Here is a 57,671-nt window from a genome sequence, read left to right as displayed (position 1 = left end):
AAAAAGGTGGAACAGGTCTTGGTCTATCTATTGTAAAGCACATTCTTGAAAGCCACGATTCCGAAATTTTCGTTGAAAGTGAATATAAAGTTGGATCTAAGTTTTATTTCGAACTGGAAAAAGCCAACTATATAGATAAGGTGGATGAAGGATGGGAAGAGGACGAAGATTATGCATAAGAACCTAAAGAACATTTCATTCAATGATCTCATTATCTCAGAAAATGAGAACTACGCTCTGGTGAACAAACCTCCCTTCATTGCCAGCCTGGATGACCGTGCCGACAGCAAAAACCTACTGAGCCTTGCCAAAGAAGTAAACGAAAACTATCAGATATGCCATCGATTGGATAAAGAAACTTCCGGCATAGTAGTTTTTGCCAAAAATCCGGATGCGTATCGGCACTTCGCCATGCAATTGGAAAACCGCGAAGTGAAGAAAATTTATCATGCTGCCATTCATGGCCTTCACAAGTTTGAAGATTTCGAAGCAGATGAGCCCCTGCTTACTACCTCAACAAAATCCCGGGTGGACTTTCGAGCCGGAAAGCAGGCATTTACTTTGATTGGCACACTAGAACTATTCAAAAAGCACACCCTTGTAAAATGTTTCCCAGTAACTGGCAGAATGCACCAAATCAGAGCGCATTTAGCATATCATGAGGCACCAATCATCTCAGACCCTGCTTATGGAGGGGCTGATTCATTCCTTTCTGAGCTGAAAAGAAATTACAATCATAAGAAGTGGGAAGAAGAGAATCCTATGATTAATCGTGTAGCTTTGCACTCCGCTCAGGTAGCTTTCAAAGACCTGGATGGTAAAATTATGGAAGGAGAAGCCGAATATCCGAAAGATTTCTCCGTGTTAATCAAGCTCTTAAGAAAATTTAAATAGAAGGTCTCGTTTGTTTTCTCAAATGAAAATTCTATTTTTGTGTCCCTTTTTCGAGGGGACAGATTTTGACATTATAAAATCAATATAAAATTGGAGACTAACAGCTTTAAAACTGTATCATTAAACAGTGCAACTGTAGAGAAGAATTGGGTTATCGTAGACGCTGATTCTCAGATACTTGGAAGAATGGCAAGTGAAGTTGCTAAGATGATTCGCGGCAAACACAAGCCTGGTTACACACCACACGTAGATTGCGGTGATAACGTAATTGTGATCAATGCTGACAAAATCAGATTGACAGGAAGCAAGTGGACTGACAAGCAATATGTAAGACACACAGGTTATCCTGGCGGTCAGCGAATTGAGACTCCTAATAGTCTTAAGGCTAAGTCATCCACAAGAATTATTGAAAAAGCTGTGAAAGGCATGTTGCCAATCAACAGACTTGGAAGACAAATTTTCAAAAATCTATATGTATATGAGGGTGCGGAGCATCCACATGCAGCTCAAAAACCAAAAGAAGTAAAACTATAAACCTGAATGGACAGAATTAATACCATAGGGAGGAGAAAGACCTCAGTAGCTCGTATCTATATGACGAGTGGGAAAGGTGCAATAACCGTAAACGATAAGGAACTTAACGTTTACTTCCCTTCCGAAATTCTTCAAACCATCGTAAAGCAACCACTAGTGAAAGTGGAGCAAGATGGAAATTTCGACATTGATGTAAACGTGACTGGCGGAGGACCTGCAGGACAGGCTGAAGCAGTACGATTGGCGATATCGCGTGCACTTACTGAGGTAGATGCAGAGTTTAGAAGCCCACTTAAATCTGAAGGATTCCTTACAAGGGATTCTAGGATGGTGGAGCGTAAGAAGCCAGGTCGAAGAAAAGCAAGAAGAAGATTCCAGTTCAGTAAACGATAATATTGAGATGCAAAAATTAGAACATAAAGATCTATTGGATGCAGGTGTACACTTTGGACACCTTACCCGAAAATGGAACCCAGCAATGGCTCCATACATTTTCATGGAGAAAAATGGCATCCACATTATCGACCTTCACAAGACACTGACTTGCCTGGAAGATGCTACAGAAGCTATGAAAGCTGTAGTAAGGTCCGGTAGAAAAGTGATGTTCGTTGCTACAAAGAAGCAAGCGAAAGAAGTGGTGGAGCAAGAAGCGCAGCGACTAAATATGCCTTATGTGACTGAAAGATGGCAAGGAGGTATGCTCACCAACTTCGCTACGATCAGAAAGTCATTGAAGAAAATGCAGGGAATGGAGAAGCTTATGAAAGAAGAAGCTTACCAAAACCTTGCAAAGCGTGAGCGATTGATGATCAGCCGTGCAAAAGATAAGTTAGAAAAAGTTTTGGGTGGTATTGCTGACCTAAACAGACTTCCTGCGGCTCTTTTCGTAGTAGACATCAAACGTGAGCACATTGCAATAGCTGAGGCCCAGAAATTGAACATCCCAGTATTCGGTATTGTGGATACAAACTCTGACCCATCTAAGGTAGACTACCCAATTCCTGGTAATGATGATGCTTACAAGTCAATCAAATTGATCACAAGCTACATCGGTAAAGCTTTGGAAGAAGGTCTGGCTGAGCGTAAGAAAGACAAAGAAGAGCAAGCTCATGTTGAAGAGCAGGAAGCTAAAAAAGCAGCTGACGAAAAGTCAGAAGTAGCTGAATAAAATTAAAGACCATAAAATCTTAACATAAAGATTGAACATTGATGTATTTCGGTGTTCAATTTTTGTTTGTAGAATATTAAAACCAAGAAATAAAATGGCTATTACAGCACAAGACGTAAACAAACTAAGGCAAATGACTGGTGCCGGCATGATGGATTGCAAAAAGGCGCTAACAGAAGCAGAAGGTGATTTCGACAAAGCGGTGGAGCTTTTGAGAAAGAAGGGACAGAAAGTGTCCGCTTCCAGAGCTGACAGAGAAACTTCTGAAGGTGTAGTATTTGCAAAAACTAACGATGCAGGAACTGAAGGAGCATTGATCGCTTTTACATGTGAGACCGATTTCGTAGCGAAAAACGATGAGTTCGTACAGCTAGGAAATCAAATTGCTGAGCTTGCATTTGCTGAAAAGCCTGCAAACATTGAGGCTCTTAATGGAATGAAATTGGGCGACCTTACCGTAGGCGATAAAATTGTAGAGCTGACGGGAAAAATAGGTGAGAAACTTGAGGTAAAAGCTTTCGAGGTAGTGACTGGCGAGGCTGTAGTTCCTTACATTCACTCCAATGGAAAACTAGGTGTGATGGTGTCCCTATCCAATGTGAATGGCGCTAGCGTAGAAGAAGCTGGAAAGGATGTAGCTATGCAAATTGCTGCGATGAATCCTGTAGCTGTTGACAAAGACGGAGTAGATCCTGCCGTTGTGGAAAAGGAAATTGAGATTGGAAAAGAGCAAGCAAGAGCTGAAGGAAAGCCTGAAAATATCATCGAGAAAATAGCGATGGGTAAGCTGAACAAGTTCTACAAAGAGAACACCCTGCTTAGCCAGTCTTTCGTAAAAGACAACTCTCAGTCTGTTTCTCAGTACTTAGATACAGTGTCTAAAGGATTGACAGTAGCAGAATTCAAAAGAGTTTCTATCGGGTAACTCTAATTGAACAGATTTAGATAACCACCTTGACCATCGAGTTGAGGTGGTTTTTTTATGCGTTAAAACAATTTATGTCAATAAGTATTTTGCTTAGTCACATCTAAGAGTAAGTCCGAAACCGATTAAAATGATAGAATTAGGACATTTACAAAAAAAAAGATGGACAAACAGGTGAACTATATAGACCCGGCTATCCTTACGCGTAAGTTCGTTAGGACGGGGACTTTAGTGAGAGTTGCTTCGCTTGGCCTAGCATATCTTGCGATAATATTAATGTCAATCTAAGGGTCTTTTCAACCAGCAAGACCTGATTAGCCAAGGATAATTATGCCTTGGCTTTTTTGTTTTTTAGAAAAAACCCGCTTTATAGTCGTTATTGTCCCTCCACATTAGCTTCGTGATTTCGCACCTTTACCTTGGGGTCTACTACAAATGTTGAGTCTTGGAACTCCTCATTGATCAATAAATCACTTAAGTCTGGCTGTCCTGCTTTCACCCAACAGCTAAACCAGAAATCGCCAACCATTTTAATAGAAGCTCGCATTCGTCTTTCTACCATCCCATTCAATTTTCGATGGTAGTCGGAGGAAAAATCATACGTATGCGTTCGAATGGTTGAGTTACCTCTCTCCTCATACCCATATTTCTTTGACTCTGGATATTTTATGGTAAGCTGCTTCTCAAACAAAAGCACTGAATCGAGCGCCTCATGTGCTTTCACCACTGCATCCCAGGCATACAGCTGCAAGTTTTCTACATACTCAGCTTTACCTGACAGCAAGTCATAATTTTCAGCAAACAATTCTGGAAGTCTTGACTCCCAAAACCCATGAATCCCATATTGACCAGTTAGCTGACCGTTGTAATTTTCAGTAGTGTGAAGGGGGACATTTGCATCAGCGATATAATGTCCCATATCGGATGAAAGTCTTAAAATCTGATCTGCATCCTTATTTTGAAATGCCTTTATCAACCAATAGGTCATACGATTAATGTGATAAGGCACAATTCCATAAGCTTGAAGCGTATCCTCAGAGTATTTCTCCACGGCCTCACTCCAATACCTTGGCATTTTATAAACCGCAGAATCCCCATAAACATCCACATCTATGTAATGTCTGGCGGCTTCTGCTTCCACTGCATACCTGCGCATATCCGGATTTACAGCCTTCTCCGTCACATATTGAATATTCTGCTTATAAAAAACGATCATCTCAGGCGGCAAAGTGAATACCGCGAGCCTGTTGATTTTTTGATGAGCAAAAAATCCCCAGCTTTGAGAAAAAGTTGGGATTATGATGAGAAGCCAAGCGAGAAGTAACCTCATGGGTTTAAATTAGGAAATAATTAATAAAAGCATACTTAATCATCTAATGCAAATCAAGAGGCTCTATAATCTTATCATCATCACTATCATTATTGGATGTAATAAATCTCATTCCTTTGAAAAAGTTGCCTGTTTTGAATCAGACACCTCGTATGTAGTTTTCAAACCCTGCAGACAGATAATATATAACGCAAAGTTTTGGGATGCAGAGTCAAATCTGATATCAGAAAGTAAAGTTTGGATGATGGCAACAGGGAAACCATGGGAAATGCAGCCGGACAGGCAAATGGAATTGATCATCCAATATGAATTTGATCCTGCTGAAAAAGAAACAATAAACAAAAGTTTGATTAACAAAGGAATTGAAGAATGGTCATGGGTAAGACAAACCAATACTGGAATTATTGAAAATGAAGGAATGTTTTGGATGCATCCATTCAGGCAAAATCAATACAACTTCACTGAGGTTGCTCCATTTCCAGGAGTAAGGCTTCCTCTAGAAATTGGTAAAACTTGGACGGGGAACTTAAATATAGGTGATGGCTGGGGTGACTGGAAAAATTCTACTCTTTCTAATATTTATCAAGTAGTTGCTTTTGAAGAAATTGACCTCTCCTATGGCAAAATGCAAGCGTGGCATATCAATTCCACCACAACAGCACCTTTTGGCGTTTCAACTCACAACTTTTGGTTCAATGATGAATTAGGTTTTGTTAAAATGATAATCAACAGCTATGCCGGCCAAACCCTTCAATTTGAATTAATTGAGGTTATCGAAAATTGAATCTAAATCATAAACTCAACCAAAATGGCCAACACTGCACCCATCAACGAGATGAGGATTTTATTCAATCCAAAATGATGCTCTGGGCTGGCCTCCACAAAAATGGTGGTCGATATATGAAGAAAGCTTCCACATACAATTGCAAAAACAATTAAGACAGCATCCGAAGACAGAAGGATGAAATCGCTCAACAGCAACCCTGCCGGAGATGCCAAACTAAAGAGTATGAGTAGATATAAAGCACGCTTTCCTAAGCCCTGCATGGTTGCCATCAGCGCGAATGCAGCTGGCATTTTATGCAATACAATCCCTAAAAGAAGCGAATAGGATTCATGCTTTTCGTGAAATGGAGAATCATGTGTGAGCAGCGTCCCTTCCAGCAAACTATGAACCATAAGAGCTGTGATAATAGAGAACCTTCCGCTAACAGACACAGCTTTATTGGTATGTACATGACCGTGCTCCACTCCTGAAGAGAAGTATTCCAAAAACTGCTGCATAAAAAACCCTATCAACACATAAAGTCCAACCTTGGAGGGATTGGGGCTAATAGAAAAAAGCTCAGGAATGATGTGAATAATGGTGATTGCAAAAAGGTACGAACCGGCAAATATGAGCGGCAAACGAAGATTTTGCTTCATGCCGGGAATCAGGTTCAGGCTCAACCCGCCCAGCAGGGTGCAAACAATAAGTATGAGTATGGTTAGGATCATGATTCGGTTAGACTTCCAAATTTGCTAAAAGAAACCATTCCTATGGCTATTTAATTCCAGTTGTTTTATTCATTTCTAAAAATGGCTTAATCCCTTCGGATACATAACTCTCTAAATCACCATTTCTATTACGATAAACGAGGATTCCATCCAGCCCCTGAGCCTTCATTATTTCTTTTGAGTAATCAACACCTAAGACCATGAAGGCTGTGGCATAAGCATCTGCTGTCATGCAATCAGTAGCAAAAACCGATGCGCTCAACAGGTTATGTTTAGCTGTATAGCCCGTTCTGGGATCAATTATATGCGCAAAGATTTTCCCATCTTTCTCGTAGTAGTTTCTGTAATTTCCAGAGGTGGCCAACGAAAGGTCTTTCAATCGAACGATGGCTAGAAGTCTTTGCTCATCTGACGATACAGTTGGATCTTCAATACCTAGAGACCAAGGTTTTCCCTCTTCATTCACACCCCTGCACCTAACCTCTCCTCCTATTTCCACCAAGTAGTCTCCAATCCCTTTAGCCTCCAGTAGCTCAGCTACCACATCTACGGCATACCCTTTGGCAATGGCACCAAAATCAAGTTGGAAATTTGCTGGCTGCTTCACCCCCGCTTCATCAAATTGAACCTGATCGAACCCGATTATCGATCTGAGTGAATCTACTGTGCTGGAATCGAGCCTGGGTATGGTTTTATTTGGACCAAACCCCCAGGCCTGAACCAACGGACCAATGCTCGGATCAAAAGTTCCTTGAGTTGCCTTGAAAACCTCCCTGCTGGTTTGAAGAACGGGGTAGAAATACTTTGATTGAAAAGAAAGCGAGCCCTGCTCATTGAGCGTGGAAATCTCAGAAGATGGAATATAGGTGGAAAGGGATTGATTAAATGCCACCAACTCATCAGCTATCTCCTTATCCAGCCCTTCCTTAAATCTGTCAATGTATTTCACATTGTAGATGATGGTACCCATCGTCTGGCCGGTAATGTGGTACATTCTAGGCTCATCTTTTCTTAAATAAGAGGCGATGACAAACGCAATAATGAGCCCGATTCCGAAGATTAATAGTCGCTTTTTATTCATGAGATTTTATCTGTCGCAAAACTAAATCAATCAGACTTCAATCGCTTTGTGAGTTATATTTGAGGCGATGAGAGAAGACTACCTGCAAGCAGACGGTGAGGGCATGGAATCCTCCGAGAAAGAAATTGAAAAGGCGCTACGCCCATTATCATTTTCTGATTTCACCGGGCAGCACAAAGTAGTTGAAAACCTTAAAATATTTGTAGAAGCAGCCAAGCAGCGAACAGAACCACTGGATCATGTGCTTCTTCACGGCCCCCCCGGGCTTGGCAAGACCACTCTGTCATTCATCATTGCCAACGAGCTGGAATCCAACATCAAGGTAACTTCAGGACCTGTATTGGACAAAGCAAGCGAACTTGCCGGATTACTTACCAACCTCGAGCCACATGATGTGCTGTTCATTGACGAGATTCATCGACTAAATCCTGTCGTAGAGGAATATCTCTACTCCGCCATGGAAGATTATCGAATCGATATCATGTTGGATTCCGGCCCAAATGCCAGGTCGGTTCAAATAGAGTTAAACCCTTTTACACTGATTGGGGCTACAACCAGATCCGGACTCCTCACCTCACCTTTGCGTGCGAGGTTTGGGATCAATGCACGCCTGGAGTATTATGATTCGAAATTGCTCACAAAAATAGTTGGGCGGTCAGCAGATATTTTAAACTCCATCATAGATGAAGAAGCCGCCTATGAAATCGCTCGACGAAGCAGAGGCACCCCACGAATTGCAAATAATCTACTAAGAAGAACCCGAGATTTTGCACAAATCAAAGGAGATGGAGCCATCACATTGGACATTTCTAAGATGGCTCTAAAGGCGCTGGATGTAGATGATCATGGACTGGATGAAATGGACAACCGCATCCTTTCCACTATCATAAACAAGTTTAAGGGTGGTCCAGTAGGTCTTGGCACCATTGCCACAGCCTGCAGCGAAGAGTCCGAAACAATTGAAGAAGTGTATGAACCTTTCCTTATCCAGGAAGGCTATATCAAGCGAACTTCTCGTGGTAGAGAAGCTACCGAACTAGCCTATAAACACTTAGGTATTATACCTCCATCGCAAACCGGATCATTGTTTTAATGGTTTGATTTTTGTGGATTGTTAAAACAAAAAAATAATCAATGAGGAGCTTTGCATATCTATTAATTCTTACCCTGGGGCTTTCTTCATGTAAAGATTCAGAACCGGGACCAAAAACATTCGCAGCTGCTGATATCTACCTTGTCAATACTGAAGATGGAAATATATATGAAAAAGGCGAATGGACGGGAAACGCCCAGTTTATCTATCAAGATGGAGTTACGTCACTAAAAGTCTCGCTCTCAGGAATGGAACCCAACACTTCCCATGCTATGCACCTGCACGATGGCACTCTGGAGGAGCCGGGCAGGCATTGGAATCAAGGGAAGTTTGTGGCATTTTGTAAGGAATTAAGTCTGGGTGAAGTGTGGGCTAAAACCTTTGCCGGCGATATAGGCAATATCGAAATTGATGGTGATGGCAATGGGACGTTTATCATAAAAACAGACTTGTGGAGTCTTGGGACTGAGGATGATAAGGACATTGCGGGCACTATCTTATTCGTTCACGAGAAATTCGAAGATTTTGCCAATGAATGCGATCCTGGACATAGTCACCCACCTCATGGGCACATAAATCCAAAAATTGCCGGAGGTACAGTAATCCTGGATGCTCAATTACTGGAATGATTTTCCTTTCTTTGGGAAGTGTCATCCCAGGCGAAACATACAGTACTTATTAAATCCATTGCTTCAGAGCTAGGTTTTTCCTATTGCGGAATTGCCAACGCTGAATTTCTTGAGAAAGAAGCTCCAAGACTCGAGGAGTGGCTAAGCAGAGGGTATCAGGGTAAAATGAGCTATCTGGAAAATCACTTCGAGAAAAGACTGGATCCAACAAAGCTGGTGCCGGGAGCTAAGTCCGTGATCAGCTTGGTTTTCAATTATTTCCCTGAGAAAAATCTTTCCAATGAAGCACCTAAAATTGCTAAGTATGCCTACGGACAGGATTATCATTTTGTGATCAAGGACAAACTCAAAGAATTCATGAATAGAATTCAGGAGGAGATTGGTGAGGTAGATGGCCGTGCGTTTGTGGATTCCGCACCTGTGCATGAGCGAGCCTGGGCTGCCAAAAGTGGATTGGGATGGGTTGGAAAAAACTCTCTTCTGCTTAATCGTGAAATGGGCAGCTTCTTTTTCCTCGCTGAGCTGATCATTGACCTGGAGCTAGAGCCAGATGGGCCAATGAAAGACTACTGTGGAACATGTACTGCTTGTCAGGATGCCTGCCCTACCGATGCGATCCCAGAGCCATATGTGGTAGACGGCAGTCGATGTATTTCCTACCTTACCATAGAGCTCAAAGATGAAATCCCTATAGAGTTCAAAAACAAAATGGAAGGTTGGGTTTTTGGATGCGATATCTGTCAGGATGTTTGTCCCTGGAATCGGTTCTCTAAACCACACCAAGAATCGGCATTCCAACCTCAGGGTTGGGAAGAATTTTCAAAACAGGAGTGGCAGGAAATGACTAAAGAGGTTTTTCAAAAAGTCTTCAAAAAATCAGCGGTGAAACGAACAAAGTTTGAGGGATTGCAGAGGAATATCAAGTTTATTAAATCATTGGAATAGTAACTACTTTCGCTCTGTGACTATCCTTTACTTCATCGATATACTGGGAACGATGGTTTTTGCCATCTCAGGGGCACTGGCCGGACGAGATAAAAAACTGGATTTTTTTGGCATTGCTGCGGTCGGCCTAATCACGGCAATCGGCGGTGGAACCGTGAGAGATATATTGCTAGGAAGCACCCCTGTCGGGTGGATGAAAGACCTCATCTACCTCGCCATGATTGGTTCGGGTATTCTCATCTCCCTTCTTTTTGGGAAAGTGGTGCTGAAGCTGCGGCGTACCTTCTTTATGTTCGATACAGTCGGAATTGCAGTGTTCACCGTGCTCGGACTTCAAAAAGCTTTAAATCTCGGGGTGCATCCAATCATAGCAATCATGATGGGGATGGTTTCAGCAGTCTTTGGTGGAGTGATCAGGGATATCGTATGCAATGAAATCCCGCTCATCTTCAGAAAAGAAATCTACGCCCTCACCTGCCTGTGCGGCGGCATTCTTTATGTTATTCTAGATCGTTTCGCTGTAGAGCAGGCCATCAATATAGTTGTAACAGTTTCTTTTATTGTGATCTTTCGTGTGATGGCAGTAAAATTCAAATGGAAATTGCCTGATATTTCATAGAAAATCATTTGACTAAATTTACTATTCAATCCAAGAAACCTTAAAATGAAAAAATTGCTTTATGTAATGGCAGCAGGAATTCTTTTTAGCTGTCAGACACAATCAGGAAATCAGGAAATGCAAACAGAAAATCCATTCTATCAGGAATGGGACACCCCGTATGGTGTACCTCCTTTCGATCAAATCAAGGATGAGCATTACATGCAAGCCTTCGAAGACGGCATGGCGCAACAGTTGGAAGAAGTAAATGCTATAGCGACCAACGATGAAGCACCAACTTTCGACAACACCATTACAGCCTTTGAAAAATCGGGAGAGTTGCTAACTAAGGTTGCCAATGTATTTTTCAATTTGACCTCCGCTCATACCAATGATTCCATTCAGGGGATAGCACGTGTAATAAGTCCGAAACTTTCTGAGCACAACGACAACATCTTCCTCAATGCGGACTTCTATGCAAGGGTAAAAAACCTTTATGATCAGCGTGAGGAACTAGACCTTACCACTGAGCAAGCAAAGCTTTTGGATAACTACAATACTCAGTTTGTGCGAGCTGGGGCTGCACTAAGCGAAGAAGATCAAACCAAAATGCGAGAGTTGAATGGCCAACTTTCATCGCTTTCAGTTGCCTTCGGTGAAAATGTACTTGCAGAGACCAACAAATTTGAAATGGTACTGACGGAAGACGATCTTGATGGTCTCCCTCAAAGTGTAATTAATGGCGGTGCTGATGCTGCTGCAGAACGTGGCTATGAAGGTAAATATGTATTCACCACTCATCGTCCAAGCCTATATCCATTCATCACATATTCTACCAACAGGGAGCTAAGAGAAAAGCTTAAAAAGGGATACCTTAATCGAGGAGATAATAATGATGAGAATGACAACAAAGAACTTGCTCGTCAACTGGCCAACGTAAGGCTGGAAAAAGCCAAGTTGCTGGGCTATTCCAGCTGGGCTGATTATGTGCTAGCTCAGCGAATGCTGGATACTCCTGACAAGGTTTACAACCTCCTTGACAAAGTGTGGCCTGCAGCTCTTGAAGCTGCTAAAAAAGAGCGTGACTTGATGAAGAAAATGGCCGCTACTGAAGGCTTAGACATTGATATTATGCCGTGGGACTGGTGGTATTATGCAGAGAAGATCAAGAAAGAGCAGTACGATTTAGATGAAAACGAAATCCGGCCTTACCTCAAGGTGGACAATGTCATAAACGGCACATTTACACTTGCAAACAAACTGTTTGGACTGACTTTCGAGGAGCAAACCGACATTCCAAAGTACCATTCAGATGTTCGCACTTACACCGTGAAAAATGAAGCTGGTGAGCTAATAGGTATTTACTTATCAGACTGGTTTTATCGTGGCAGTAAAAGAGGTGGTGCATGGATGAATACTTACAGAAGCCAAAGCAATATGGATGGCAACCGCATCATCCCAATTGTTACGAATGTGGGGAATTTCACCAAGCCGACAGGTGACACTCCATCCTTGCTTTCGCAAGACGAAGCGACTACACTTTTTCATGAGTTTGGTCATGCACTGCATGGGTTGCTTTCCGAGTGTACCTACCCTTCTATTTCCGGCACATCCACACCTCGGGATTTTGTAGAGTTCCCTTCTCAGGTTTTAGAAAACTGGGTTTTCGAGCCTGAGATGTTAGCCTTGTATGCTTTCCACTATGAAACAGGAGAAGTGATGCCTTCCGAACTGGTAGAAAAAATCAGAAACGCCGGTCAGTTCAATCAGGGATTTGGCACAGTTGAATATATGGCGGCAGCTTACCTGGATATGGCTTACCATACAGTGACCGAGCCAATTACTGTGGATGCAGGCGAATTCGAGAAAACAGCAATGGATGAAATCGGGTTGATCGATGCAATAGCCCCACGCTATAGAACAGGATATTTCTCTCATGCATTTTCCAGTCCTGAAGGATACTCAGCAGGGTACTACAGCTACCTAAACTCTGAGGTGATGGATGCCGATGCATTTGGCGCATTTAAGGAAAATGGACTGTTTGACAAGGAAACAGCAAATGCATACAGAGAGCATATCCTATCCAAAGGAGGTACAAGAGACGCAATGGAAATGTATGTAAACTTCCGTGGCAGAGAACCCAAGTTTGAGGCAATTCTGGAGAGACGAGGATTTAATTAATCAGAAAAAAATGATTTTGAAAGGCCAGCAACTGCTGGCCTTTTTTGTATTTACCTACCGCTTAAATAAAACTAAATCCATTTTAATAACTTCCGAACTAAGTTGCTCTTAATTAAACTAAACCTCAATAGAGCATGAAAAGAGTACTTGTCTTGATGCTTGCTTTCACATTTGTAGGATTTACCACAGAAGTGCAAGCTCAAAAAAAGAAAAAGAAAAAAGGTGACGGAACAGAGCAGGAGGCACCTAAAAAAAAGAAGAATGGTCTCAAAAACTACTCAGAAGTAATAACCGATGAAGCCATCACTGACGAGGGATTGATTACTTCTCATCAGGTTGGTGACGATTACTATTTTGAGATTCCAGCTGACCTTTTAGAAAAGGAAATCTTAATTGTCTCTAGAATTGCTGGCCATGTAAAGGGGCTGAATTTTGGAGGAGCAGGTATGAAATCCCGGCCTCAGCAAGTGATTCGGTTTCAGAAACTGGGAAGTAAAATCTTGATGCGATCTGTCTCTTATAACAATGTAGCAGATGAAAACGAACCCATCTACACCTCAGTAAAAAACAACAACTTCGAGCCTATCATTCAATCATTTTCATTGGAAACAATGAAGGATGATTCCTCTTCATACGTGATCAAAGTTTCGGATTTTTTTGCAGAGGATATCCCTATGATCGGTGGACTGAGAGATTCGGAGAGAAAGCGATTCAAAATAAAAGGAGTTGATAAATCACGCTCCATGATCACTTCAGTGAAGTCATTTCCGGAAAACGTAGAAGTACGTCATATCCTGACCTATCGTGGAGATGAGCTGCCAGACAATCAATTAACTGAAACTCTTTCCATTGAAATGAATCAGTCAATGATTCTTTTGCCGGCAGAACCCATGGTTCCAAGATATCATGATGAACGAGTAGGGTTCTTTTCACTGCGCCAAATCGACTATAGCTCTAATGAGCAAAAAGCCGCGCAACGAAGATTTATAACCAAATGGAGACTGGAGCCAAGCGACTGGGATGCGTACAATCGAGGCGAGTTAGTGGATCCTGTAAAACCAATTGTGTACTATGTAGATCCGGCTACTCCAGAGAAGTGGAGAAAGTACATCAAGCAAGGTGTGGAAGATTGGCAGGTAGCCTTTGAGGCCGCAGGATTTAAAAACGCGATTCTTGCCAAGGACCCTCCGAGCAAAGAAGAAGATCCGGACTGGAGCCCGGAAGATGTACGCTATTCGGTTATTCGATACATCGCTACAGATATTCAAAATGCGCAAGGACCACATGTTCACGATCCCAGAACCGGAGAAATTTTGGAAAGTGACATCCTTTGGTATCACAATGTGATGAACCTTCTTCGAAACTGGTACTTTGTGCAAACTGCAGCAGTAAACCCAAATGCACAAAAAGTAAAATTTGAAGACGAACTAATGGGTGAACTGATTCGATTCGTTGCGGCACACGAAGTAGGACACACGCTGGGCTATCCACACAACATGGGATCCTCTCCGGCTTACACAGTAGACCAACTTCGAGATAAGGAATTTACTGATACACATGGAGTTGCACCATCTATCATGGATTATGCAAGATTTAATTACGTGGCACAGCCGGAAGATGGCATCACCAATTTCTTCCCACGAATTGGCGAGTATGACCTTTGGGTAACGCAGTATGGTTACAAACCCATTGCCAATGTAACCAGTCCTGATGATGAAGAAGATATCTTAAACGCCTGGATAAAAGAAAAAGGTGATGATCCAATCTACAGATATGGACGTCAGCGAGGCTTGCCAGTAGACCCTACTGCGCAAACAGAGGATATCGGTCATGACTCCATGATCGCCAGTGAGCTAGGAATCAGAAACCTAAAGCGAATTGTAGACAAACTTATGGAGTGGACTACAGAGGAAGGTAAAAACTATGACGATCTGCAAGAATTGTATGGCAATGTAGTAGGGCAGTTCAATCGCTACACCGGCCATGTAGTTTCCAACGTGGGTGGCGTATACGAGTATTATAAAACTGCAGATCAGGAGGGAGCTGTATACACGCACACCGAAAAAGACAAGCAGGAGCGTGCAGTCAAATTCCTGAATGAGCAACTTTTCGCAACACCAAATTGGCTGGTAGATTCGGAAATTCTAAGCAGAATCCAACAAGATGGATTGGTGGAAAGAATGCGAGCAAATCAGGTGCGTATCTTAAACAGGCTCACGATGGAAGAAATGCTCATGAGGATGATTGAGAATGAGGCGCTGAATGGATCGGACGCCTACTCCATTACTAGCTTATTTACAGATATGCGTAGAGGCATCTGGGGTGAACTTTACAATGGCAGAGCTATAGATACCTATCGCAGAAATCTTCAAAAAGAGCATGTGAGCAGATTGGGTGAGCTGATGAATCTTGAAGATGAGCAATATGCAAATTCAGATATCCCTTCTACGGCGATGGCAACATTGACCACATTGGAAAGAGATGTGCGAAGTGGGCTTGTCAGACAAAGAGATGAAAGTTCACGCTACCACTTACAGGATATTCAAAAGCGTATCGATGCGATTTTGAATCCGAAGTAAAATGATAAGATAATATCAAGACAATGTCATTCTGAACGCAGTGAAGAATCTTTAAATTTACAAACGAGATCCTTCGTGCCTCAGGATGACATTTTAACTCTGCATAATGAAAAAGCTAATACTCACCTCTCTCCTCTTTGCCTTCGCAACTATCACTTTTGCGCAAGACCAGACCACATTCATTTTGGTTCGTCATGCAGAAAAAGCTGTTGATGGAAGTAAAAATCCTCCTTTGAGTGAGGCTGGGCTACTGCGAGCCAACGAATTAGCGTCATTGTTGGCAAAGCAAAAGATTGATGCTTTGTATAGCACTCCTTTTATCCGAACTGAGGCTACTCTGACCCCTATTGCCCGTGATAAAGGCCTAAAGGTGATAAATTATGATCCTTATGCAGGTGCTGACTGGCTTCCTGATGCCCTGGAGAAACATGCGGGTGGAACAATCATGATTTCTGGTCATTCAAACACAATTCCAGCACTGGCAAATGCCCTCCTCGGGGAAGACATATTTGAACAATTTGATGAGAGTGATTACTCCAATCTGATCATCATCGTAACCAGTGAAGTAGGGAAAGGGAAGTTGGTGCGGTTGAGTTTCTAGATTCCAGTATTTCTAATTCTTCGAAAACCTGCCTTCCGCAGGTAGTCCGGAATGATGATCTCACCTGTAGTGTCATTCCTGATGAAGCGCAGCGGAATTCAGGAATCTTTAATACAACTCATACTTACAGAAATCACACTCCAACTTACCGTTGTAAAGTTTGATTCGTTCAGAATCTTTCAGCCCTATTTGTTTCAATGCTTGCTTGTTGGAGCTGATCAGCCAGGCATCATAGCCGTTAAAGTTTTGCTTAAATGCATCCCCCATAGATTTGTAGAAATCGAGTATATCATCCCCTATTCGCTCTCCGTATGGAGGGTTGGTAATTATCATACCTTCATCATTTATCGGTTTGAACTCTCGAAAATCCATGGTTTTGATTTTCACTTCTCGGCGCAAGCCGATCTTTCCCAAAGCCTTTCTTGCCAAGGTGACCGCATTATCATCAATATCAATTCCTGTGATATCCATGCTTGGCTTTCTAATTTTACCCAGCTCTTCGTTTTTCACGTTATTGAACAAAATGGGGCTATACTCCGGCCAGGTTCTGAAACCGAATTCTTTTCGTTTCAGGTTTGGTCCCATATTCATAGCGATCATAGCCGCCTCAGTGAGAATGGTACCACTCCCGCACATCGGGTCTACTAGCGGCAACTTTTTATCCCACCCTGAAAGAATGACCATACCTGCCGCCAGCACCTCATTCATGGGTGCCCGATGGCCCTCTTCTCTATATCCCCTTTGATTCAAAGCAGCACCCGAGCTGTCCATGGAAACCGTGAAAAAGTCATTAGCACAATGGATATTGAAAAGTACGTCAGGCTTATCTGTATCGATCGAAGGCCGTCTCCGGTACTTGTTTCGATACTGGTCCACCATGGCATCTTTTGCTTTCAACCCCACATACTTGGAGTGGGTGAAAACCTCTGAAAAAACTACCGGATCGATCGCAAAAGTCTGATCCACATCCAGAAAATTGGACCAGTCAAACTCCATCATTTTATCATAGAGCTGCTTTTCGTTCTTTGCCTGGAAACTGTAAATGGGAACCAGAATCTTCATCGCTGTTCTCAGCGAGAGATTGGCTCGATATAAAAAGGCCGGGTTGCCTTCACACTGCACACCTCTGGTGATTTTCTCGATTTTCTCTCCACCCAAATCCTCCACTTCTTTAGCGAGAATATCTTCAAATCCGAAAAGTGTTTTGATGGTTAGTTTCATAGGAGTGCAAAAGTACACTCTTAGAAGCTGTCATGAATCAATTTGACTTCTATTCCTCAATCCTGCGCTGAACCTTTCCTCTCTTAATGACTTTATTAATTTTTAGCGTATTGGAAATATTGGCCATAGGATTCTCATCCAACAAAATCATATCTGCAAGCTTTCCAACTTCAATACTCCCCAGACTATCTTCAGCATGCATCATTTTAGCCGCATTTAATGTGCCCATCTTCAATATATCCAAGGGTGCCATTCCCCCCATTTCAAGGAGCTGCATTTCTTCATGCAAACTATAGCCGTGAAAATTGAAATCGTTTCCTGCGTCTGTTCCTAAAACCATATTCAACCCCTGATCATTCAAGAATTGAATGTCTTGAGATTGAGGCTTGACAAAATCACTTAATCCATTTTCATCAATACCATATTCGTCTTGCAACATTTGAGAAAAGTAGTTCGCTCGATCGATTAGTTCGGGAGTTATTTCTTTTAATATGTTCTTATATGACGTAATCATATGCTTGTCCTCAAACCATTCTGGATGCAGCGGATATAAAAATGACTTATCAATCATTAATGTAGTCACCCATGAAGCATCTCTATTCTTAAGTTCGTCAATCCATTTCAAATGAATTGAATCATTCGGATCAATATTGACTCCTGTGTAATGCACCAGATTTTGAGCACCACCTTCTACTGCCATCCGCAATTCCTCATTATCGCTCACATGTGCGAAAACCTCCAATCCGTACTTCATGGCCTCCTCTACTGTCTTACTTATGAATGACAGAGGCATACGCTCAACAAACGGAGGCGCAGGGCCATCTTCAATCGTTATTTTTATTCCGAGTATCGGATATTCGGATACCAGCTTTACCAGCTGAGATATTTGGGCGGTATCCTTTAGAAAAAAGACGGTTTCACCTTCAACCCAATTACTACTTGCGTATGTCTTAACCGGGTGCCTTCCTTCCATAGTAAAATGCTGACTAGTATGAAAAACACGAGGTGCAGGAATGGAATCCTGATTTCCTCTGGCTCGCATTTCTGCATAATATTCATTCGTACATTTACCTCCTCCTGGAATAAATACAGATGTCACACCATAATGTATCAATTTTGGAAAATCCCTATTGAAGTCGGACGTGTGCACATGACAATCGAATAAGCCAGGGATGAGGTATTTGCCTGTACCATCGATAAGTATGCTCTGCCCCTTTATCACTCCAGAGTCAATTTTGATGATAATCCGATCTTTGATATAAACATTGGATCCTTCAACCAAAGGGGCACCAGTTCCATCAATTAGGTTGACATTGGAGATGATTAGGTCGTATTCAGGTGTCTGATCAGTATTGCAGCCAACAATGATTAGCGCAAGCAATAGTAGGGTGAGTGAGGCTTTCATAAACTAAATCTAATGAAAATGGCTATAGATTCTTCGCTATCGCCTGCATGTAGCAGGCTGGCTCAGAATGACACTTCGATTTTAAATTCAGTGACTGAACATATATCTACCCTTTCCTTTAGCTCCGTGATGTCATGCTGAGGCACGAAGCATCTATACACTAGCAGTCATTCCTGAGACTGACGAAGGAAGGATTCGGGAATCTTAATGATTAAAGATTCCGGTATTTCTCATTCTTCGAAAACCTCCTTCCGCAGGCAGGCCGGAATGAGGCAAACTTTAATATTAGTACGTCATTCCTGATGCAGCGAAGCGAAATTCAGGAATCTCTAAGATTTGGAGCAATAAAAAGGTAACAGAAAGTAGATTCCGGTATTTCTCATTCTTCGAAAACCGGAATGACGATTTAAGTAAAACGGTTATTTTTAAACTTTAAAGTCACCACTTATGATACTTAGCTGGCTCACTTCTGCTGGAAATAATATCGTTGAGAAAACAAAGAATCCATTTCTTGGAACATTTACGCTTGTCTGGCTGGCCCGAAACTGGGAATTGGTTTTTGCTCTATTCAATTTTGACGAGAATTATACGCTTGAGAAAAAAATCGAGTTTCTATCAGAAAGAATTCAATATGATACTTTTTGGACGGAAGTTGGGTATAATATTCTGTGGACATTCATCGTCCTCATACTCACTTATCTATTGATCAATATAGCTCGTGTAATCTCCAATCTTTTTGAAAAGAGGCTCACTCCAATCATTTATAAATGGACTGACTATAAATCATTAGTTCCAAAATCAGAATACCAAGGAGCACTGACAAGAATGAATGAATTACAAGAGAGGTTAGACAAAGAGGTGCAAGAAAAAATTAGACTTCAAAATGAGCGAGATAAGCTTGAAGAAGATTTCCAAAAATTAAAGATTGAAGGATCAAATTTGGAAGACAGTCCAAAGATGGTGGAGACTGAAAAACCAAAAAGCAGACAACTTTTTAAGGATAATTTGCCGGAATCATCTCCCTTGGAAAAGGATTCAAATATTGATTTCTTCAAAAATATTACTAATGAATACTCTTTTGATCATGTAAAAAAAATACTTGATTCTACGATTGATGAAGATGAAATAGATTATGGTGAGGAGTATGAATTAATTGATACTTTACTGGAAAAAGGATTTATTGTTGTTAAATCATATGGCAGTAATGAAAACAACAAATATCTGCTCACAAGTGAAGGTAAGGTTTTTTATAGCCTTTACTTTGATATATAAGAAACCCCCTCCAATTTCTCGAAGAGGGCGTATCACTACCTAAAAATTAGAACTTAACTACCTTAACCGATTAAGATTATTTGCAACTTTCTGTGAGAGGGACATTTGATTTAGGTCAAACGAATAAAGGATCTCGTCCAGAGAACGGGTAAACTCATTTGATTGCCCGGTGACATATTTTTTTCGAAGCTGATCGTACCAAAGATAAATTTTCATAATAGTGATTTTAGTGATTACACTATTATGACGGTCAGCATAAACTTTACCCTACTGAATAGTGACAAGTTGTAAGAAATAAGTGACATGGCTGGATAATAAAAAAACCCTCCCCGATTGCTCGAGAAGGGTATAATCTATATTCAGGGTAGACTTAGAAAAAACTTTCAGCTTATTGCTTAAAGCTTGCTACTTATTTCTTCTCTTCTTCTACCTCTTCGAATTCCACATCCGACACTTCATCGTCAGCCTTAGCCTCACCAGCACCAGCTCCCGCTGCTCCGGCATCAGCTCCTCCGGCTTCCTGCTGTGCAGCATACATCTCCTGGGATGCATTTTGCCATGCAGTGTTTAGCTCTTCCATTGCCGAGTCAATCGCCGCAAGGTCTTGCTTACCATGTGCTTCTTTCAGCTTGGTCAACCCACCTTCAATAGCAGACTTGTTACCTTCAGAAAGCTTGTCACCAAACTCTTTTAACTGCTTTTCAGTTTGGAAGATCAGTGAGTCAGCCTGGTTGATTTTCTCAACCTTCTCTTTAGCTTGCTTATCCGCCTCAGCATTCGCTTCAGCTTCCTGCTTCATCTTTTCGATTTCCTCATCGGTCAATCCTGAAGACGCCTCAATTCTGATTTTCTGCTCTTTTCCAGTGCCTTTATCTTTCGCACTCACATTCAGGATACCATTCGCGTCTATATCGAACGTCACCTCAATTTGAGGTACACCTCTCGGTGCAGGTGGAATACCGTCCAGGTGGAACTTACCAATTGACTTATTGTCTTTTGCCATTGGCCGCTCACCCTGAAGTACGTGAATCTCCACAGATGGTTGATTGTCAGCAGCGGTAGAGAATGTCTCGGACTTCTTGGTAGGGATAGTTGTATTAGACTCAATCAATTTTGTGAACACACCTCCCATGGTCTCAATACCAAGAGAAAGTGGTGTTACGTCAAGAAGTAGTACGTCCTTCACCTCACCTGTCAAAACTCCACCCTGAATTGCAGCTCCAATCGCCACAACTTCGTCAGGGTTCACACCTTTAGAGGGCTTCTTACCGAAGAACTTCTCAACTTCTTCCTGAATCTTAGGGATTCGCGTAGAACCACCTACCAGGATTACTTCGTCAATATCCGAAGTAGACAGACCCGCATCTTTCAAGGCAGCTTTTACCGGCTCCATTGATCTTCGTACCAGATCATCAGCCAACTGCTCAAACTTAGATCGGGTTAATTTTCTCACCAAGTGCTTAGGCACACCATCTACCGGCATGATATATGGCAAGTTGATTTCAGTTTCAGAAGAACTCGAAAGCTCAATTTTTGCCTTCTCAGCAGCTTCTTTCAATCGCTGAAGTGCCATAGGATCTTTTCTCAAGTCAATGTTTTCATCACTCAGGAATTCTTCCGCCAACCAGTTGATGATCACACCGTCAAAATCATCACCACCCAGGTGAACGTCACCATTGGTAGACTTCACTTCAAATACACCGTCTCCAAGCTCAAGAATCGAGATATCGAATGTACCACCACCAAGGTCATACACCGCAATCTTCATGTCCTTGTCTTTCTTGTCCAGACCGTACGCCAGCGCCGCAGCTGTTGGCTCATTGATGATTCTTTTCACATCCAATCCAGCAATCTGTCCCGCTTCTTTGGTAGCCTGACGCTCCGCATCGTTGAAGTATGCAGGTACAGTCACCACAGCCTCTTTCACTTCCTGTCCAAGGAAGTCTTCAGCTGTTGACTTCATTTTTTGAAGGATCATCGCAGAAATCTCCTGAGGAGTGTAGGTTCTGTCACCGATTTTCACCCGCACAGTATCGTTGCTTCCAGCTTCCAGTCCGTAAGACACATTCTTCATTTCTTCCTTCACTTCAGAATATTTCTTACCCATGAATCGCTTCACGGAGCTCACCGTATTCTGAGGATTGGTGATCGCTTGTCTTTTCGCAGAGTCACCTACTTTTCTTTCTCCTTTTCCGCCATCGAGAAATGCCACGATAGATGGAGTAGTCCTTCTTCCTTCACTGTTTTGGATCACCACCGGCTCATTACCCTCCATTACTGAGACGCAAGAGTTGGTAGTTCCTAAGTCGATACCTATGATTTTTCCCATTTCTATGATTTATCTATTGTTCGTTAATTCAAGTTTTGCTTTTGATTTATCAATGGATGTGCCAAAGGAAAAATTGTGACACATTGGCAGGGCCACATAGTGGCCTTTTATTATTTTTTGCCAAAATGGTATGTTAATGGCATCAATTCCCCCTTTGAAGACGGTTCGACCGAGGGTGTGTTGGATTTGCTATGGCAGGGGATGTAAAGATTTTTATGTTCTCTTGAAGAGAGCTGGCAGATTTTCACCTCAGCTAATATCCCTGCTGTCCGCTTTACAAGGTGCCGCTTCCATCAGGTCTAGTTGGATATGGATTTGCCTCGATTTAGATAATCTTGTTCGAGACGTCATTCCTGACGAAATGAAATGGAGTTCAGGAATCTCATTAATTTAGATTAGTAACCCAAAACATTAAGATTCCGGTATTTGACTAGCCGTCTGCATCATTCCTCCAAAACCGGAATGACAAACGAGAGAGAAGCGCTGTTTTCCTATATATTCATCATTCCTGATGAAGCAAAACGGAAATTCAGGAATCTCCATCCCTATCATCGTATCGCTGCTTGATCACACGCACAATCAGCAGCAATACAAACACTGCAACCATGACTATGATAAGTGTATTTTTTACCTCAGTGTGTGAAAATCCGGTCTCTCCAGAATCAATGATTTGATAAATCAAAAAACCTACCATCATGTATAGGACGTATCGAAAAGGTTTTCTCATATCATTTCAAATAGTTAATGCTGACGGTAGCTAGTTCTGAGTCGGGAAATTTTGATCGATGTTTTGGATCAATGGAAAGTCCAGCCTCAGCTACTACCTTGTCAAAGCTATCCAGTTCAAGAATGTATTGGTCAGAAAATCCATGAGTGGCTTCATATGCCGTACTGGCAGTTTTACCAAGATTTGAAGCTGTGAGCTTCGGATCAAGTCCATGGAGTTCAATAACAATCAAGCCAAACTTATAAATATAAGGTTGCCATTTTTTAAAATGTGCTTTCAGGTTGGCCTCTACCTCATTGTTTCTCAAAAGCTTTCCTCTCGATGCAAAGGCGCCCGTTGAAATGCTGGTCTCGGCTATCTTTTCCTCAGTTTCATCCCACATTCTATTATGATCCAGAAAGGTCCGAACATTTAAAAGATCAGAGAGCTCCATTTCATAATTTTCTTTAAGATCCTTTGCTAGCCTGGCTGGATTCCCGATATCACCCCAGATCACCTTGGCCCACACATCTGCATTGATGAGGTTTGTACGCGTCACATCTAGTGCAGCTTTGTTATAATCTGCTCCAACAAGAAATAGCGGATACTCTTCCAGCATCTTTCCTCGCCTGGTTTTATGGAACACCACATCAAAAATGTGAATCAAAAAAGCACCGTTTCCACAACCCATATCCAGTATACCTCTTGGCTGCTCTTCTATCGGCCTGTTAAACAGATCAATGATGATGTCGTCTACCTTTTCAAAGTATGCAACATGGGCACCCCCACTCCCCCAGACATTCATCTCTCGGTCCACTCCTTTTTCCTTTTCGCCTTCAGCTACTTTTAGGAATTCTGGATTCCCAAAGATCAATTCATCCAGACTTCTGAAAGTTGGAATATAGGAGACAGTCACACCGTAGGCTGATGATCTTTTCGCAAAAAATAATCCCTTCTCGGTGAATTTGTAGGTAGTATTTTTCTTTTCAAACCATTGGAGGTGAGTGAAGAAATCAAGAATCTGTTCAAAACTCTCCGGGTCTTGATGATACTCCGAGGGGCTAAATGACATCTCCATAAAATATTTATGAAACATACCTCCCATACCCAATTGCACCGTGCTCGGCCCCACGAGCATACCCTCTATATGATTTAATATTTGCTGCTGTATTTCTCTTTCTTTTTGATCCTTAGAAAGTGGAAAATAGCCTTTCATGAATTTTTTAGCTATCCGATTCCAAACTTCAAAGGGCTCCTTTTCAAATTTTCTAGGATGAAATTGACCGGAAAATTTCATAAGCTCCACCACATCCTTATAATGGCTCATGCTGGCAAAAGCCAATTCACTTTTGTCATTCGCAGAGATGGTAATTCTCCCTGATTCATTATCTACGTGATAATCGAGCCAACCCTGGCAGGCCATCAACCTTAGTGCTACATTGAGGTATCCATTGTTGGCTTTAAAAAGACTACCTAGTTCAAGCAGATCAATAGAATTAGCCTTTAGAATGGGATTAAAAACTCCTTTAGAATAGAGCTCATAAGCTACCGGAGCGATGGCGATACCATCCAGATGTTGGAAAAGCTCACTTCTGTATGCTGCGTTTCTTTTTTTGATTGAATCCATAGTGTATTGTGTCCTCAAATTAATCTCATTTATCGACCCAGACAATCATTCTTTTTATCCCGCGTGAGATGCTCCTGCCTATTGCCTAATTTTGCGCCTCAATATTGATCAATATGACGCTGGAGCAGGAAATAGGTAGACGTAGAACTTTCGGAATCATCGCCCACCCGGATGCAGGTAAAACAACCCTCACTGAAAAACTCCTTCTTTTCGGGGGAGCCATTCAAACCGCCGGAGCTGTGAAGTCTAACAAAATTGATATGGGCACCCGCTCTGACTGGATGGATATTGAAAAGCAAAGAGGTATCTCAGTGGCTACCTCCGTAATGGGGTTTGAATACAAGGATCTGAAGATTAATATTCTGGACACCCCAGGTCACAAGGACTTTGCTGAGGATACTTACCGAACACTTACGGCTGTAGATAGCGTGATCATGGTGATCGACTGTGTGAAAGGGGTGGAGGAACAAACGGAGAAGTTGATGGAAGTGTGTCGCATGCGAAATACTCCGGTAATCTGCTTCATCAATAAGCTGGACCGTGAGGGACAAGATGCATTTTCACTTCTGGACGAAATAGAAGAAAAATTAGACATCAAAGTGCGTCCCATGAGCTGGCCAATAGGGATGGGCAAGACCCTTCGTGGTGTATACAACATCTATGAAAACAATGTCAATCTCTACGAACCCAACAAGCAGAAACGCGTGGACGATGTGGTGAGCATCAAAGGAGTGGATGATCCGGAGTTGGATAAGCGCTTGCCAGAATCTTTAGTTAAAGAGCTCAGAGAAGAAATTGAATTGGTGAATGGAGTGTATGATGATTTTGATGAAAAAACTTACCTGAGCGGAGAAGTTGCTCCGGTCTTTTTCGGAAGTGCCGTAAACAACTTTGGAGTAAGAGAATTGCTTGACTGTTTTACCCAGATAGCGCCTCCGCCAAAACCCAGAGAAACCGAAGAGCGTGAGATTACTCCTGCTGAAAAGAAATTCTCAGGATTCATCTTTAAGATCCACGCCAACATGGATCCAAAGCACAGAAACAGAATTGCTTTTGTACGAGTATGTTCAGGCAAATTCCAAAGAGGAAGCAATTATTATCACGTTCGCCAAAACAAGCAAATCCGCTTTTCAAATGCCACCGCTTTCATGGCACAGCAAAAAGAGACCGTTGAGGAAGCATTCCCTGGAGATATCGTTGGTTTGTATGATACCGGAAACTTGAAAATCGGAGACACGCTGAGCGAGGGAGAGAAAGGACTGTACAAGGGTATTCCATCCTTCTCACCGGAAATGTTCCGAGAGGTCATCAACATGGATGCCATGAAATCCAAGCAACTAGACAAAGGTCTGAGTCAGCTTATGGACGAAGGCCTGGCTCAACTATTTACCTTTGAGCTTGGTTCGAGAAAAGTAGTAGGAACAGTAGGTGCGCTTCAATTTGAAGTTCTTCAACACAGACTTTTGAATGAGTATAGTGCCAATGCGAAATTTGAACCGGTAAACATTTACAAAGCATGTTGGATCAGTTCCAAAGTTCCAGGTAAACTAGATGCCTTTATCAAGGACAAGCAGCGCCATATTGCCAAAGACAAAGAAGGAAAGCTCGTCTTTATGGCAGAGTCAAAAGCATGGTTGCAAATGGTGCAGGACAACTTTCCGGATATTGAGTTCCACTTTATAAGTGAGTTTTAATGAAGCCGCAAGTCAAATACGAAGACAATCACTTGCTGATTGTGGAGAAACCAACCGGATGGCTGGTCCAGGGTGATGAAACCGGTGACGGTACGTTGACTGGCTGGGCGACCGAATACATCAGAAAAAAATACAATAAGCCTGGCAATGTCTTTTGCCAGCCTTGCCACCGACTGGATCGCCCAGTTGGTGGGTTGGTGGTCTTCGCCAGGACCTCTAAAGGACTGGAACGGATGAATAAACTATTCCGTGAGCGTACCATTACCAAAACATACCTAGCTATTGTGGATGGTGTACCAAGCAATCCTGAGCAGGTGCTAAAACACTGGCTGGACAAAGATTTTGAGAAGAACAAGGCACATGCTTACTCCAAACCAAAAGGGAATGCAAAAGAGGCAATTCTTTCCTATCGAATGCTTGCCACACACAGTAAGATCTCATTGCTTGAGGTGAAACCAGAGACTGGAAGACCTCACCAAATCAGAATCCAAATGCGTGAAAATAAGACTCCAATAAGGGGCGATTTGAAATATGGATTCAACAAAGCCAAGCTTGACAAGAGTATTGATTTGCATGCATTTAAATTAGAATTTGAACACCCTATAAAAAAGGAACCGATTAAAATTATTTCGAAACCAAACTGGCCTGATTTCCAGGCGTTTATCAATGAGCTGGATTGAAAAATTAAAGAATAAGTGGGGCCTGGAGAGCAACTGGCAGTTTGTCATTATTATGTTGGTTTTCGCCTGCACAGGAACCACAGTGGTAGTGATCAAGAAGCCTTTGATCCAGCTACTCTTCGAAGATGGTGTGCGTCCGCTATGGTTCCAGATTTCCTACTGGGTTTTAATTCTACCCGTTTACAATGTCATTCTGCTTTTTTACGGATTCCTTTTTAGGCAATTTGACTTCTTCTGGAAATACGAGCAAAAGATGCTGAAACGCTTCGGAATCAAAGTCAATGCTGACAAAGAATGAAGCGATATCGCAACTGAATGATTTGGGGGCGGCTGGTCAGCCGTTTTCTTTTTACTGTGATTTTCTGGGAGAGAGATGGTGTGTTGAAGAAAGTTCATCTCATTTCGAAAATCGATCTTTTCAGCTTTCTATTGGAGATGAGTTACGAGTTGCGAGTTGCGAGCGACCAATCACATTTAAAAAACATCCTGCGAATTTTTTGGAATTCAAAAAAGCATTCGATCAAGTCATCCATCATATCAACATTGGCAACTCATTTCTCACCAACCTCACCTTTGAAACTCCAATTGAAACCAGCCTCACTCTGGAGGAAATATATCAATACTCCAATGCTAGATATAAGCTACTAGCTCCAGATCGGTTTGTGGTTTTCTCGCCCGAAACCTTTGTAAGAATGCAAGATGATCACATCTATTCCTACCCGATGAAAGGAACAATTGATGCAACAATCCCCAACGCGGAAAAAGTTATCCTTAGTGATGTGAAAGAAACGGCTGAGCATGTGACCATTGTGGATCTGATTCGAAATGACCTAAGCCAGGTTGCAAGTGATGTTGAAGTCACCAAGTTTCGATACATCGATACCTTAGAAACGAACGATAAGAAATTACTACAGGTGAGCTCAGAGATAAGAGGCTCACTTGACCCCAGTTGGAAAGAAAATCTGGGCTCTATTCTTTCGAAGCTATTACCTGCGGGCTCAATTTCCGGAGCACCAAAACCAGAAACCGTCAAAATCATTCAGCAGACAGAATCTTACAATCGTGATTTTTATACCGGGATCTGCGGTCATTTTGATGGTCAAACGCTGGATACTGGAGTCATGATCCGATTCATCAAAAAGGAAGGTGATCAGCTCATTTTCTGTAGTGGAGGTGGCATCACCTCATTTAGTGAAGCTGAAAAGGAGTACCAGGAGATGGTGGACAAGGTGTATTTGGCTATTAACTAAAAAGTCACCCAACCACTCTTCGTAATTGGGTGACTCCATTTTAGAAGTTTCAATTTCTATCTCCCCTCAACCCAAGAACCGCCAGCCTCTACAATCCTTTCGGCCAGATTTTTAGCTTTCGCTTGTTGAATCTCCAGCTTTCCGTTCAAACCTGCCAATTGCTTTTGAATGATTTGCATCGTTTCTTTATGTGTCTCAGTAGGCCCATAAGTAGAGGTGGAAATACCCCTCCACAATGCAAACGTTCGATCACCAAGGGTTGGCTTATTTCGTTCTCCTATCTGATTCTTCGCCGGGTTTCCATTCAGCTCCATATCTAACGCATTCAAATCTTTTTGTAAACTTGAAACCTCTGTCATGATATCTGATGAAACGTTGGCGTGAGCAGCAGCATAAAATAGCTTTTCGGCCATTTTGCGAGCATTGGACAATTCAACCCCCAACACATCTACATCTCTGGATAAATCTTCAAACGATCTCCAGAAAGCTACAACTTCACTCATTGAGCTTCCATCAAGTGCCCCGTCCATCATTGGTTCAACTTTCACATTCACAGGACCTGCTATCTGAGTAAAAGTTCCCTGCTCATACTTATTCAGTGTGGCGGTGTAAGTCCCCGGCGCACATAAGAAACCATCCATATCTCCCAAATTGCCATTGAGAGTCAGTGCTTTCGTGTTTCCAACTTTCAAATTCCAGGTCACCCGGTGGAATCCCCGTGTCTTTCCATCAGCCTTTTCCCTATTGATCACATTACCGGATTGGTCTTTGATTTCAACATACACAAAAGGATCCATCTCGCGAGTTTCGTCTGCCAAAGCGTCCCAACCAGGGAATGGGATGTTTCCATTGTTTCCTTTTTCCTGAGCCTGACGCTTTTCTTCCAGGCTCTTCAGGTCTTCCTTCAAATAATAGGTAAAGACTGCTCCAAAATCAGGATTGGGAGCTACATACAATTGCGATCCTTGAGACCCTCTTTTATCATCAAAGTCTAATACCGAGCGCTCAATGTACCACCATGCTTTGCGTGGTTCAAAAAGAGAAGCAGACTCATTCATCTGTGACTGATTCACATTCCTTAAGGCAGAGTAGTCATCCAAAATGTAAAACCCTCTACCAAATGATGCAGCTACCAAATCATTTTCTCTTCGCTGAATAGCCAGGTCTCTAAATGAAATTGTAGGAATACCTCCATTCATTTTTGTCCAGCTACTTCCGCCATTCACAGTGAAATACACACCAAACTCAGTGGCTGCAAAAAGTAAATCCTTATTTACATGATCCTGCACAATACGCCATACCAGATTCTTATCCCCTAATCCATTCTGAATCTTAGTCCATGAATTTCCTTTGTCAGTACTTTTCAAGAGGTAAGGTTTATAGTCGCCTTCCTTGTGATTGTCAAGCGCTACATACAAAGTGCTTTCATCAAAAAGATCTGCCTTCACATCGTTGACGTAGCTCCGTGAGGGAACACCCATGCTACTCACTTCTATTTTTCTCCAGTTTTGACCTTCATTTTCCGTGACCTGAATCAATCCATCATCCGTACCTATGAAAATAACCTGCTCATTTACAGGAGATACTGCGATTGAAGTGATGGTATTAAAATTGGACATGGCACCAACATCCCACGGAGAATCCCAGCTCTGCGTACGTCCCATAATCGGAAGGGTCAATCGCTCCTGATCTCTGGTAAGATCTCCGGAAAGTGCTGTCCAGTTGTCACCACGATTCGTTGATTTCCAGAGACGCTGGGAACCGTGATAAATGGTTGCAGGGTCATGCGGGGATACCAAAATTGGTGCATCCCAGTTGTACCGCTCATAATCTTCATCTTCGCCTGGCTGAGGCATAACATCTGTAACCTCACCTGATTTCAGGTCTATCCGAGAAAGTGTTCCTTGCTGGCGCTGACCATACATAATGTCCGGGTTACCTGGCTCAGTGGCAGGCTGGTGTCCGTCCCAATTGAGGACAACCTTCCAGTCAGCATTTCGAATACCGTGATGATTATCAGTTCTTGAGGGCCCACCCTGAGTACTGTTATCCTGTGTGCCTCCATAGACATTGTAAAATGGCTCTGCATCGTCAACGGCCACTTTATAAAATTGCGTGATTGGCAGGTTTTCCATATAGCGCCAGCTTGCTCCCAAATCAAAGCTTTCGTAAACACCTCCATCAGTTCCTACCAGCAGGTAGTTGGGGTCCGACATTTTAAAAGTGATTGAGTGATTGTCCCCGTGCTTGGCCGTTTCATCCATGTTTTCGAATGTCTTTCCTCCATCCTCAGATTTCATCAAACGATTATTCATCATATACAAGCGATCAAACTTGTGTGGCGAAGCATAGATTTCCTGATAATAGTGTGGTCCTGTTGCACCCGCTACAGCATCTGACATTTTAGTCCAGCTACCACCTCGGTTATCTGATCTCCATACCCCTCCTTTGGTTCGGTTTAGCTCGATTGCTGCATACAATACATCCGGGTTTATAGGTGAAATAGCCAAACCGGTCTTTCCCCACTTTCCTTCTGGTAAGCCTGTTTTCAATTGCGTCCAGGTATCTCCGCCATCTTCACTTAGGTACAGTCTGGACTTTTCTCCGCCACCCATCCAGGCAGCTATCGTTCGGTGATGTTCCCAGGTTACTGCATACACCCTATTCGGATTTCTGGGATCGATAACCATATCGGTCACTCCGGTGTACTGCTCATCACCTAATGTCTTCTTCCAGGATTTGCCTCCATCTGTAGATTTAAAGAATCCACGATCTCCACCCGGGCTCCAAAGTGGCCCCTGTGAGGCAACATAAATAATATTTGAATCGTCCTGATTGACGATGATCTTAGAAATGTGCTCTGAATTTTTTAATCCCATGTTAGTCCAGGATTCACCACCATCAGTACTTCTATATACTCCATCTCCGAAACCTGCATGCCTTCCACCAACATTCTCGCCTGTTCCTACCCAAATCGTATATGGGTTATTTGGGTCGATAGTGACACAGCCTATGGAGTAAACAGATTGATCATCAAAGATTGGCTTGAAGGTGGTTCCTGCATTAGTAGTTTTCCAGACACCACCGGAACCTACAGCCACATACCAAACATTCTCATTGGTGGGGTCAATTGCAATGTCTGCGATCCGACCGGACATGAATGCAGGGCCAATGTTTCGAAATTTGAGATTTGAAAAAAGTTTTGAATCTAGCGGCTCCACCGTACTTGAGCCTCTTCGCTGAGCCTCTACCTGACTTGTGAAGGCCAGAATCACACATGTGAAAAAAGTTAGAATTAAGTGTTTCATGAAAAATAAGGTTAAGGTTTAAACTAAAGTTAGGAAGAAATAAAAGCCTTAACCTACCGCTCGTCAAAAAGCCTAATTCAACATCACAAAGGCACCCCAATAATACGGTTCCGGGAAGGTGTTTCTGAGAGATTTTTGAGCAGCAAAAAAGGCCTCTTCTTTAGGCTTGCCTCCCATCCATTCTTTATAAAAACTGGTCATGAGCTGTTTAGTCGCTTCATCGCTGACTTTCCAAAGACTCATAATAACTGACTCAGCTCCTGCCACTTGAAACGAGCGCTGAAGACCATACACCCCTTCACCTGACTTAATTTCTCCTAGCCCGGTCTCACAAGCACTCAACACAACCAGGTCCGTGTTTTTTAGATCCAAGGTAATCACCTCGTATGCGGTTAGAATGCCGTTGTTGGTTGTATTTACTTCTGTGCCCTGAGTGACCTCTCCCATCGTTTGCTCTGCATTTGCCAGCATCAACCCCGACCTGAGCAATGGATTATCTTTAGCCTGGTTTACTTCTACACCAAACACTTTCTCCCCTGAGGCCTGGCTTTCGGGAAGGAAAAACCCGTGAGTGGCAATGTGAAGAAGAGATGGCGAAGAAATTTTCTTGAACTGCTCCTCTGTTGCTTGATTTTGCATGTAGGTATTTGTGACATATCCTTTTGTTCGGGTTATCTGACTTGCAGCCTCAATTTCAGCCTTTGTACCGGGCAGAGCAGCTAATAATCCCTTTGTTCCAAAATCCGGATAACCAAAAAAGTCAGCTTTTTTTGCGGCAAATCCTTTTCCTTTCGATTTCACAAGATCGCGTGTGCTGGTGTATAGATGTAGGTCAAATGCGTCGGAAACAAAAGAACCGTCACCACGCTGAAGCGCACCAATATTTACCTGAAAATAAATGCCATCTAGTGAAAGATGTACATTTTCTTTTCCGGCAAGCTTTTCGTCCACAGGCCTCCAAAATTTATCGTAGGTAATTCTATCCTGTGCTTTTACTCTGACCATATTAAGATATGCCTTTGCGTATTTGGTATCGAGTTCCTGACCGTTTTCAATCACTATCAGCTCAGGATGTACGCTACTTGAAGTTGCAATCAAAAATGCATAGTTCTTCTGATCAGTGAAGCTTCGATCAAAAACCGGATAACCAATAATTTCAACTGCCGCATCATTAGTGCTAAGCTTCGATTTCACCTCTGTCAGTGTGGTTGTAGGTAGTTTATTAGATTGAGCAAAAGATGAAGAAAGCAAGTTCAACTTCTTCTCCAACTGATTTGCTTCTGCTTCTAAGGCATTAAGATCAATTTTCTGCTCCTCTAGCTGAGCTTTTGAAAAAGAGTAATAGTGAATCAGATTTTCCTTGGCCTCAACCCATTTCTGATAAGTTTCTTTTAATTGCTCATCGCTGCTGTTTAAAATCTGCTCTCTAACCTTAGTGGACGCACTTAACAAGATTCCTTTGGTCTTCAGGTGGATGTTGTACATCTCTGTAAGCAATGAAGGATCATTCGTTGCATTTGCTACTGCGAAAGCATAAAACTTCAAAATGGACGGACGAACTTTAGCCCAGTATTGACCTTTTTCATATTCGCTCATTGCACCAAAGTAGTCTTCCACTAATTGAAGGTTTGCATCAATAACCTTATCAAAACGATTGGCTGCCTCACTAATATTTTCCTGCTTCCATGCTACCACCGCCAGATCTTCCAGTGAGCTCAAATAATCAGGGTGCTTATCACCAAAAAAGCTTAGATACTTCGAGTTTACCTCCTCCAATAGACGATTCGCTTCTGATAGATTTCCTACAAATAGTTGATATCGGGCCAGATTATGCGCTGTTTTTATATAGGCAGGATGATCACGATTATATTTTCGTTCAAAGATCTCCAGTGCATCATTTAGTAGCTGGGCCACCTCGGCTGGCTTGCCAGATTCCATCAAAGTGGACGCCAGGTAATTTTTCACGTTCCCAACATCTGTCTGGTTTTTTGCAAACCGCTTTTCCTTCAGGGTAATGATCTCTCGAAAAATACGTTCCGCTGTTTCGTATTCTCCAGCAGAATAATGGATAAGGCCCTGATTGATTTGAAAACTCACATTATCTCGACCCCTCTCACGAATCTCACCTGCAGCCATGTCAATCGCCTTTTGAATAGTCTTTTTTGCTTCGCTGTATTGACCTATTTCGTTGTATAACAAGGCACGATTGCTTGTAATGATGGCATGAGCCAATGTGCCATTTCGTTCGTTTTTATTGATGATCTCTTCAGATTGATTGAAATAGTTTTCTGCCTCGGTATATCTGCCTTGTGATTGAGCAATAACCGCATGATTATTATAGAGGGACGCTAACGCGATGCTATTCTCACCGATCTCCTCTTTAAAATACTTGGTTGTTTGATTGATAAATTCCTCTGACAGATTATACTTTCCCTCGGCATGGATCACAATAGAAATGTTGGCAATTGTTTTACCTAATGCGTACTTCTCGGGCAAGTTTAAAGTGTCCATATCCACCAGCTTGGTGATATCAAATGCTGAATCTAACAGCGCCTCTGAGGCTCCAATGCCATTGGTGAGCAGACTCAATGCTTCAATAAAATTGACATTTGCAAGATATGGATTGATGTAGATGGACATCTCACCGCTCCGATTCGCATCAAAAGCTTGCTCGTATGTCTCCAAATCCACAGCTTCTGTTTCCTCATCCTCATAATTCTTTGCAATGGTCAGCAAAAGGCTTTCTTTCCCCTCTCTGTTCGCAAAAAAGGAGGCGCGATTTCCCTGAGAAAAAATGTAGTTGTAGTTGGAGGTATCTTTTACCAGCTGCTGATTACGGAAATCAGCCATGCTATTATCCTTTACCAGTGAGCCAGCATCCGCTTCTTCAATCTGGTCTTCCACAGCCTCCTTGAGCTTCTTAAGAAAACTTTGTGAAAATGATGCCATAGACATGAACATCAATAGGACAATCACATAATAACGCTTCATAACGATTAGGAGAATTTTAATATAAAGTTAGAATATTGCAGTGAGATCAGAAACCAATGAGGTTCATAGAGAGCATACTATTGAAAAATGGAGAATACGTTAACCTATCTCTGCATCAGCAGCGAGTAGATCGGGTATTTCAGCACTTTGCTTCCAGTGACAAATCTCATGACCTCCATCGTATTTTACCAGATCTTAAATTAGAAGGTACCTATAAAGCTCGCCTGGTCTATGACATGGATACTGAAGAGGCCGAGTACGATCTTGAGTTTTCAGAGTATCGAGCCAGAAAAATCACATCACTTGAAGTTGTTCATTCGCCACCGTTTGACTATTCAATGAAATTTGAAGATCGATCCAAGATCAATGCATTGGTCAAAAGATCGAAGGCAGATGATGTCATTATTGCGATTGATAACCAAATAACAGATGGCTCCTATTTCAATCTCGTCTTTTGGGATGGTAATAATTGGATCACCCCAGCCACTCCTTTGCTTAGAGGTGTGCGAAGAACACAACTTTTGCAAGAGGGGAAAATAAAAGAAGCACCCGTCCAGGTTTCGGACTTAGGTGCTTTTGAAAAAGTGAGTTTGATCAATGCAATGTTGGACTTAGGAGATCTGGAACTACCTGTGTCCGCTATTGATATTCCCAAAATCGGCGATTGATTTTAAACACTTCCTTTCTCCGTTCTTTTGAAAACAGATTTTTGACTACTCCATGGTAGACTTCTAGTGAATCCCCTGAAAGCGCAATTACAATCATAGCCAGGGTAAAGTCAGCTTTGTAACTGTATATCAGAAGGAGGAAGATCATTAAAGTCCCAAGCCCCATCAACTCGATTAACTGAAAAATCTTGGTGATACCGTCATACCATTTTGGCATTGCTCCATAGATGATCTTAAAAAGAAAAACATTGAAGAGACAAAAAAGAATGGCCAGTATAATCTCCGTTCGCTTTGACATTTGATCGATCGGATCGTCATCCAAAATTTGAGAAATAATATTGGCATGAATGACGCCCCCAAACATATCATTCTTGGCTTTGCCAACATAGTTTTCATTCATAGGTGTGAAATAGAAATCTTCTACCGTTTCTGTATCACCCAGATAGTCCCCCATGAAACACATGATGACGATTTTATCTTTGAATAAATCTGGGGTGAAATTGTTCTCAAATATATCATTTACATCCAAGGCATAGTACTTCATACCGTATTGAGCCGATGAAAAGCTGATAATATTTCCCTTGTAATTGACTGTCTCCACGTCATTGCCTCTAGCCAGGAATTTTTCTGTTTTAATGGAATCGTAAGCATATGCTAACCTGACCGGGAAAGCATACCTTATTTCCCCTTGTACCATTTCTGATGGAGTGAACTCCCTACACATTTTAAGGTCCTCTTGCACTTTGGCGTTTGTAATCAGATTTACATAACCAAGTCGTGCCTCCTGAACAATATGATCCTGAGGTTTGATGGTCATTTCAAATTCACCCTTCTCCTCATTAAAATCAACGAGCTTTTCCCCAATCACTATATTGGGAGTTTGGGACAACACCCTTGTGAGCGCACTGTCTTGGGGCCATTCTTTAGGAGCATCTAACAACACATCTAGTCCAATAACCATGGGCTCAAACTGATTGATGATTTCTATTTGGCGAGCTAGGCCCTCGCGTGAAAGATTGCCAATATTGACCATTACGATTCGCTCATCAGCGATTGGATCTTCTTGGAGTTGAGAGAAAACGATATCGGTAAGTTCAAAGTCAGAAAACATATCCCCAATTGGATCGAAGATGTCAAAAACTTTGAACATAGTAACTGAGGCAAAAAAGCCCATGATACTAAAAATGAAAAGTGAGCAAAGGATGGTGTCAAGGAGGAATCGTTTCATGTGCTAAAATTAGCTGATTCACCCCTTGACACCATCCCCTTTTGGGTAATCTTAGAAGGTCAACCCGAACCTTAAAGCAGGAAATGCCTTTTTGAATCCATCAGTGAAAATTAACTCAGGCGATAACCTTGTCTTGGAAGACTTACGATTGTAGATGGTCAGCTTATAGGTATGCCCTTTATAAAAGCCTCCATTTTGATTGATCAGATATCCAAAACCGATCCCGTATTCCTTTTCGGTCATCGTGTTTATTGCAAAGTATCCGGAAAAAAACCCATTTAAATCTATATCAAACTCATTTTCTTCATTTCTTGATACAAAGTAGTGCTGGGTGTACAAGAGTCCAAATTTGGTTGATGGCTTCCCAAATCGATTTTGAAATCTGAATGACACGTCGTAGCTAATATCAGGAACAAATCGATCTGCGTAGTAACCTAACCCTACACCAGCACTAAACTCAATAAAATCTTTTGGGGTTCCTTTATCAATATTAGTAATGTTTAGTTGGTCAAATTTCATCCTGCCAGACATATCATAGGTCGTTCTCCTAAAGTCAAGCTCATCTTGTTTTTGATTTAATCCTTCCCAAATGGCCTCTACGTCAACGGATTTGATTAAGTCCAGATCATCCAGATCATTAACCGCAAACGAAATGGCAACTTTAGGTTGATACACTTCAAACTCGTACCTATCTGACCTATATTCCTTCATTTCCTCTCTTCCAATCAAAAAAACATCCGCGTTGCTTTCTATAGGTTTTACCTGGACTTTAGCCATTTCCTCACCCATTTGATCAATGGTGCGATAACTCACTACTACTCCGCCATTGTAATCAGATGATTTCGCGGCTGTTTCCATTACATTAAGAATCGAATTCCACAACTCATTTGTCAAGTAAGAATCTCCGCTTGATGCACGATACAGGGCAACCTTAAGGTCAATTTTAGCCTCTGTTTCTATTATTAATGTATCTGGATATATCGATTCGTTGGACTTTTGTGCGAAGGCACCAAAAGAAAATAAGAGTAAAATGATCGATATTTTTATTTTGGATTTATTTATTCTTTTCATAGAGCTTAATTTTTAATGCTTGGTATTTAACATTTATTTCATCGGGAGATTTCTGCCACTGAGCTCTAATGGTGATTGTTCTTCCTTTTTCAACCGTAGGCTGCTCGAGACTTGCCTGGATGATTGAAATATCTTCTACCGCAAATGCGGTGCTTTTAATTTCCTTTGGATTCTCCTGTACTATTGGTACCAGAGATAATTTTTTCATTGGAATCTCTGCTATCTGAGCAGGAGCTATTTCTTTTCTTGCCAATGATCGAATTTCTTGTATTTTGACTTCCGGAATGACTTCCTCTTCACTTTGCTGCTGTAGAGTATGTATTTCTTCAATGATGGTTGGTTCAGTGGCTGAAATGGTTGGGATGGCTTCAGAATCATCCTTCACTAGACTAATTGGAAAGAACATAATTCCTATGAGCAAACAAGCAGCCACCAGCCACCAGTATAAGCCGACCTTTCTCTTGTCCAATCGTTGCTCCAGCTTAGTCCATACCGCAGCTTCATCAAATTTGAAGTCTAAATCAGCATTGGAAATATGATCTAGTTTTTCTGATAGTTTATCAAGAGCCATATTCTTCGTTTTTTTCATTCAACATTTCTCTTAGAAGCTTCTTGGCTTTAAAGAGCTGAGATTTTGAAGTACCCGTTGAAATTTCCAGTTGCTCAGCAATTTCCTGGTGGGAATACCCTTCTACCTCGTGGAGATTGAATACCGTCCGATAACCCACAGGTATCGATCGAATCATCTTAAGCAAATCCGCAGTTTCCAGACTCTTCAGCGGAGATATGTCAATCTCTTTATCCAAATCTTCATTGATCGACATGATCTGAATCTCTTTATTTTTCCGAAGCTTCATTAATGCTTCATTGATCATGATTCGTTTGACCCACCCGAAAAAGGCTTTATCATTTTCATAGTCAAGTCTCTCAAGATTCTTAAACACTTTGTAAAACCCCTCTAAAAGCACATCTTCGGCATCTTGCTGATTTTTCATATACCGAATGCAAACCCCCATCATCGGTGCACTTAGCTGCTGATAAAGCAAGCGTTGCGCATTACGATCTCCGGATCTACATTCTTTTATTAGGTGTTCGGTATTCAAGTGTCCGTGTTTGGTAGTAGAATGAGGATAGAGTGTATTTGGTTGCCTGGAAACTAAAAAAGAACCAGGTTTTAATCAATCCTTCATGCCAAAAACAAAAAAAGCCATCTGCTAGCTAGCAGATGGCTTTTAATATTTTAATATCTAATTACTATTCGCTGAAAATCTTTTCTACAAGCACATTTACCTTATTGTTCATCACTTCTACAACTCCACCTTCAACTAACATGTGAACCTCTTTCTCCTTCTCTTGCTTGTACCGAATATCTCCTTTTCCTAAGGTAGAAACCATCGGAGCGTGATTGTTTAAAAGTTGAAAAGATCCATCACTTCCAGGAAATGATGCACTCACAACTTCACCCTCAAATACTTTCTCGTCTGGTGTTACAATCTCTAAAAACATAGTTTTCTATTTTCAGGTCACGCAGTGACTTAGGCGTTTGCTTCAGCCATCAACTTCTCACCTTTCTCTATAGCTTGCTCAATTGTACCTACAAGGTTGAAAGCAGCCTCAGGTAGGTGATCAAGCTCACCATCCATGATCATGTTGAATCCTTTGATGGTATCCTTGATATCTACCAATACTCCTTGAAGACCGGTAAACTGCTCTGCTACGTGGAAAGGCTGAGAAAGGAATCTCTGTACCCTTCTAGCTCTGTGTACCACTTCCTTATCTTCATCAGAAAGCTCGTCCATACCAAGAATGGCAATAATATCTTGTAGTTCTTTGTATCTCTGAAGAATCTCTTTCACTCGTTGCGCACAGTTGTAGTGATCATCACCCAAAATATCCGCGCTCAAGATTCTTGATGTTGAATCCAAAGGATCCACTGCTGGGTAAATACCTAGCTCAGCAATCTTTCTTGAAAGTACAGTTGTTGCATCTAAGTGAGAGAATGTCGTAGCAGGTGCCGGGTCAGTCAAGTCATCCGCAGGTACATAAACAGCCTGTACGGAAGTAATTGATCCTCGTTTGGTTGAAGTAATTCTTTCCTGCATCAGCCCCATCTCCGTTGCTAGTGTAGGCTGGTATCCTACCGCAGAAGGCATACGTCCAAGAAGTGCTGATACCTCAGAACCTGCCTGAGTGAATCGGAAGATGTTGTCTACGAAGAAAAGAATATCTTTTCCTTTTCCTTCTCCATCACCATCTCTATAGTGCTCAGCAACGGTCAATCCTGAAAGTGCCACTCGAGCACGTGCCCCAGGAGGCTCATTCATCTGACCAAATACGAATGTTGCTTTAGAGTCTTTAAGCCTTTCTTTATCTACTTTAGACAGGTCCCATCCACCTGCTTCCATTGATTCTTTGAATTCCGGACCGTAATCCACGATTCCAGCTTCGATCATCTCACGAAGAAGATCATTACCTTCTCTTGTTCGCTCACCTACTCCTGCAAATACAGACAAACCACCGTGTCCTTTTGCGATGTTGTTGATCAACTCCTGAATCAATACGGTTTTTCCAACACCCGCACCACCGAATAGACCAATTTTACCTCCTTTTGCATAAGGCTCTATAAGGTCAATTACCTTAATACCTGTGAAAAGTACCTCAGTAGCTGTAGACAAATCTTCGAACTTAGGTGCATCTCTGTGGATTGGAAGACCATTGGTGTTATCCACCTGCTCCATCCCATCAATAGCTTCTCCTACCACGTTGAAAAGACGCCCTCTGATTGCCTCACCTGTAGGCATTTTGATTGGTGAACCTAGATCAATAACTTCAGTTCCACGGCTCAGCCCATCAGTTCCTTCCATTGCGATAGTTCTTACCGCTTCTTCACCCAAGTGCTGCTGCACCTCCAAAACTACTTCTGTACCGTCTGGACGAGTCACTTTAAGTGCGTCCATGATGTTAGGAAGCTTTGAGCCTTCAGCACTAAAGCTTACGTCTACTACCGGACCAATAACCTGGGTTACCTTACCTTTATTTGCCATTATTCTTGTGGTTATAAAATGGGGTTGTTTGAAATTTGGTGCGAAATTAAGGGAAAAAACCATAAGGAAAAAGGATTTTCATCCTATCCATTTAGGTAAATTCTGAAAGTTGTACCCTTACCAATTTCTGAGTGTTTTATGAAAATTTTTCCTTGGTGATATTGCTCGATGATCCGCTTGGCTAGTGTTAGCCCTAAGCCCCAACCTCTCTTCTTTGTGGTATACCCTGGCCGAAACACATTCTTGATTTTAGATTTAGCGATACCCTTTCCTGTGTCTTGAACATCTACCGCAATCCGCCCTTCATTGGCACGAAGGATGCTGATGTTGATTGATCCCTTACCCTCCATAGCGTCAGCTGCATTTTTGCAGAGATTTTCTATCACCCATGCAAACAGTGACTGATTGATTTTCGCTTCAATATCCCGATTGGGGAATGAAGAAACTGTCATCATAATCTTAGTGGATAGTCGTTTCTGAAGATACACCACTATATCATCGATCACATCAACAATATTAAGCTGAGACAATTGTGGCTCGCTACCAATACTCGAAAAGCGATCGGTAATGACACCAAGACGATCTACATCCTTATCAAACTCAAGCAAAGCTTCTTTTTGCTCAGGGTACAAATCTTTGAAATATTCTGACCATGCCATCAAAGATGACAAGGGTGTCCCGAGCTGATGAGCAGTTTCCTTAGCCAGACCTACCCAAACCCGATCCTGCTCTACCCTTTTGATGTAATTCAGCACCATAAATATGACCACTCCGAAGAGTCCAATCACGGAAAGTTGAATGTATGGGTAGTAGCGAAGTTGATTGAGTAAAAAGGAGTTTTTGTAGAAAATATACTTGTGCCCGTAAATATTGTCCTGATCGTCCTTGAGTGTAACCTCAATGGGTGGATGTGCTTCTTTCATTTCTAAAATTTCAGCTTTCAGAAACTGCATCCTTTCTTCCTGATCTGTATAACGATCAGCTTTATCCAGATTTCGATAATCCTCCGGAACCTCATCTTCATTGGTTAGAATCACTGGAATTGAATGATTGGCTGCTACGATCTCATCCAGGATCAAAAAGAAATTGACATTTTCACTTTCATTGGCCAGAAACTCCAGTGAGCTGGCATAGATCTCAATTTGCCTCTGCTCACGATCCCTGATCTGCTCCACGAGACTATTGGTGTAGAGAATGGAACCAAAGCTTATAACAATAGCAAACCCCACTACGAGCCACTTTAAGTGGGGTCGTAGTGGGGCTAGCGTATTGCCTGTGGCTTCTGTAAACTTCTTTTTCAAAAGGTGATCGTTTGGTTAAAAATAACCACGATCAGATTAATTCTTTTGCATTAGCCATTTAGCAAGCACCTTGTAGTTCACTTTGGTTCCATGCATCAGGATACCTATTCGGTAGATTCTACCTGCCAACCATAGTGTGAAAAGGAAGCCACCTACCAGAAGGACCATACTTAGAGCTATCTCCCAGGCAGGGACACCAAACCCGATTCTTCCCATCATGACAATGGGTGAGGTGAATGGAATAATGGAAAGCCAAAAACTGACTGTGCCATGGGGGTCTGGAAACACAAACATCATTAACCCCATCAACCCAACAATGATCGGCATCATAATCGGCATCATGAACTGCTGAGCATCTGCCGGCGTGTCTACTGCAGAACCTACTGCGGCAAACAAGGCTCCATAAAGAAGATATCCTCCGAGGAAGAAGAAAACAAACAACAGAACAATTTTGGTGACAGGAATATCATTGATGATGGACATTATCTCCTGAACTTTCGCGTTGCTCTGTACCGCGGTTGCTTCACCATCTACTCCTTGCATCATCTGGGCTGTTTCCGTTGGATCCATACTAAGACCGAAAGCCGCCATCCCTGCAAATGAAATGACGCTCATCAAAATCATCCAAATAATGAACTGCACCACCCCCACAGAGGCTACACCTACTACTTTTCCAATCATCATATGAAATGGCCGAACCGTAGAGACAATTACTTCCACAATCTTGCTGTTTTTCTCTTCGATCACGCCCTGCATTACTTGTGCCCCATATGCAAAAAGGAAAATGTAAATCAAGAAGCCCATCACATAACCTATCCCGAAGGTCACTCCTGAGTCGCTTTTTTTCTCATCACCTGCTTCACTCAGGTTAAATGATTCGATTTGAACAGAAGTTTTGAGCTCATCAAGCTGTGCTTCTGTCAAACCTGACCTGGTCAACTTCACATCTCTGATCTGGCCTTCTATTTTATTCTCAAAACCGTCCACAAGATTTACCCCCGGAGAGGTGTGGGCATAAAATTTAAACCCCGCTGGATTATTAATGTCAAATTTTGGAATGTAAATGAGTGCAAAGTCATCTGACTTGCTAAATCTAGCCTTAGCAGAATCCAAAGGACCTTCCACTAGTTGATAGTCATAGCTTTCTGTATCCTCGAAGTTCAGCAACTCACTCTCATCCAGCACATGGATAACTTCAATCTCCCTGTTTTTTTCATTTTGAATGGCCAGGTAAACCATTCCTCCAATAATGGCAGGAAAAAGAAGTGGCACTAAAATGGTCGCAAGTAGGAAAGACTTCTTCTTTACCCGACTCATGAATTCACGCTGAATTACTAAAAATATCTTGTTCATTTGATTGTCTTTTGTTGGTGATTAGGCTTCTACTAACTCTGGATTCTCTCCTTTTACAAGGGAGATAAAAATATCATTCATGCTAGGAATACGCTCTACAAACGAGTGAATCTCCACCTGATTGATTAGTTGCTTCAGGAGTTCGTTTGGATTGCCATCTGATGAATATTGCACCAAAGACTTTTTCAATCCTCGACCAATATCTTCGGTGCTTATCAACTCAAATCCAGCTCCACCTTTTACTTCTCCTTCTTTATATTCTACATAGTAGGTGCCATCCCTGAATTTTTCCTTGATATCAACTTTAGATCCATCCAGAATTTTCTCAGACTTATTAATCATCGCGACATGATCGCAAAGCTGCTCTACAGACTCCATGCGGTGAGTAGAGAAAATTATCGTTGCACCTTTATCACGAAGCTCTAAGATTTCGTCCTTAATCAGGTTGGCATTTACTGGGTCAAAACCAGAAAATGGCTCATCCAAAATGATCAATTTAGGTTCATGCATCACAGTAGCAATGAACTGGATCTTCTGAGCCATCCCTTTGGAAAGATCTTCAACTTTCTTGCCCCACCAGTCTAGAATCTCCAGCTTTTGGCACCAGGCCTTTCCTCTTTTGGAAGCTTCTCTAAGAGATAAACCCCTGAGCTGACCAAGATACACGAGCTGTTCACCCACCTTCATCTTTTTATAAAGCCCTCTTTCTTCTGGGAGGTATCCAATATTTCGGATATGCTCAAGGTTGAGCGGAGACCCATCAAATAAAATTGAACCCTGGTCTGCTTCAATGATTTGATTTATGATTCGGATTAATGTCGTTTTTCCAGCGCCATTAGGCCCCAACAATCCAAAGATGGTTTTCTCTGGAATTTCCATGCTCACGTTGGACAGTGCCTGATGTTCACTATAAGATTTACTTATGTTTTCTACTTTTAATAGACTCACGGTGATTTTGTTTTTTGATCATCAATTCACGAATCTATTAAAATATTACACATTCCTACTTTTTTTTCTACTGACTGGATTTTGGGGCTAATTTAGTGGCCTAATTGCACACCTAATCGGCAAGATGATTTTAAGACGATTGTATTCGTTCTGGGCCATTTTTTCCATGGTCTTTTTCTTTTTATTACTAATCGTTCCATTACTTCTAATGGTACCGTTTAGGTCATTGCACAAAGTGGCACTAAAAATCAACTGTCTTTGGGCGTGGTGTTTTTTGAAAATGGCTTTTATACCCGTCCATCAGGAGTGGAGGTTTAAGCTTGACAAGAGACAGCAATATATCCTGGTTGCCAATCACTTCTCTTACCTAGATATTCCAATTTTGGGATTGTTCCCGCTGGCCTTCAAGTTCGTGGGAAAAAGCTCTTTAGCGAGGATTCCAATTTTTGGATATATGTACCGAACCCTGCATATCACCGTTAATAGATCAAGCTATAGGAGCAGGGCTGCAAGTTTGGTAGAGGCGAGAGAGCAAATAAAGAAGGGATTCAATCTGGGTCTTTTTCCGGAAGGAGGGATAAGGCTGGAGCATTACCCTAATATGGTAGAGTTTAAGGATGGCGCTTTCAAGCTCGCGGTGGAAAACAACCTACCTATTATCCCCGTAACCATGCCGGACAACTATAAGATATTACCTGATAATGATCTACTAAATATTCGCAGAAAGAAATGCCGAATCATTTATCATGAGCCTGTCTGGCCTAGAGGATCATCGGATGAATCAACCAGACAACTAAAAGATGAGGTTTTTCGTGTCATTCAGACTGAACTCATTAAGTCTAACGATCTTTGAGATTTATGAAACTCACAAAAGAAATACTTCAAAAAACAGCACATCTGGCCAGACTAGAATTTGATGAGCATAGTCAACAGCAAATGCTGGATGATCTTCAAAAGATGGTAGACTGGGTGGACAAATTAAAAGAGGTGAATACAGATGGAGTAGAACCACTTACTGGAATGTCCTCAGAAATCAACAAATTCAGAGAAGATGAGGTAGCTCTACATCTACCAAGAGAAAAAGGGCTTAAAAATGCACCTCAAGCAGATCAAGAATATTTCAGAGTTCCAAAAGTTATCAATTAATCGTGACTGAATCTTCAAAAAAACCTATAACAGGTCTATTCATTGCCTGTTTGCTTTTCATGCTGTGGGCCTACATGGGTGGCTATGATCATTCCATCCAATGGGAAGTAACAACCACTGGTGAAGTGATCGAATTCCCAGCCTGGTCATTGAAGACGGATCTGATGACCCATGAAATAATAGGTGAAAAATACCTTTTGAGTGAGCGTTACTCCGGCAGTGAGATTACAAGAAATCTAACGACGGATCAGGTTCTCCTTAGCCTTATGTGGATTGCTCTTTGTGTGACCTTGTCAGCGTCAACCTACCTAAAACGCTATGCATTTTTTGCGACGGTGGCGCTCTTTGCATTGTTCTTGAACCGACTAAATCTCTTTGAGGTCGGGTTGTTTGGAATACAATCCAGGCTGATTGTGATGATTCCATTCATTCTCTTGATCACCCCGTTGATCATTTTCCATGAATATCAGAAATCAACAAAATTTCTGGTCAGACTTGTGGTGTTATTGATTTCGAGTCTCATTCTGCTCCTGGGTGTAAATAATGCAGCACTCTTTACAGATCATCTCATAGCCCATTCCATTTTTGGTTTTACTGTTTGCGGCCTGATATTTCTATTTATCGTTTCGGAAGAAATTGTTTTTAGCATTCTGTATGTAATTACTTCTGGGAAAGGAGGAAAAAGCAATCACTTGCACTTCTTGATTCTTTCGATGGTTTATTTGGGCAACCTCGTTTTGTATTACCTCAATAAATCAGGACTCTTCGAGAACAGTTTTTTCTTTTTCGATCCGTTCATATTGCTTACAATCACGTGCATCATCAGCCTCTGGAGTCTCAGGTTTAAGGCTGGATTTTTGAGTAGTCACCTTTCCAGCAATACACTTTACACGCTTACACTAAGCCTGGGGGTTATTTTGCTCACATTTATCTCTCATCAAATGATACGAGGTAATGATGCGGTTTATCAGGCCTTTCATTATTTCATCTTGTACTTTCATATTGGGTTTGGTGCGCTCTTCTTTCTCTACATCATAGGAAACTTTATAGACCCACTTATCAAAGGATATGAAGTACATAAGATCGCATACAAGGAACGAAACTTTCCTTATGCCAGTGCGAGACTGGGCGGTTTCTTCGCAGTGTTGGCTTTCTATTTTTTAGCCGGGCAGGAGCCTTACAATTTGTTGAAGTCAGGCTATTACAACTATCTCGCTCAAGAGGCTAAGACTGAAGGGAACCCATTACTTGCTAAGGAATACATCCTTCAAGCCACCTATCTTGGATACAATACGCACTACGCTAACTACACACTCGGCTGGGAAGAACAGAAAAAGAATGCTGACTATCCAGCTAAAACGTACTTTCATAGTGCAGCTCAGCGATTTCCATCACCCTATGCCCTGGTAAACTATGGAAATCTCGATTCTGAAATCAATCCGAATAAAGTGCAAGCCATCTATGAAGAGGCTCTGAGAAATAATTCCAGCGGTGAAATGGAAAATAATTTGGGTGTTTTGCACATGCACAAGGGTGAGCCAGACAGAGCCTTGACCTACTTTGAAAATGCTGCTCCTAAAGATGATTGGAATAATGCTCCCCTAGTAAATAAATGGAGCGCTCTCAAAAAGCTTAATCTGATAGATTCAGCTAATCTAAATGATGATTACAGCAGTAGTAATTTTGGAGTCAAAGCCAATATCCTGACCTCACAATTTGATGATTCTCAACTTCAATTTGATTATGAGGGAATTGAAGAAGCGAAGCATCTACTACGCCATGCTTACTTACTAAATGGGGCTTACCTTTTTTCACACGATTCACTGGAAAGCATAGCTCGCAGAGAAATCGAAAAGTCAACAGATGGCACGTTCAATGATCGCTTGAGGAAAGCCCTTGCCATTCACCTCTACAATAAAGGAGCAGTAAATGAAGCTTTTATGATGCTCGATTATCTTCAGGCAAATACACATCAGTATTACAAAGGAGCCTATCTTGATGCTCTGGGGAAATTTGCATTGGATCAGCAAGCCTACAGATTGGCGCAAGAGTTTTTTGAAAAAGCTATTGATGTTAAGTACACACAATCGACTTTTGGTAGACTAGAAGCAATGGCTGCAAGGGGAATGAAAGACGAAGTGCCTGCAGAACTTCTCAAAATTTTGAAAAGAAATCCTGAGCTCACTTCAGCGGCTAACCAATTTTTAGATCGATTGGAACACTATAGTCCTAAACCAAAAAAGTCTTATTCTATTCCAATACTCGACAGCCTGAATTCAGAAGAACTGATAAGTCTTGGCAGAATGAATGCTTTTCGGGAAAATCAGGTGCTGGCCGTGGTGGATGAACTCAAAAAGAGAGAAACTTCTGGGGGTTACGAACTTTTAGTTGACGCGCTTGAAATAAATCCTTACAGTGCCAGGCTTCTAAAAAGATATATTCTTGAGGCTTTGGAATGGAACCTAATTGAGTACGCTGATCAGGGTCTGGCTAGACTAAAGGATCTTGTTACTTCAGATGAGTACTCAGAGTTCAAGCTAACATACGAGAAGAAGAAGAAAGAGCAAGAAGAAGCAGCGTGGTGAAGCTTCTGAGGAGGGTACAAAAAAAGCCTCTTGATTTCTCAAGAGGCTTTTTTAATTTATTTATTATCTATACTTAGTTAGCAAACTTGAATAGAATATTCTGAATCATTTTCTGACGAACAGGCTTACCTCGCTGCTTACCAGGCTTCCACTTTGGAGACTCTTGAAGTACTCGCACCGCTTCTTCATCACATCCTGCTCCGATACCTTTCACCACGTGAATGTCAGTTAGTCTGCCATCTCGCTCCACTACGAACTGAACGAATACACGTCCTTCGATACCCATACGCTGCGCTTGTCTTGGGTATTTAAGCTCTTTCTTCAGGTACTCATAGAAAGCTGTAATTCCTCCAGGGAATGATGCTGACTCCTCCACAATTGTGAAAATCTCATCAACGTTTTCCTCCTCAGGAGCTTCTTCGAATACGATCTCTTCTACTACCGTTTCTTCAGTCACCTCTACATCGAGCTCAACTTCAATTTCCTCTTCGATTTCTTCCTCATCCGGAACCTCTATGATTTCCGGGATTTGAACTTTTGGAGGTGGGGGAGGTGGCTGCTCAGTTGGTGGAATGTCGATGATATCTTCAAAATCATCATCCACGTTACCCAGATCCATCAGGCCTGAATCATCATATGTCTTCCACTCGAAAGCCACAATAATCAGCAATAAGCTGGCAGCCATTCCAATATTCAGGAATAACCCTGACTGTCTGGAAAGGTCTATTTTTGGATTTTTTTTCGGTTCCATATTCCTTCTTTTGTGAAGTTGAACATCAAATATATGCCCTTCAATTTTTATATACCAAAAGAGCGACGGTATTTAACAAATACAAACAAAAAACATTCCAAAATTTCTTAACCCCCAACTTCTGCCTTATAATCTTCGGCAGAAATCAAGTGATCTCCTCGATCTGAAATTTTGATCTTAATCATCCAGCCATCGCCATAGGGATCTGAATTGACCACCTCAGGATTTGACTCTAGTGACCCATTTACTTCTATCACCTCACCAGACACAGGCATGAAAAGGTCAGACACAGTCTTCACAGCTTCCACCGTTCCAAAGACCTCACCGGCATCCAGCGATTCGCCTTCTGTTTCAATTTCAACATAAACGATATCACCCAACTCGCCCTGGGCAAAATCGGTAACGCCAACAGTGGCCACATCACCATCTATTTTCACCCATTCGTGATCTTTGGTGTAAAGTAAATCTGCAGGAATATTCATTTTTAGATTGATTTTATAACGGGCGTCAAAAATAAGACTTAGTAGCGAACTGCCCTACTGTGCAAGACCAAATCTTAGCTGAACTCCGAAAGCACTGGTGGCACGCTTGAACGAATTGCCTGCTTTGGGGTCCGTAACATTTCGCTCCATGTAAAAAGTGAAGTCTAATTGGTTGTTGATTTTGTAGGTGACTGTAGGCCTCACCTGCCAGCTAAAATTCCCATTTGTGACCGTACTTTTATCGTTGATTCTGCGCTGCACTGTTTTGCTATCTCGTACGGATGCAGCCACCCGCATCGTGAGGTCATTTTTTAAAGTCATTGTTCGTCCCTGAAACCTCCAGGGAAGCTTGAAGCCAACTTTTGAATAGCCAAAATCCAGTGTCACATCATTATTGGTAGTCTCCGTCACCTGCGCATTAGACATATTCAGAGCAAGGTTACGCGTCTTTCTATATTCCAGTCGCGTAGAAATATTGCTTTTAGTCCGAACATTGAATCCTATCAATGGTACAAATTGCTCCGAGATCATAACCTGATTAATGATGTATACTGGAACCAACCTTCCTGTCCCACTCCCTGTGGTATCTGCCTGAGGATAATCCAAAATATCGTTTTGAAGACCCACCACACTTTCGTCATAATTGAGTGAGTTTGTGAAACTGGAAACGCTATAGGAAGAATTGTATCCGTGCGATACTGTAAACGATGAGAAAATCTCTGATAAGGCAGGAATTTTTATCAACCCTGTATAGTCAACACGCCAGTTTGGAAGTGGTGTTTTAGGAAATGGAGTGAGTCCCACACTATTAGCATCCTGGCCGGAGTATGCCGCTATAAACGCTGGAATTAACACATCCTGAGAAATCGAATCATAGCTCAAGCTCTGGTTATTATTGGTCAGTTCATTGGCCTCATTTTGCCTTCTTCTAATGATATCAATGTTCCTCTCAAATTGAGAGAAAGCAGCAGAGGTGTTTTCAGCTCCGTCTCTCTGAAAAGCCGTTTGAATAGTTAAGAACGAAACGGAGTAGCTACCGCTTCTGGAAGGAGTTAATGTTTCAAATCCTCCGGCTCCATCAAACCTAAACACTTCCTGATAGCTGTTATTCAATCCTCTATTCCAGGTGAGTTGAATACGTAAATCTTTGCTAGGTTCCAGGTCAGCCTTTATATCTATATCTGTACCGAAGGTTTGCTGGAATGGGGAGTTCAGATTTTCATTTTCCACCAGCCATCCATTGTCAGCAGCTTTTTGCTTGATTCCCGGATCCTGACTTCCGAGGATAAATTCGATACCCGGGGCGTTGAATCCGCTATCCAATCCGAGCAAGAAGGCATTGGGTTTGAAACCAGGAAGTGACGTACTCTCATTGATATTGTACGTTCCATTCACAGATTTCAACATCATCAAAAATCTTAAAGCTTTGTTTCCCGGACTGACAGTCTCATCTTTAGCAGGTGGTGCTTTGGCATTCTTCAGGAAGGTGACCTTGTCGTAAAGCTTGTTGATATCAGCTCGGGAGGTAAGACCAATCGTTCTTTGGTTGTTGATGAAATTTCCGAAAATAAGAGAATCAGGTGTATTCGCACCCTGATCTATGGCTCCAGCAATCCAACCATACCCAACGGAGTATCGTGCATCGGCTGACAGCCAGTCTGTAAATGGAATCTTAGAAAGTGGAAGTGCATAGTTTAGCTGAATGTTTTGATTGAAATTCTTCAATCGACCCAAATTCAGAATCTGATCCCAGATAAAGCTTTTCTCTGCTTTGGTATCTATATCGCCTTCCACTCGATCCAGCGGTTCATCAATCACCGCATTAGCTGTGGCAGAATAAGTCAAGCCCAGGCTCTTGGTGAAGTCCCATCTAAATCCGTAGTTCCTGCTAAAGGTGAAATTTTTCTCATAGAGTGGCTTAACGTTTTCTATTTGAAGTTGGTCATCATAGTACTGTCTCAGCGTAAAATCTCTTCTTAGGTTCGTTGAAAAAGTAAGGTTGCTTGGCAAGAATGTGAAGTTGACGTCTTTGATCATGGCAAGATATGGGGAAGTGAGTTTCTCCGAGTTTTTGAATGGCTCCACCGTTCCGGCCGTTGGTGAATAATTGTAGGTGAGTCCTCCGCTTACTGATTTATTTAGGAAAACAGCTGTGTACACATTGTTTGTTACCCGATCGCTGTAGGCATAGCTGAAGGAGAAGTTCTCAATATCGTAAACACGTCGTACAGCATCAGGATTTACCTTTTCCTTTCTCACATTTGTGAAGTTGATACTCCGCCGGGTAGTTCTGTCGGTCACAATTTTCCGATATCTCTCTCGCTCTTGTGAGTCGTCAATTGCCGCCAAAGAAGCTTCTAACGGGACATCAGGATTTAAGGGATCAAACTGAGGCCTAGATGTAGTGTTTTCATAACTGACGTACATTGGAATAACGAGTCCTGTCTTGTCAGGTCTCATAAATTTTTCCAGATTCAGGTTTGCAGAAACGTTCATCAGCTTAGTTTCCTCCCTCGATCGTTCTGATATCTTGTCTTGTATTCCACCGAATCCGATAGTGGTATATTGGGTGGTTGCAGAAATAGTACCCAGATCGGCCAGTTTAGTACTTATTCGAGCGTTGGCTGCCCAGCCAGCATTTCTATCAAAATCCGTCACACGCAGTTCGTTTGCCCAAATACACACTGATTTTGGTGAACCGGAAGCATCACCGGGATTCCGAACTCCTATCATCAACACTTTAATTTCACTCAGGTTGGGATTTCCGAGAATAGTGAATTTATATCGGCCATCATTGGACGGCACACTAAACAATCTGTCTTGTTCAATTTTAGCATTATTCCTTTCAGATTTAACTCCAATCAATTCATCCAGGCTTACATCAATTTCATTTTCCAGTGGCCAGACTAACCTTCTAATTTCCTCATCAGACCCGGTCAAATTCGGAGGTGTGACTTTTAGTGGCACTTCAATTTCATAGTAGTTGCTGGACTCATCCCTACCTAGCCTGATAAAGGCCGAAACTTCATCGTCCAATAGCATCTGATTATTGTACGCCTCAGCATGCAGGAACATCTGCAATCTTCCATAATTGATCAGGTCGTACGCATTGCCTGCTTTTAACACCGCACGCGAATCTTTGTCTTCCAAGTCTTCTACACAAAGCTGCAGCGATTGCTCGTTTATTCGCCTGTTTTGGGTGGTGGTATTGTCTATATCACGATTGAAGCCCGGTGGCAATACATACCTGGTACCTCCTGAATTCGTCGTGCTGTTTTCCTCAATGTTTACGACCGAAACATTGAAATCTGATGTCTCTTCCTCAGGCAATGGATTCAAGCCGGGTTCCTGTAAGGAAGTTTTTACTTTACGCCATTGATTTCCCACCAACCTAAACTGTGCGAACCTCAGTACCACCGGCTGTTGCCAGCCTGTTAGGTACATTCTGATGAATTTTATACTATTAAAGCTAATATTACCATCACCAACTACATCCGGGTTGTCATTGATCGGAATTCTGAATTGATACCAGGTGGACTCACCATTTCCACTTTCAATTTGATCCACGATGTAATTGCTGAGCAGGTTGCCTCCGTTAGGATTATTTCCACGATCTAAATCAATCCTGTATTCATAGTAAGCTTCTCTGGATGAAACATCATTGTCAATGTCGATATTGATGTTTTCATTGTCTGGGAGATTGGTAGAAGAAGGGATGAAAGACTGACCTGCCGAAGTACTTGTTGGTGAGTTATTTTCCATGCCGTTCCAGTCCTTATACCGCTGCACAATTTTGGCGTCAAGCTGGTCATAGAAAGGGTCAAGAATATATCGAAAGTTATCTGCTGAGGGATCATCAAAAGAAGATAAATTGGTGAAATAATCCTGCTCGTCTTCATCCTTTAGACCATCCAAACCAATGTCTTGGTTTTCTCTGGCACCAGGTGAATTTTCAAAGAAATTAATGAGTGGTTCGTCTTCCGTGATACGACCCCAATCAGAGTTTAGCTCGGCTTGCGTAAACTCTCCGTTTGCAGACAGTCCATTCTCAAAAGCATGACGATCATCCCGGGCTATATCTTCAGACACACTTCCCAGGTTAAAGATCAATTCTCCTCCTGTAGTATTGTTTTGATTGAGCCTTCCGTCAAGCACCCGGCCTCTGTCTCCATCTATGAATGGATCCATCAACCAAAACTCGATGTACTCGATGTTATTATTACTGAAATTGCTTTGACTGGTGATAGCCCGTGTAATGGCTCCATAATTCTGCTCAGGGTTAGGCAAAGTGTTGTCAGGATTCGTAGCAGGGTTGTAGTTATACTGCCCTCTTTCAGATGGAAAATAAGCCACATCAAATATGGGCTCATTGAAGTTTACAAGGTTTTGATCTCTTTGCCTGAAAATTTCCTGAGGCAGGACTGACCGCTCGTAGTGATTTTCCAAATCCGTGTCGGAGATATTTCCCGGCCTGTTGTTTCCTCCTGCCCGATAGAAAATACTATTATCGACCGTATACCATGCAATTTTAGCAGAGCGATATCGGTTATCCAGGCTCTGGCTGTTCCATTCCGGATAATCTCCACTGGGTGTCGATCCAAGCCTCCAAGCCTGCCATCCCATGATATTGATAGGTGTTGCAGCATTTTCAAAATCATCGATGTAGGAGATCCCTTCACCATTCACTTGATTACTAGTTCCGGGGATGAGCTGAGCAAACTCTGCATTGATTGTAACTGTAGATGGTTCTTTGGTATTCACTAATGGAATTGCATCCACCATTTTGGTAAGGAATCGAGAATCGTTCTGATAGTTGATATCAAATCCATATTTGGTGTTTCTGGCAGGCTCATTACCAATAGCGAATCGAGTAATTCCCCCTGGTCGTTCATTAAGATGAAGCACTGTGGCTCCTATGTTGAAATCTTGGTTGAAACGGTAGTCAAATCGTGCTCCGGTAAGTGTCCTGGTCTGAAAGTTAAAAAGATCCAGTGGTTCGAAATCCACACGAACATCCCCGGCATTACAAACAGCTTCTGACAGAGTTACTGTTCCAAACTGATAGTCTACTGTATAATCGGTTCCTTCGTTTAGAATACGACCTCCTTGAGTCACCTGCACCGACCCCTCGGCTATATTAATGCCTCTTAAGGATTGGGTACAAGATCTTTGACCTGAAAATTTAACATTGAGGAAGAATTTATTTTTAGTAGGGTAATTATTCTTAGCATCGACTTTTACCTCCTCATACATCTCATTGAAAACATACTTTTGCTTTAGTGTTGTCTCATTGTTTTCAAATTTTTCCTCCAGATCCTTGCCAAAAGGCTCCACCACAGGGAAAATAACCAGACCTGTCTGTGTATTAATTGTTACCCCATTGATGAAGTCGAAATTTCCATCAGGAATGTAATCACCATTGCGGCCAAACCGATCCATATCAAGAACCTGCACCAGCGGAATATCCTTGAGACTTCCTTCGCTTAAATATGGATTGTACTGCTGGGTCTCATCATCCTCATAAATAATGCTCAGTTCGAAACCTTCCTGTACAATGTTGTACCCACCTATATTGTAGATGTTTTTCATCATCAAATCCCAGGCAGGTAAATCAGTGCTTGCATTGATCCCATTGGGCCTCAAGAGTTTCAAGAAGATCACTTTGTCATCGGATCGGTTTATGTAATCCTCAGAAAGCTCACCGACCTTATACTGCTTACCGTCGAAAGTGTACTCATAAGCAACAGCTAGCACTTCGTTTGTAGATAGTCGAGAATTCAAAGAGATATAACCTAATTGTTCATTGAGCTCATACCCCACACCTTCTTCCAGTTTTCTGGCTTGAGGTTTATTTTCATAGTCGATTTCGCTTTCGAATGTTGGGAAAGTGGAACTAAAGAATGCACCAACTTCATCCTTTGAAATCGGACTAGCTGGAAGATTGCTAAAAATACTATTTGCGCCGTTTCTGGTAGGCCCACCATTCCCAGTTCCAACACCAGGATCGCCCTCACGATATATTCGGGAGCCTTCACCTAAATCCATGATTGCTGCAATGTTTCTCAAATTCTCCGTGGCTTTATTTCCACCTACAACGTAAACCTCTACTCGCCTTATCTGAACACCAGATGAAATCTGTTGTCCTGACTTAAGTGACTTCTCGTAATTTTCCCTGAAGAAATGCCCAAGAAAATAGTGCCTGTTTTCATCGTATTCTACAGCCGGAATTTTACTTCCTTCATTACTTTCCTGACCATTCTCGAATGTGATGGACTCATTTCGCCCCCTTTGCTGCGACAAAACAGTAGTCACGTATAGTTTCCCAAATTGCAATTCAGTTTTAATCCCAAACAATGACTGAGCTCCACGGATGAGTGAATTGGAAACCGGCATACTTACGTTTCCGATCTCTATTTTTTTGATGATGTCCTCCTCATAGCCAGTATACTCTACCTTCAGGTTGTTCTGGAAATCGAAGGAGTTGTTGTTATCAAAATTAGCAGTGATGGCCAGCTTTTCACCAACCTTACCTACCACGTTCATGCTGATCTGCTGATCAAAGTTGAACGCTCCGTTTTTCTGCTGGCGAAGTGGGATGGCCGGGTTATCAATTCGCTGAAAACGAGCTCCAAAATCCAGATTTACAAATCCATTGGGCTGAATGTCTACATAACTTCCCCCGAAGATTCGATCGAAGACTGGACTGATGTAAAGCCTTGGTATGAGACTTCTGCCGCTGACGGCACTTTCCCCATCCAGTCCGACAGATTTTTCTTTGAAGTACTCCCGGTTTAGCTGGGAATTGTTGTAACGGTTAAATTCCTGAAAGGTCATAAAGGAGGCCGGGCGAAAATCCAGCGATCCGATATTTTCATAAACCGAATAAGTAATCCCCGCATCATCTGCCGTGGTGTCTGGATTGAACTGCACCTGCATATCCAGCTGCGATGGATCTCTTAGAAATAATGGAGAGCGGGAGCTTCTAAATGAAAAAGGATCACCAAAACGATAGCTCGGTTGAAAAGTAGGTTTCTGGCTTGGCTCGTATGGGCCAAGTGTGTCAGTCTTTACCGTATCCTGTTGCTGAAAATAAAGCGCATTGGCTTGCGACCAGCAACCCAAAATGAGAGACGCAAAAAGGAATCGTATATATGGATTTACTCTCAAAAAAAGGCGCTTAGTAATTAGATTAGGTTATGACCGCTTTAGGGCTTGTTTGATCAATTCTTCAAGTTTAATCTCCTCTCCGTATTCTTTCAAAATCTTATCGACAGTTTTTTCAGCTGCCGACTTATTTATTCCTAAAGTAGTCAAGGCAGATAACGCCTCAGAACGCAGTGTATTATCAAATCGGGGCTGAATTTCCACTGATTTATCCAGCAAACCTTCTTTTTTCATTTTATCCTTCAACTCAAGGATAATTCGCTGTGCAGTTTTACCCCCAATGCCCTTCACAGACTGAATGGTTTTTACATCTTCCTGCACAATTGCTGCCTGTAGTTCTTTGGCATCAAGTGAAGAGAGAATCATCAAGGCGGTGCTTGGCCCCACTCCATTTATGGATAATAAATCCAGAAAGCGCTTCTTCTCCGATTGCTCATAAAACCCGAAAAGCGTGTGTGAGTCCTCTTTAACATGTAGGTAGGTCTGGATCAGGATGTCTTCTTTGTCTTTGACCTGGGAGTAGGTGATCAAACTTATTTTCACTTCATACCCAACACCCCCCACGTCAACAACGAGGTGGGTAGGGTCTTTGAAAGCAAGTCGGCCTTTGAGGTATGTGATCATAGTCCGTCCCTGTTTTCCACACCGGCATCCACTACTGCAATAGCTACCATGTTGTAAATCTCACGCACTGAGCTACCTAGCTGAAGCACCTGAACAGATTTTTTCATACCCATAAGTATCGGACCTATTACCTCAGCCCCTCCTATTTCCATCAAGGTTTTATAGGCAATATTTCCTGATTGAAGATCTGGAAATATGAGCGTATTTACATTGTGTCCCTTCAAATCACTGAATGGATATAGCTCTTCCATCAGATGCTTGTTGAGTGCCACATTGGCTTGAATCTCACCATCGATTATCATATCCGGCCATCTTTTCTTAGCCAACTTCACTGCTTTAGCCATTTTCTCCGGCACTTCTCCTTTTGCTGAACCAAAATTTGAGAATGAAAGTCCCGCTATTTTTGGCTCATAGTCGAAGAATCTAACCGCCCGATGAGTAAGTCCGATAATCTCTACCAACTCTTCAGCTGATGGATTCATATTGACCGTGGTATCTGCAAAGAAGTAATTTCCTCTAGGTGTATTCATGATATACATTCCTGCTACTTTATTCACCCCTTCTTCCATCCCCACGATCTGTAGAGCAGGCAGCACCGTCTTAGGATAGTCATTTGACAGGCCTGAAATCAGCACATCAGCTTCTCCTTTTTCCACCATCATCATCCCGAAATACGTCCGGCTTAGCATCGCTTTTACAGCAAGGTGCTTCGTCATCCCTTTTCGTTGGCGCATTAGGGTGTATTCCTCCGCAAAAGCATTCACCTTG

General features: G+C 42.0%; 47 protein-coding genes (2 of these 47 only partly in view). 23 read left to right on the top strand and 24 right to left on the bottom strand.

Going from position 1 to position 57,671, the window contains the following annotated elements:
* The 6 genes from ACEQZT_RS09115 to tsf form a co-directional block, all read left to right on the top strand.
* Positions 1-179 carry the 3' end of a sensor histidine kinase gene (locus ACEQZT_RS09115; RefSeq protein ID WP_370089125.1) on the top strand. 898 nt of this gene lie to the left of the window's left edge, so 179 of the gene's 1,077 nt are visible here — the last part of the coding sequence; its start codon lies beyond the left edge, outside the window; the stop codon is at positions 177-179.
* Positions 172-894 (top strand): RluA family pseudouridine synthase, encoded by a 723-nt coding sequence (locus ACEQZT_RS09110; RefSeq protein ID WP_370089124.1) that lies wholly within the window; start codon positions 172-174, stop codon positions 892-894. Before ACEQZT_RS09115 ends, ACEQZT_RS09110 begins: the two co-directional genes overlap by 8 nt.
* 90 nt (positions 895-984) lie before the next feature.
* A complete protein-coding gene (rplM, locus tag ACEQZT_RS09105; RefSeq protein WP_370089123.1) occupies positions 985-1,428 on the top strand; it encodes a 50S ribosomal protein L13 in 444 nt (147 codons plus the stop codon).
* A gap of 6 nt (positions 1,429-1,434) precedes the next feature.
* Positions 1,435-1,821: a 30S ribosomal protein S9 gene (gene rpsI, locus ACEQZT_RS09100; RefSeq protein WP_370089122.1), complete on the top strand. Its 387-nt coding sequence runs from the start codon at positions 1,435-1,437 to the stop codon at positions 1,819-1,821.
* Positions 1,822-1,828: 7 nt separating this feature from the next.
* Positions 1,829-2,596, top strand: a complete 768-nt coding sequence (rpsB, locus tag ACEQZT_RS09095) for a 30S ribosomal protein S2 (protein ID WP_370089121.1) — start codon at positions 1,829-1,831, stop codon at positions 2,594-2,596.
* Positions 2,597-2,690: 94 nt separating this feature from the next.
* Complete coding sequence (tsf, locus tag ACEQZT_RS09090) at positions 2,691-3,521, top strand: translation elongation factor Ts (RefSeq protein ID WP_370089120.1); 831 nt, start codon at positions 2,691-2,693, stop codon at positions 3,519-3,521.
* A gap of 376 nt (positions 3,522-3,897) precedes the next feature.
* On the opposite strand, the gene ACEQZT_RS09085 is transcribed toward tsf, so the two are convergent.
* On the bottom strand, positions 3,898-4,851 hold the full coding sequence (locus ACEQZT_RS09085; RefSeq protein WP_370089119.1) for a zinc dependent phospholipase C family protein: 954 nt from the start codon (positions 4,849-4,851) through the stop codon (positions 3,898-3,900).
* 286 nt (positions 4,852-5,137) lie between these two features.
* Here ACEQZT_RS09085 and ACEQZT_RS09080 point away from each other — a divergent pair, with 286 nt between their 5' ends.
* The gene (locus ACEQZT_RS09080) at positions 5,138-5,635 is read left to right on the top strand and encodes a hypothetical protein (RefSeq protein WP_370089118.1); all 498 of its coding nucleotides are present in this window, start codon (positions 5,138-5,140) and stop codon (positions 5,633-5,635) included.
* Positions 5,636-5,637: 2 nt separating this feature from the next.
* On the opposite strand, the gene ACEQZT_RS09075 is transcribed toward ACEQZT_RS09080, so the two are convergent.
* The gene (locus tag ACEQZT_RS09075) at positions 5,638-6,348 is read right to left on the bottom strand and encodes a zinc permease (RefSeq protein ID WP_370089117.1); all 711 of its coding nucleotides are present in this window, start codon (positions 6,346-6,348) and stop codon (positions 5,638-5,640) included.
* 46 nt (positions 6,349-6,394) lie between these two features.
* Positions 6,395-7,429: an FAD:protein FMN transferase gene (locus ACEQZT_RS09070; protein WP_370089116.1), complete on the bottom strand. Its 1,035-nt coding sequence runs from the start codon at positions 7,427-7,429 to the stop codon at positions 6,395-6,397.
* 67 nt (positions 7,430-7,496) lie between these two features.
* On the opposite strand from ACEQZT_RS09070, the gene ruvB reads away from it, so the two are divergent.
* From ruvB to ACEQZT_RS09035, 7 genes are all read left to right on the top strand, one after another.
* A complete protein-coding gene (ruvB, locus tag ACEQZT_RS09065) occupies positions 7,497-8,522 on the top strand; it encodes a Holliday junction branch migration DNA helicase RuvB (protein ID WP_370089115.1) in 1,026 nt (341 codons plus the stop codon).
* A gap of 41 nt (positions 8,523-8,563) precedes the next feature.
* Positions 8,564-9,151 carry a superoxide dismutase family protein gene (locus ACEQZT_RS09060; protein WP_370089114.1) on the top strand — a complete coding sequence of 196 codons (588 nt, stop codon included), beginning with the start codon at positions 8,564-8,566 and terminating at the stop codon, positions 9,149-9,151.
* An 18-nt stretch (positions 9,152-9,169) separates the two neighbouring features.
* Entirely contained in the window at positions 9,170-10,096 is a 927-nt protein-coding gene (gene queG / locus ACEQZT_RS09055; protein WP_370089113.1) for a tRNA epoxyqueuosine(34) reductase QueG, read from the top strand.
* Positions 10,097-10,112: 16 nt separating this feature from the next.
* Positions 10,113-10,715: a trimeric intracellular cation channel family protein gene (locus tag ACEQZT_RS09050; protein ID WP_370089112.1), complete on the top strand. Its 603-nt coding sequence runs from the start codon at positions 10,113-10,115 to the stop codon at positions 10,713-10,715.
* 45 nt (positions 10,716-10,760) lie between these two features.
* Positions 10,761-12,875 (top strand): M3 family metallopeptidase, encoded by a 2,115-nt coding sequence (locus ACEQZT_RS09045; protein WP_370089111.1) that lies wholly within the window; start codon positions 10,761-10,763, stop codon positions 12,873-12,875.
* 134 nt (positions 12,876-13,009) lie between these two features.
* On the top strand, positions 13,010-15,454 hold the full coding sequence (locus ACEQZT_RS09040; protein ID WP_370089110.1) for a zinc-dependent metalloprotease: 2,445 nt from the start codon (positions 13,010-13,012) through the stop codon (positions 15,452-15,454).
* Between the two features lie 106 nt (positions 15,455-15,560).
* The gene (locus tag ACEQZT_RS09035; RefSeq protein WP_370089109.1) at positions 15,561-16,055 is read left to right on the top strand and encodes a histidine phosphatase family protein; all 495 of its coding nucleotides are present in this window, start codon (positions 15,561-15,563) and stop codon (positions 16,053-16,055) included.
* Between the two features lie 108 nt (positions 16,056-16,163).
* Here the strand turns inward: ACEQZT_RS09035 and ACEQZT_RS09030 are convergent, their stop codons facing one another.
* Positions 16,164-17,276 carry a class I SAM-dependent RNA methyltransferase gene (locus ACEQZT_RS09030; protein WP_370089108.1) on the bottom strand — a complete coding sequence of 371 codons (1,113 nt, stop codon included), beginning with the start codon at positions 17,274-17,276 and terminating at the stop codon, positions 16,164-16,166.
* 49 nt (positions 17,277-17,325) lie between these two features.
* Positions 17,326-18,681: an amidohydrolase family protein gene (locus tag ACEQZT_RS09025; RefSeq protein ID WP_370089107.1), complete on the bottom strand. Its 1,356-nt coding sequence runs from the start codon at positions 18,679-18,681 to the stop codon at positions 17,326-17,328.
* Positions 18,682-19,128: 447 nt separating this feature from the next.
* On the opposite strand from ACEQZT_RS09025, the gene ACEQZT_RS09020 reads away from it, so the two are divergent.
* Positions 19,129-19,953 (top strand): hypothetical protein, encoded by an 825-nt coding sequence (locus ACEQZT_RS09020; protein WP_370089106.1) that lies wholly within the window; start codon positions 19,129-19,131, stop codon positions 19,951-19,953.
* Between the two features lie 409 nt (positions 19,954-20,362).
* On the opposite strand, the gene dnaK is transcribed toward ACEQZT_RS09020, so the two are convergent.
* The 3 genes from dnaK to ACEQZT_RS09005 all read right to left on the bottom strand — a co-directional run bounded on the left by dnaK (position 20,363) and on the right by ACEQZT_RS09005 (position 24,615).
* Complete coding sequence (gene dnaK, locus ACEQZT_RS09015; RefSeq protein WP_370089105.1) at positions 20,363-22,282, bottom strand: molecular chaperone DnaK; 1,920 nt, start codon at positions 22,280-22,282, stop codon at positions 20,363-20,365.
* 529 nt (positions 22,283-22,811) lie between these two features.
* Positions 22,812-23,009: a hypothetical protein gene (locus ACEQZT_RS09010; RefSeq protein ID WP_370089104.1), complete on the bottom strand. Its 198-nt coding sequence runs from the start codon at positions 23,007-23,009 to the stop codon at positions 22,812-22,814.
* Between the two features lies 1 nt (position 23,010).
* Positions 23,011-24,615: a class I SAM-dependent methyltransferase gene (locus ACEQZT_RS09005; RefSeq protein WP_370089103.1), complete on the bottom strand. Its 1,605-nt coding sequence runs from the start codon at positions 24,613-24,615 to the stop codon at positions 23,011-23,013.
* Between the two features lie 113 nt (positions 24,616-24,728).
* On the opposite strand from ACEQZT_RS09005, the gene ACEQZT_RS09000 reads away from it, so the two are divergent.
* The 4 genes from ACEQZT_RS09000 to ACEQZT_RS08985 are packed head-to-tail and all read left to right on the top strand — an operon-like array spanning position 24,729 to position 28,239.
* Entirely contained in the window at positions 24,729-26,309 is a 1,581-nt protein-coding gene (locus tag ACEQZT_RS09000; RefSeq protein WP_370089102.1) for a peptide chain release factor 3, read from the top strand.
* Entirely contained in the window at positions 26,309-26,989 is a 681-nt protein-coding gene (locus ACEQZT_RS08995) for an RluA family pseudouridine synthase (protein ID WP_370089101.1), read from the top strand. Before ACEQZT_RS09000 ends, ACEQZT_RS08995 begins: the two co-directional genes overlap by 1 nt.
* Entirely contained in the window at positions 26,976-27,287 is a 312-nt protein-coding gene (locus ACEQZT_RS08990; RefSeq protein ID WP_370089100.1) for a DUF6787 family protein, read from the top strand. Before ACEQZT_RS08995 ends, ACEQZT_RS08990 begins: the two co-directional genes overlap by 14 nt.
* Positions 27,271-28,239: an aminodeoxychorismate synthase component I gene (locus tag ACEQZT_RS08985; protein WP_370089099.1), complete on the top strand. Its 969-nt coding sequence runs from the start codon at positions 27,271-27,273 to the stop codon at positions 28,237-28,239. The genes ACEQZT_RS08990 and ACEQZT_RS08985 overlap by 17 nt, the downstream gene beginning before the upstream one ends.
* 56 nt (positions 28,240-28,295) lie before the next feature.
* Here ACEQZT_RS08985 and ACEQZT_RS08980 read toward each other — a convergent pair whose 3' ends face one another.
* Positions 28,296-31,547: a glycosyl hydrolase gene (locus tag ACEQZT_RS08980; RefSeq protein WP_370089098.1), complete on the bottom strand. Its 3,252-nt coding sequence runs from the start codon at positions 31,545-31,547 to the stop codon at positions 28,296-28,298.
* Positions 31,548-31,619: 72 nt separating this feature from the next.
* Positions 31,620-34,538 carry a CHAT domain-containing protein gene (locus ACEQZT_RS08975; protein WP_370089097.1) on the bottom strand — a complete coding sequence of 973 codons (2,919 nt, stop codon included), beginning with the start codon at positions 34,536-34,538 and terminating at the stop codon, positions 31,620-31,622.
* Between the two features lie 56 nt (positions 34,539-34,594).
* On the opposite strand from ACEQZT_RS08975, the gene ACEQZT_RS08970 reads away from it, so the two are divergent.
* Positions 34,595-35,206, top strand: a complete 612-nt coding sequence (locus ACEQZT_RS08970; RefSeq protein WP_370089096.1) for an aminotransferase class IV — start codon at positions 34,595-34,597, stop codon at positions 35,204-35,206.
* Here the strand turns inward: ACEQZT_RS08970 and ACEQZT_RS08965 are convergent.
* The 9 genes from ACEQZT_RS08965 to ACEQZT_RS08925 all read right to left on the bottom strand — a co-directional run bounded on the left by ACEQZT_RS08965 (position 35,178) and on the right by ACEQZT_RS08925 (position 44,151).
* Positions 35,178-36,434 (bottom strand): CHASE2 domain-containing protein, encoded by a 1,257-nt coding sequence (locus ACEQZT_RS08965; protein WP_370089095.1) that lies wholly within the window; start codon positions 36,432-36,434, stop codon positions 35,178-35,180. The genes ACEQZT_RS08970 and ACEQZT_RS08965 overlap by 29 nt on opposite strands.
* 51 nt (positions 36,435-36,485) lie before the next feature.
* Positions 36,486-37,505, bottom strand: a complete 1,020-nt coding sequence (locus ACEQZT_RS08960; protein ID WP_370089094.1) for a hypothetical protein — start codon at positions 37,503-37,505, stop codon at positions 36,486-36,488.
* Positions 37,489-38,094, bottom strand: coding sequence for a hypothetical protein (locus tag ACEQZT_RS08955; RefSeq protein WP_370089093.1), 606 nt, complete (start codon positions 38,092-38,094; stop codon positions 37,489-37,491). The genes ACEQZT_RS08960 and ACEQZT_RS08955 overlap by 17 nt, the downstream gene beginning before the upstream one ends.
* On the bottom strand, positions 38,066-38,608 hold the full coding sequence (locus ACEQZT_RS08950; protein ID WP_370089092.1) for an RNA polymerase sigma factor: 543 nt from the start codon (positions 38,606-38,608) through the stop codon (positions 38,066-38,068). Before ACEQZT_RS08950 ends, ACEQZT_RS08955 begins: the two co-directional genes overlap by 29 nt.
* 151 nt (positions 38,609-38,759) lie before the next feature.
* Positions 38,760-39,011, bottom strand: a complete 252-nt coding sequence (atpC, locus tag ACEQZT_RS08945; RefSeq protein ID WP_370089091.1) for an ATP synthase F1 subunit epsilon — start codon at positions 39,009-39,011, stop codon at positions 38,760-38,762.
* A 29-nt stretch (positions 39,012-39,040) separates the two neighbouring features.
* On the bottom strand, positions 39,041-40,549 hold the full coding sequence (atpD, locus tag ACEQZT_RS08940; RefSeq protein ID WP_370089090.1) for a F0F1 ATP synthase subunit beta: 1,509 nt from the start codon (positions 40,547-40,549) through the stop codon (positions 39,041-39,043).
* Positions 40,550-40,632: 83 nt separating this feature from the next.
* A complete protein-coding gene (locus ACEQZT_RS08935; protein WP_370089089.1) occupies positions 40,633-41,850 on the bottom strand; it encodes an ATP-binding protein in 1,218 nt (405 codons plus the stop codon).
* 36 nt (positions 41,851-41,886) lie between these two features.
* On the bottom strand, positions 41,887-43,203 hold the full coding sequence (locus tag ACEQZT_RS08930) for an ABC transporter permease (protein ID WP_370089088.1): 1,317 nt from the start codon (positions 43,201-43,203) through the stop codon (positions 41,887-41,889).
* Positions 43,204-43,224: 21 nt separating this feature from the next.
* Complete coding sequence (locus ACEQZT_RS08925; protein WP_370089087.1) at positions 43,225-44,151, bottom strand: ABC transporter ATP-binding protein; 927 nt, start codon at positions 44,149-44,151, stop codon at positions 43,225-43,227.
* 280 nt (positions 44,152-44,431) lie between these two features.
* Here ACEQZT_RS08925 and ACEQZT_RS08920 point away from each other — a divergent pair, with 280 nt between their 5' ends.
* The 3 genes from ACEQZT_RS08920 to ACEQZT_RS08910 are packed head-to-tail and all read left to right on the top strand — an operon-like array spanning position 44,432 to position 47,882.
* Positions 44,432-45,004, top strand: coding sequence for a lysophospholipid acyltransferase family protein (locus ACEQZT_RS08920; protein ID WP_370089086.1), 573 nt, complete (start codon positions 44,432-44,434; stop codon positions 45,002-45,004).
* Between the two features lie 5 nt (positions 45,005-45,009).
* On the top strand, positions 45,010-45,297 hold the full coding sequence (gene gatC / locus ACEQZT_RS08915; RefSeq protein ID WP_370089085.1) for an Asp-tRNA(Asn)/Glu-tRNA(Gln) amidotransferase subunit GatC: 288 nt from the start codon (positions 45,010-45,012) through the stop codon (positions 45,295-45,297).
* Positions 45,298-45,299: 2 nt separating this feature from the next.
* On the top strand, positions 45,300-47,882 hold the full coding sequence (locus ACEQZT_RS08910) for a hypothetical protein (RefSeq protein ID WP_370089084.1): 2,583 nt from the start codon (positions 45,300-45,302) through the stop codon (positions 47,880-47,882).
* A 73-nt stretch (positions 47,883-47,955) separates the two neighbouring features.
* Here ACEQZT_RS08910 and ACEQZT_RS08905 read toward each other — a convergent pair whose 3' ends face one another.
* The 5 genes from ACEQZT_RS08905 to ACEQZT_RS08885 all read right to left on the bottom strand — a co-directional run.
* Positions 47,956-48,633 (bottom strand): energy transducer TonB, encoded by a 678-nt coding sequence (locus ACEQZT_RS08905; protein ID WP_370089083.1) that lies wholly within the window; start codon positions 48,631-48,633, stop codon positions 47,956-47,958.
* A 107-nt stretch (positions 48,634-48,740) separates the two neighbouring features.
* Positions 48,741-49,115, bottom strand: a complete 375-nt coding sequence (gcvH, locus tag ACEQZT_RS08900) for a glycine cleavage system protein GcvH (RefSeq protein ID WP_370089082.1) — start codon at positions 49,113-49,115, stop codon at positions 48,741-48,743.
* A 54-nt stretch (positions 49,116-49,169) separates the two neighbouring features.
* Positions 49,170-56,282, bottom strand: coding sequence for a cell surface protein SprA (gene sprA / locus ACEQZT_RS08895; protein ID WP_370089081.1), 7,113 nt, complete (start codon positions 56,280-56,282; stop codon positions 49,170-49,172).
* A gap of 27 nt (positions 56,283-56,309) precedes the next feature.
* A complete protein-coding gene (gene ruvA / locus ACEQZT_RS08890; RefSeq protein WP_370089080.1) occupies positions 56,310-56,903 on the bottom strand; it encodes a Holliday junction branch migration protein RuvA in 594 nt (197 codons plus the stop codon).
* A protein-coding gene (locus tag ACEQZT_RS08885; RefSeq protein WP_370089079.1) for an NADP-dependent malic enzyme crosses the window boundary here: on the bottom strand, positions 56,900-57,671 show its 3' end. Its footprint extends 1,511 nt past the window's final position; only the last 772 of its 2,283 coding nucleotides appear in the window; its start codon lies off the right edge, out of view; the stop codon is at positions 56,900-56,902. The genes ruvA and ACEQZT_RS08885 overlap by 4 nt, the downstream gene beginning before the upstream one ends.

The organism is Ekhidna sp., assembly GCF_964218185.1.
Taxonomy (GTDB): domain Bacteria; phylum Bacteroidota; class Bacteroidia; order Cytophagales; family Cyclobacteriaceae; genus Ekhidna.
The sequence above is the reverse complement of the archived record's forward strand: the minus strand, read 5'-3'. Positions and strand labels throughout refer to the sequence as shown.

Coding starts and splice junctions, on each gene's coding strand:
- ACEQZT_RS08985 (WP_370089099.1), top strand. CDS start 27,271: ATGCTGACAAAGAATGAAGCGATATCGCAACTGAATGATTTGGGGGCG.
- dnaK (WP_370089105.1), bottom strand. CDS start 22,282: ATGGGAAAAATCATAGGTATCGACTTAGGAACTACCAACTCTTGCGTC.
- ACEQZT_RS09070 (WP_370089116.1), bottom strand. CDS start 7,429: ATGAATAAAAAGCGACTATTAATCTTCGGAATCGGGCTCATTATTGCG.
- ACEQZT_RS08995 (WP_370089101.1), top strand. CDS start 26,309: ATGAAGCCGCAAGTCAAATACGAAGACAATCACTTGCTGATTGTGGAG.
- ACEQZT_RS08965 (WP_370089095.1), bottom strand. CDS start 36,434: ATGAAACGATTCCTCCTTGACACCATCCTTTGCTCACTTTTCATTTTT.
- ACEQZT_RS08905 (WP_370089083.1), bottom strand. CDS start 48,633: ATGGAACCGAAAAAAAATCCAAAAATAGACCTTTCCAGACAGTCAGGG.
- ACEQZT_RS09025 (WP_370089107.1), bottom strand. CDS start 18,681: ATGAAAGCCTCACTCACCCTACTATTGCTTGCGCTAATCATTGTTGGC.
- ACEQZT_RS08955 (WP_370089093.1), bottom strand. CDS start 38,094: ATGAAAAAAACGAAGAATATGGCTCTTGATAAACTATCAGAAAAACTA.
- ACEQZT_RS08920 (WP_370089086.1), top strand. CDS start 44,432: ATGGCTTTTATACCCGTCCATCAGGAGTGGAGGTTTAAGCTTGACAAG.
- ACEQZT_RS09060 (WP_370089114.1), top strand. CDS start 8,564: ATGAGGAGCTTTGCATATCTATTAATTCTTACCCTGGGGCTTTCTTCA.
- gcvH (WP_370089082.1), bottom strand. CDS start 49,115: ATGAATATTCCTGCAGATTTACTTTACACCAAAGATCACGAATGGGTG.
- ACEQZT_RS09075 (WP_370089117.1), bottom strand. CDS start 6,348: ATGATCCTAACCATACTCATACTTATTGTTTGCACCCTGCTGGGCGGG.
- ACEQZT_RS09040 (WP_370089110.1), top strand. CDS start 13,010: ATGAAAAGAGTACTTGTCTTGATGCTTGCTTTCACATTTGTAGGATTT.
- gatC (WP_370089085.1), top strand. CDS start 45,010: ATGAAACTCACAAAAGAAATACTTCAAAAAACAGCACATCTGGCCAGA.
- ACEQZT_RS08970 (WP_370089096.1), top strand. CDS start 34,595: ATGAGGTTCATAGAGAGCATACTATTGAAAAATGGAGAATACGTTAAC.
- rpsI (WP_370089122.1), top strand. CDS start 1,435: ATGGACAGAATTAATACCATAGGGAGGAGAAAGACCTCAGTAGCTCGT.
- ACEQZT_RS09010 (WP_370089104.1), bottom strand. CDS start 23,009: ATGAGAAAACCTTTTCGATACGTCCTATACATGATGGTAGGTTTTTTG.
- ACEQZT_RS09110 (WP_370089124.1), top strand. CDS start 172: ATGCATAAGAACCTAAAGAACATTTCATTCAATGATCTCATTATCTCA.
- ACEQZT_RS09005 (WP_370089103.1), bottom strand. CDS start 24,615: ATGGATTCAATCAAAAAAAGAAACGCAGCATACAGAAGTGAGCTTTTC.
- ACEQZT_RS09045 (WP_370089111.1), top strand. CDS start 10,761: ATGAAAAAATTGCTTTATGTAATGGCAGCAGGAATTCTTTTTAGCTGT.
- ACEQZT_RS09000 (WP_370089102.1), top strand. CDS start 24,729: ATGACGCTGGAGCAGGAAATAGGTAGACGTAGAACTTTCGGAATCATC.
- ACEQZT_RS09085 (WP_370089119.1), bottom strand. CDS start 4,851: ATGAGGTTACTTCTCGCTTGGCTTCTCATCATAATCCCAACTTTTTCT.
- ruvA (WP_370089080.1), bottom strand. CDS start 56,903: ATGATCACATACCTCAAAGGCCGACTTGCTTTCAAAGACCCTACCCAC.
- ruvB (WP_370089115.1), top strand. CDS start 7,497: ATGAGAGAAGACTACCTGCAAGCAGACGGTGAGGGCATGGAATCCTCC.
- atpD (WP_370089090.1), bottom strand. CDS start 40,549: ATGGCAAATAAAGGTAAGGTAACCCAGGTTATTGGTCCGGTAGTAGAC.
- ACEQZT_RS08990 (WP_370089100.1), top strand. CDS start 26,976: ATGAGCTGGATTGAAAAATTAAAGAATAAGTGGGGCCTGGAGAGCAAC.
- atpC (WP_370089091.1), bottom strand. CDS start 39,011: ATGTTTTTAGAGATTGTAACACCAGACGAGAAAGTATTTGAGGGTGAA.
- ACEQZT_RS08980 (WP_370089098.1), bottom strand. CDS start 31,547: ATGAAACACTTAATTCTAACTTTTTTCACATGTGTGATTCTGGCCTTC.
- ACEQZT_RS09080 (WP_370089118.1), top strand. CDS start 5,138: ATGGAATTGATCATCCAATATGAATTTGATCCTGCTGAAAAAGAAACA.
- ACEQZT_RS08930 (WP_370089088.1), bottom strand. CDS start 43,203: ATGAACAAGATATTTTTAGTAATTCAGCGTGAATTCATGAGTCGGGTA.
- rpsB (WP_370089121.1), top strand. CDS start 1,829: ATGCAAAAATTAGAACATAAAGATCTATTGGATGCAGGTGTACACTTT.
- tsf (WP_370089120.1), top strand. CDS start 2,691: ATGGCTATTACAGCACAAGACGTAAACAAACTAAGGCAAATGACTGGT.
- ACEQZT_RS08975 (WP_370089097.1), bottom strand. CDS start 34,538: ATGAAGCGTTATTATGTGATTGTCCTATTGATGTTCATGTCTATGGCA.
- ACEQZT_RS09035 (WP_370089109.1), top strand. CDS start 15,561: ATGAAAAAGCTAATACTCACCTCTCTCCTCTTTGCCTTCGCAACTATC.
- ACEQZT_RS09030 (WP_370089108.1), bottom strand. CDS start 17,276: ATGAAACTAACCATCAAAACACTTTTCGGATTTGAAGATATTCTCGCT.
- ACEQZT_RS08960 (WP_370089094.1), bottom strand. CDS start 37,505: ATGAAAAGAATAAATAAATCCAAAATAAAAATATCGATCATTTTACTC.
- ACEQZT_RS09020 (WP_370089106.1), top strand. CDS start 19,129: ATGATACTTAGCTGGCTCACTTCTGCTGGAAATAATATCGTTGAGAAA.